This window comes from Aliarcobacter sp. (assembly GCF_041672065.1).
Classification (GTDB): domain Bacteria; phylum Campylobacterota; class Campylobacteria; order Campylobacterales; family Arcobacteraceae; genus Aliarcobacter; species Aliarcobacter skirrowii.
Genome location: NZ_JBAZAH010000004.1, coordinates 1 through 57,671, shown reverse-complemented (window position 1 = coordinate 57,671; position 57,671 = coordinate 1). Strand labels below are relative to the sequence as shown.

Genomic DNA, 57,671 nt, shown 5'->3' with positions numbered 1-57,671 from the left:
GATTTTAATCCCATAGAAAATTCCTCTTCGCTAGTATTAAATTCTTTAAGAAACGAAATATTATCTATATAAGTATTTTTTAATATTTCAATATCTTCTCTTTCAATTGCTTTAACAATAAATTGTGCCATCTTTTTTAATTTATCAATATCATTTAAAAACTCATACCAAACTTCTTTATCGAGTCTTGAACTATTTTTTAATCTCTTTTGTTTTTCTCTATCATCTAAACCTCTAAAATTTTCTAATTTCATAATTACACTATTTTCATTACGAAGGGTATTAGTTATTTTTATTCCAATTAATTTATTATATTTTTTTAACTTTGAACTAAGTTCTTTTATTTCAAAACTATTTTTAGATGGAATACTTGGATATTTATTGTGATAGAAATCTAATACTAAAATAAGTTCAAATCTATTCCAATTTGGATTTCTTTTATTATGTAAGTAATCTCTAGCATCTTTAAATTCAATAATTATACTATCAATAAATTCTTTTGCTTTTAATTCATCTTCTGAATTAATTAATTCAATTGTATAATCTATACCATATCTACTAGAATATACATAAACCGAATATTCATTTTTATATTCATCACTGAAACCATCATCATTTTCAACTACACTATCTCTATTTTTTTCAGCTTGATAATTTGGAGCAGGAACTTTTACCTTTTTTATTATTTTTTCATTATATGAAATTTCTAAATATCCACCATCACTAGCAACTGTTCCAAAGTTTCCTTCTTTCATCATAGTTCTCACGATTTTATCTCCAAACATTTACAGTTGTAAAATCGTAAAAAAATAAATTTTTATCAGTATCTTTTAACTTTGAAATAATATGATTACAACTATATATTTTATTCTTATTACGTATTCCAATATAAATATTTTTATATATACTTTTGACAATAGCATCTACTATATGTTCATCTTTATCAAGAATTGTTCCAAATATAACTAAGCTTTTATTTGTAAAATACTCGTAATTCAATCTATCTTTATTATCAGTCCTACCATCAAAAGAATTAGCAAATCTAAATTTTTGTAACCCTAAATTTAGATAAAAATTGTTTTGTATTTTCATTAACTTTTTTTTAGCATCTCCCTCAGATACAAAAATTGGATAATTATCTATCTGTATATTAAATTTAGTTTGTTCAAGTAATGTAGCTTTTTGGTTTTCATCGTAATAATTTTTAATAACATCTATTCCATCAAAAAATAAATGTAATGCTCCATGTAAATAAAAAATAGTTTGTTTACTATGAATAAATCTATTAATAGGGTTATAAAACAATTTATTTTTTCCTCTAAAACCATCATCTACAATTAATCTATTATTTTGCAATTTATTATTCAAATATTCTAAAATAACCCAATTCAACAATAAATCATAATTCAATGTAAATATTCCATTAAATTCTTTTATAAAATCTATACATTTTATATATTCAGCTTTTTCTATATCATAAAAAACTTCTGGGTGTAATTTAGTTATAGCCATTATTAAATATTCTTTTAAAGAATTAATATCTTGTTCTATATTATTTAAAATTTCATTACTTAGATTTTCTTTTGGATAATTTTTTAAAACTAATAATGCATTTTCTAAATATTTAATTATGATTTCAAAATCATAACTTTGTAATTCTTCAAAGTGTTTCATTATAGGAGAATTAGGACTTATTACATTCTTCTTAGCATAATCAAATAAATTTTTAAATGAAAACTTATTTTTATCATAAGCAATACTAAATCCATTTCCTAATAATAAATATCTTCCATATTTTTCAGTTCTTTTAAGAACTTCATCATATGTTAAAAAGTCATTATAATGTATCATATTCTACCCTCTATGTATTTTATTTAACATTCATATAACTTATATCTACAATTAATATAGTTTATTTTAAAAAGTTCATAAGCCTGAAAAGATATTGCTTCTTTTTTTGTAACTGCATAGATACAAGTTACATTATTCCTATCTAATTTATTATTATCTATATAAAAATTACAATTACCATAAAATTCTTTAACCATATTATGAGTAATAGAGTCTTTCTTTTTCCAATATTTACATTGGATAAGAAAAACCTTATCATTCTTTTTAGCAATTAAATCTATCCCTCCATCAAGAAATCCTAGATTTAAACCCCTATATTCAACTTCATATCCATTATCTTCGTATTTCTTACCAACATATTTTTCAAAATCATCACCAAACTTTTTCATATTTGATTTTTGTTCAGCTGTAAACTCTTGAGGTAATTTCTTTCTTAATCCATTTATTTCATCTTCATATTTTGTAAATTTATTTTTAACAAATACAAAAACTAAACCACCTATTCCACCTAAAATTAAAATTTCATACATTTTTTAAATACCACTATCGATTAAATAAATCTAAAATTTATTATTTTAAAAATAATTTATTAATCTCAACAAATATTTTTTCAAAACATTCAAGTGTCAAACTATCAAAATCTTTAGCAGAATACCCTTTTGAAATAAGTAAATTTGCAGGTCTAAAATGGTTAAACCTTTTTTTATCAATAATTTTGTTAATTTCATTAATTATAGTTTTTGATTTGTCAATATCATCAATTGAAATATCTTCATATTCTGTAAACGCTTCATTAAATAACTTTAAATACTCTTCTCTTGTAAAGATATCTTCTATATTTGCTATTTCAATATCTACAAATTCATGAAAAAATTTTAAATTTTTTTCTTTTAAAATTTTACCAGTGATAAGATTATCTATATTCGCTTTCGATTTTTGATCAGTGAAGGTATCTAATAAACATACTAAATTTAAATTACTACCTCTCATTAAAGATATAAATGCTGAAACTTTATCTAATCCTCCAACAGGAATAATATTAATATTATCATCTAATCCTGATTTTCCTATACTTTCCAATAATGATGACATATGATTTAAATAAATTAAATCAGATATTCCTTCGACTAGTAAATTATTTTTATTAATAAATAAATTTTGAGCTATACTATAACCTAACGCTGCTTGTAGTGGAAACAGAGTATTTGGATCTTTTTCCTGCAATGAATCAGAAATAATTGAACCATCTTTAGTTTCAAATACAGTATTTACTCTTTCTAAATGATTAGAATCAATCATAAAAGGAGAATGTGTAGTGTAAATAATTTGATAATCTTTAGAAAGTTCTTCAAAAAAATTAAGTAAATTTTCTTGTGCCATTGCATGTAAATTTAATCCTGGTTCATCCAATAATAATATATATTGGTGTTCTGCATCTTCTTGTATTTTTTTAAACCATACAAAAAATGAAAAAAACCAATTAAAGCCTTTACTTCTTTTATTTAAAGGTAAAGATACTCTTTTATCTAAATTTTTTACTCTTATATCTAATATATGTTCTGAAATACTTTGGTTACCATTTTGTTGATTTTTAACAATTTGTTTATCAATTGCAAATTCTATTTGCAAATTATTATTGCTATGCCAGAACTTGAATAAATCATCTGTAATTGAAGCTTCAGTAGCCTCAAGTTCAGCTTTAAAATCTTCAAAATCATCTGATTTAATTAAATCATCTATATTTATTTCTGCAAGTTCAAATAATGCTTTAGCAGTTTTCAAATCTTCTTCATCTAATTTTTCTTGATTAAGCTTTTCAATACTAATTCTTGAAGGTAAGCTATAATATTCATCATAATAAAGAAATTTTGGTAAATTTGGTTTTATTAATTCTCTTGCAATATACTCACTAATAGCTTCATTCCAATTCCATTTATTTTCATAAAATGGTTTTATTTGCTCTAATTCTAATATTAAATTATCAAATTTCTGATCTTCATTATCTGATTTTAGTTCTTGAATTAAGCTTGTAATATTATCAATAGATTTTATCGATTTAACCTTATCAATAATAGAACCATTTAAATTAGAATAATTTATTTTTAATTCAAGAAATTTATTATTATCAACAGTTAGTCCTGTATATGAACTTTTATTTGAATATTTTTTAGTATATGATATTTCGTTTATATTAAAAATTTCACATCCTAAAATACTATTCACTTTCTTTTTAAATTCTTCAGTAAGATTATAATAACAAGTTACTGCTTCTGGATCGTCATCAGCTTTTTTAAGTTTTTTTACTTCTCTTCTAGGATAATCATGTGTTATATTAAAAGAAAAACTATCATCATCAGTAAAATAATTTACTTTTGCTAATGCTTCTAAGATACTTGTTTTTCCTGATTCATTCATACCTACCAATGTAGTTACTTTATCATTAACATTAAATATTTGTGTTTTTTCAATACTTTTATATTTATGTATTTCAACTTTCTTTAATTTAATCATTGCTTTCTCCTAATTTTAATTGTATATATGGAACTCTTACTCTATAAAATATACTTTTATTCTATAGTCATAATATCATCATATCTATATTTTTTAAAAAACATTTTTTCCCTTTATAATTTATTTTTTACTATCAGTATTCCAAATTTTAATAAATAAAGTATTCTCTTTATCTAATTTAACAACTTTCTTATCTTCTAAAACAGATATTACATTAGTATACTTTGTGTATTCATCTAAAGATATAAAAATTTGTTTAGTATCTACATTGTAAAGTTCAATAAGTTTCTCCATAGTTTCAATTCCAATGTTTTTAAAAACAACAGTATCATGAATAAAAAAAGGTAAATTTGTTAATTTAAATACTGCTAAATCAAAAATAATTAAATTTACTTCTCCTGTTCCAGTACCTGTATCATTAATTCTTTGCAATAAATATTTATTATTTTCTAGATTGAAAATTGGTGAATTCTCACTTGAATAAATTTTTTTATTAATTTCTAACATTTCTAAATTTATTTTATTTTTTATTTCTAGCAATATTAATTTTATTTTTTCAGATAAGCTCTTTGTAATTATCTTTATATTGTTTTTGTTATCTTCACTATCTTTATAAAATTTATTTTTACTTTCTAAAAAATTAATTTCTAAAGTCAAATCATAAATTCTATTAACTATGTAATTAGGATTTTCATCTTGCTTTAAACTTTCTTCAATTTTTAAATCTATAGATTGAATATTATGATTGATCTCTTCAAGTTCAGCTTCTATTAGTTCTTTTCCATTTATAATTTCAGAAAAAAGAATTTTCTTTATCTTTTTATGAAATCCTTCTATTTTATCTATTTTTTCAATATTGGCATTTGGAAAAAAATCTCCTAACATTTTTAGATATTTGCTATCTAAATTAATATCTTTTTCTAAATTATTATTTATTCTTAATTTTTGATTATCTAATTTATCTTTTATACTTAGAAGTTTATTTTTTTTATCCTTTAAATCTAAAACCTCTTTATTTATTATCTCTTTTATATTTAAAACATACCTCAAAACATTATCTTGAATTTCTTTTATTTCTTGTTGTAATGAATTGATTTGTTTAACATTATCACTATACTCCATCTTCGTAATTTTCGGAGCAAACTTATATTTAAACATATTATTTAAAACTTTTTTTGTTTCTGATTCATTTTTTAAGTTTTTATCAATTTCATTTAATTCATCATATTTATTAAATAATTTTATTAAATTATCAATTCCATTTTTATCTTTTGCATCATTTTCATATGTTTTTAGTGGTTTATCAATAGTATAATTATTTTTCCCCCAAATTCTTGAGTATGTTCCAACTAAGCTTCTAAATGTTGATTCTATATAATTTATATTATATTTCTCTTGCAAAAACTTTGTAAATTTATCAATAGTTATTGAATCACTAATATTATAATTTTCATCACAAATGAATGCTATTTTTGAATCGTCTGTAGTTCTTTTAAATCTATATTCTTTTTCAAATTTAAAACAAAAATAAAATGAGTGTTCTCCTAATTGTTCAATTACATCCTTACTATGAAAGATATAAGTTTCTCCACCAAATATAAAATCAATAATAAGCAATAAATTTGATTTACCAATAGAGTTGCTTGCTTTTTCATCTCCTAAAACAATATTCAATCCTCTATGAAACTTAATTGTATTTTCTCGAAAAACATCAGATTTAATTTCCACTAACATATATAATATCCTCCCCTAATATATTTATATATCCTAAAGCATATAGTCCATCTAGTGCAAAAATAAATTCATCTATGCATGTAAACTTATTCTTTAATTTCTTATATAATAAATTAACATTAATTCTTTTCTCTTTTAACTCTAATATTACAATCATTTTATAAATAATTGATTCTTGAAAACTTGTAAATTTACTAGGAAATAGCATCAAACACCTCACAATTTTGCACAAAATATGACACTACTATAGATGATGCATCTTTACTTTTATTTGTTTTTTTATATAACCATTCTACTAAATATTCATAAATATCTTCTTGATTCTGAGTTTTTTCATATACTTCATTATAAAATGATTTAATTTGTGTAGCAATTTTTGTTGATTTATTAGGATTTAAAGTATCAATATTCTGAAATTCTTTTTTTAATATATTAAAAAATTCTCTAACATTACTTTTAATTTGTTTTTTTGTTAAATGAGTAATTGTTAAATTTGTTTTATTATCAATAGTCTTTGGATTATATTCCAATGATATATTATCAGTTTCTGTATATTCATAATTAACTAAAAAAAGTAATATATCTTTTATCTCTTCTTCAATTTTATAATTATTAAACTCTTTAGAAACTAATCTAGCCTGTATAAATTTTTTTTTCATTTCTATAAGTTGCTTATATCCATCTAAGGTTCTAGGTTTATCAAATTTTTCATGACAATTTGGACATAACCAAATTATATTATCAATACTATCTACATCTTCAGATAGTTTTTCAACACTTTCTAATAATATTTTTTCTTCTTTGGTTGGACTATGTGGATATATATGTGCTAAGTTTACTCTTTTGTTTAATTTATTTGCTTTTTCATATATTAGTTCTATTCCACAAAGAGGGCATAATCCATCAACTTCATTGTAGAGAATTAAATATTGATTGTTTGTATATTTCCTTCTTTTACTACTCATTTTTTAATCTCCCCCTATCAAATTAATTTTTATTTAGCTAATTCATCCTCTATTAAATCAGCTTTGATTTTATGGTAATAATATTCTTGTCTTTTTGGTGTCAATTTTTTAATATTATCAATTAATTCTTTTTCATAGTTAATTATCGATTTATTAGATAAATTATCTTCTCTAATTCCAAATAATATCCAATTAGTAGATAATTGATTTTCTAATATTATTTGATGCACTATTTCAAATGTTTCAAATTGTAAGCTATTTCTTTTAATTAAACCACTAAGTGTATTTTGTGCCATGTTAAGCATTTTTGCTACATCGGAATCATTCTTTATATCAAGACTATCTTTTAGTCTATCAATTAAATCTCTAATAATTATCTTCATTTTTATCCTAATTATCTAATAAATAGATAAATATATTGACAAGTTCTAAAAATTAGATTATAATTATCCAATTATTAGATAAACTTACATTTATTTACATTTTAATCTTTAAGGATACCAAAATATCTATAAAAAAAGGATATTTTGGATTCTTTTTTATTTGTAAGTTTATTTAGTAGATACAAAAAGTTCTTTGAAAATTTATTGTTGAAGTATTAAATAATAAGAGAGATAGTATCAGGGGAGTGACTAAATCCCCCTTTTATTAATATCTTAGTAACACTTTGTAGCGAATACCAAGAGTATTAAAAGTAATACTATCAATTTGAACTGCATTAAAAACTCCTTTCATTAAGAATTCCAATTCCCTAGAGTTCACTCTTGCTAACCACCCAGCAAAAAAAAAGGTAAAGCCGTTAAGCTTTACCTTTCATACTTCTTAACTAGTGAGTAGTCATCTCACAAGAGAAATTTTAATGCTTTTTTTGTTCAAATCGATGTAATTATAGCATATCAAATAAAAAAAGTAAACATAATGATACTTCAACAATAAATTTTCAATTGAACTTCATATAAATGTTTAGGAAAACTATTATGAATACAAAAAAAACACTAAATAGCCAAAAAAAGTATCTTTTAGAGAGATTCAAAAGAAATCGAAAAGATTTTTTAAACCTTGAAAAAGATATTTACAAAGAGTTTCACAACTTATCACTAAACGAAGTTTTAGAACTAAAATCACAACTTAGCAGATTGAGCTTTCAAGTTAAATATTGTGCAAAACAACTTGAGCAACATTTTAAAATATTTATAGACTTAGAAAAAAGAGCTTGAAATGGCTGTAGAGATAAAAATTCAACTCAACGATTTTGATTATATTGTGATTAGTGATTGCTTCACAAATGGAATTGACTTTAAAATGTATAGCAAATCTGAAGATGGAATTATAAGAAAATTTACAGATGGTCTTTCTGATAGTATGAAAATATCACAAAACAATCTCAACAGCTTTATTGTAGCTCTACAAAAAATCCAACACCTTACAAATCTTGATAAAGGACTCAAATTATGAATGAAAAATTACTAACTAAAGAAGAGTTAGCAGTTAGACTAAATATCTCTGCTTATGATGTAGATAAATTAAGAAAAGACAAACAAATGCCTTTTACAAAAATAGGAAGAGCATATAGATATGACTTAGAAAAAGTCCTAAATTTTATAAAAACATTATCTTCAACTAATGAAGGAAAAGAGAAATAAAATGAAACTTTTTGAGAAATATACTGTAAATGGTGATTTTACAAATTATAGTTTAGAAAGTATGCTAAAAGATTTAAATGTTGAGCAAAGCTTAATTAATCAAATCATTATAAGATACTCAACAAGCAACCTAACTAAAGAGTTTATAGAACAACTAAAAAAGCTCAAAGAAGATGAAAATCCTATTAACTTAATTTTACAGTTTTTTCTAATGGCTGATAAGATGAAACCTATCACTTGCGATAAAAAAACTCTCTCAAAACTTACAGGACTGACTGAGAGAATGATAGATGAAAAAAGAAGAGCTAGACAAATTCCTTTTATACAACTATCTGGTGGTTCTGAAACTGGAAGAAAAATTATAGTTTATGATCCAGAAGAAGTATCAAACTATTTATTTAGAGAAAAAGTAAGAGTTATTGCATAATGAGTTTAAAGATAATTAAGCCAAAAACAAGACCAGTTCAAATAGAGCCTTGGTTTCATCGTTATCTAACAAATAATGAAATCAAAGTTGTTTCGGCTATTTTAACTTATGCAGATATGAGAGATAGAAGCAAAAACTCTTTTCCATCAAATCGAACAATTGCTTTTTATTGTGGTTATGATTTGATTGAAAAGGGTAAAACTCTTGAAAAATACAAAGCTTTAGAAACAGAAGAAGAGAAAAAGAAATTCAAAGAAAAAATACTCAAATATGGAATAAATACAGTTAAAGCTACTAAAAGAGCTTTAATTGAAAAAGGTATTTTAAGAACTATTACAACTGGTAAAGCTGGAAAACAAACTACAGATCATATTTTAGATTTAGAGTGGAAAAAAGAACAATATCTTAGAGAGCATGATGAGTTCTTTAATGAAAAAGAGTTACAAACTGAAGAAGAGCAAAATGATTTAGCACTAAATCAACTAGAAGAGTTAGTGCGACTTCAAAAAGAAGGAAATATAAGTAAAGAGAGTCTTGCAAAAAGATTACAACAACTTTCAAGCATGGTAAATGCTGAAAATATAAATGATGAGATACCAGGTGAAGATGTCGAAAAAGTTGCAAATCATATTATGAATAGCGACAAAGTTCAATCTCAAATTTTCAGTGGAAAAATAGCAAATAAAGAGAGTTACCAAAAATCAATTATAAATCTTATGAAAAAAGGTGAATTTGTAGGTGCTAAAGAACATTATGAAGCTCTTAAAAATAAAGAAAAAGAAGAGATAGAAGCTCAACTTCACTTTAGTATTGAAGAGCAAGAAAAAACAATTCCATACAAAAAACAGATACTTACATTTAGAGAGCTTGAGAAAAAAGATGATTTATTCTTTAGCTCATATATTTCAGAACATGGACAAATCTATAATTTCTTAATTACAGATAAACAAATCAAATATTACTTACCAATCAAACAATATACAAAAGCCTCTAAAGAGTGGCTAGAAAACTATCAAAGTAGAGCTTTAGCATTTATGGAAAAACACAAAATCAAAGATAAAGGAGAAGTTATGAATGTACCAGTCTCCACCTCATAAAAAATAAACTAAAACAAGGAGGAAGCATTGCCAATACAAGAAGATATAAATTATTACATAGAAGAAATTAACAAGCTAGGCTTTGGAGATAAACTAAATCTTAGTGTTGCAGAAACTTCTAAAATTTTAGGAATAAGCAGAAGTCATTTACACTCTCTTATTCAAAAAAATATAGGTTTAGATTATTTAGAGTTAGGAAATAAAATTTTATTTCCTAAAAGATCAATTGCAGAATTTTTTGTCAATAAAAAGACTAAATCAAATATAAGGAGAAAAAATTGAACAAAATTATTTTAATAGGAAATCTTACAAGAGATTTAGAGTTGAAATACTCAAAAGATGGTTTGGCAATTGCCAATAGTTCATTAGCTATTAATGAATTTAGAGGAACTGAAAAAGAAAAAACCATTTTTATAGATATTTCATTTTTTGGAAAAACAGCAGAAAATGCAAACAGATACTTACATAAAGGTAGCCGTATTGCAATTGTTGGAAAATTGGATTTTCAATCTTGGGTTGCTCAAGATGGTACTAATAAAAACAAACATTCAATTATTGTTGAAGATGTTACATATTTAGACAAAAAAGAGTCTATAGATGAAGGAGAAAACAATGAATAAATATTTTCTTATTTTTGCATTTTTATTTATATTTATAGCACCAGATTTGTATGCAAATAGTGCATTATTTAGTTCGGTTAACTCAAAAGCAACTGAACTTCAAAATGGATTAAATACACTTGGAATTGTAATTATTACAATAGTTGTAATGATAGCTTCTATTGGTGCTATTATGGGAACATTTAGCAAATTTACTGCACTCAAAATTATTGCTGGTGGAATAGTTTTTGGAGCAGCTCCAGCTTTAGCAAATTGGCTATTGGCTTAAAATGAAACATGTACTTTATCCAACAGTGGTAAAGCCACAAAGTGTTGGTGGGATTCCTAGAATTGCCCTACTAGTTTTAATTATAGGAGTTACTCCACTGCTTCCTTTGATGGGGATTTTATTTAATCCTCTTTTTGGAATTTTAATAACTATTTTGTTTTTAGGAATTTTTTGGATTGTGATGAAGATTATCTCTATTCAAGATCCAGATTATATATTAATACTAATTTCAAAATTAAAACATTTGAAAGAGAGTCAAAAATATGTTGCTTAAATGGTGGAAACCCTTACCAAAAGAACAAAAAATCGAAGATATGTTACAAATTGTTGGTGTATTACCAAACGGTGACAAAGACACATTTATATTAAAAAGTGGTCATTTGGCTGTTGTTTATGAGATTTTAGGAAAAGATTATACAGGTCTTGATGATAATCAAATTATTCAACTACATAGTATTAGAAATGAAGCTTTTAAACATCTTCCTAGTAATGTAATTGCAACAATTCATAGTAAAAGAATTAGAGAAACAATTGAAGATAGCTATGCTTTTAGCGATGTAAAAGTTGCTAAAGAGATAAATGAAAAATGGAATAAAAAATTTCAACATTCATTTAAAAATAGACATTATCTTGTACTTACAACTACAAATTCAAGCATGATAAATGAACTTGCTCTTTTACATAGCAACAAAGAAGACAAAGGCTTTAGAGCAAAATCTATACTAGAAGAGACTAGTAGAGATATAAAAAATAGATTAAGAGAATATAGGGCTATTAGATTACAAGGTGATTCTTTAATATCATTCATATCAAGTTATTTAAATGGAAAAGAAGTTCATCAAAAATATTCTGATATTTTTGGAAATTTACTTGGTGGTTGTGATTTAGTTTTTGATAGAGAAAAAAATTATCACTCTTTTGATGGAAATAAACAGATATTTTCAGCTTGGATTGGAATTAAATCTTACGAAGACAATACAACTCAAAAAATGATTGATGAGCTTATGAAATTTCAATTTGAATTTTCATTATATTGTCAGTTTCAAAACTTAACAAGTGAAAAAGCTCTTTTTATTTTAGATGATAAACATAGAACTGCACAAAGCTGGTTAAGATATAGTGAAGATAATGAAATTGAATTCAATGAAATTATTCAAAGAATTCAAAATAAAGAAGTATCTTTAGCTTTTACTGGTTTTGCAATACAAGTTAAAGCTAAAAGTTTAATAGAACTAGAAGCGAATATTGAAGAGATATCAACTCTTGTTGACTTTTATGGTTTTAGAACAATAAGAGAAAAAACAAATATAGAGCCTCTATTTTGGAGTTTGACTGCTGGATTAGAGCATTTGATGGTTAGAAAAAGATATTTAACAAGTGAAAATATTTCTGATTTGGCAAATTTTTCTACAGTTGGAGAAGGATTAGAAAGATGTTCTTGGGGTAATAATTATGTTACTCAATTTCTTACAAGTTCAAATACAATCTACAGATTTTGTTTTCATAATTCAGAAAATGATAAAGCTTTAGGTCATACACTTATTTTTGGAGCATCAAATAGTGGTAAAACTACTTTGATTAATTTCTTAATGTCTCAAGCTTTAAGATTTGAAAAATTAAGAATAATCTCTTTTGATAGACTTCAAGGTCAAAAAATCTTTACTCTTACGCATGGTGGAAATTATACGACTTGTGCGACTTGTTGAATAGTGAAAAGCTATTCTGCCAATAAGGTCATTAAATATATTGGCAAACTAATTTTTCGATAAGTGGAATGATGGAGTAACGCCCTGAAACGCTTACACTGATACTACGGATAGCAAATTGTATCGCTAAATACGAAATGTTATAAGCCCGTTGAAGTCGGCTAAGAGCTACCCTAACACAAGAATTATCTTGATGAGGCAATGCGAACCAGAGGTGGTCGAGTAGTGATAGGTCGGGTGTCTATAAAATATCTATGATGAGAATGTGCATAAGCACTGACGAATTTCCGAATGTAAGGGTCTAAATATAAAATATACAGAAATGTATATACTACAAACTGTAGGGCATAAGTGGTAAAGTAAAAATGGGTTGTATGAAATACCATATAGTGTTAAAGGCACTATCAATATGCAGGCTCAAAGGAAACATCTAAGGATATATGCAAAGATAGAAAGATTGGAACAAGGAAAATTAGAGATATGGAGACTTAAGCGGTCTATGAAATATTAAGATATATAAATTCGCAAGATACTAAAATCTTTTAACTCTAATGAAAGCGAAGCCACTACCGTTATATTATACTGACTATATAATATTGAAAGAAATCTGTAATGGATTTGTTAGGAAAGGGCTTTAGTCAAAGTTTATTAAACAAATAAAACTAAATACAAATCAAAAGTTCGAGTAAGATTAAGAGAGAATTTCCTATAAGGAGTTCGATTTTGAATAATCAAAAGAATCTGAAAAGACAGAAATTAAGAAATAATGAATACTACCAAATGCAAGATATTCAAGATAGATTATATATGCAAAGTTCAAAAGGTACAAAATTCACTCATTTAATGGAAATCATTACAAGTGAAAACAATATCTTACTAGCATATAGAAATATTAAGAAAAACAGCGGTAGTAACACAAAAGGTGTAGATGGTAAAGACATTAGTCATTTGGCTAGTCTTGAACCTGAAACACTAATAAAATTAGTTCAAATCAAATTAAAAAACTACTTCCCTAACAAGGTGCGAAGAGTAGAAATACCAAAACCTGATGGGAAATTAAGACCATTGGGGATACCGACAATTATGGATAGACTAATACAACAGTGTATATTACAAGTATTAGAACCTATTTGTGAAGCTAAGTTTTACAAACATAGCTATGGTTTTCGCCCTTTAAGAAGTACAAAACACGCAATTAGTAGGGCTAATTTCCTAGCCCAAAAGAACAATCTACATTATGTTGTAGATGTTGATATAAAAGGCTTCTTTGATAATATAAATCACGGAAAACTTATTAAACAACTGTGGACTTTGGGAATAAGAGATAAAGCATTAATTACAGTAATTTCAAAAATGTTAAAAGCAGAAATCGAAAATGTGGGAATACCCGATAAAGGTACACCACAAGGTGGAATATTATCTCCGCTTTTAGCTAATGTTGTTCTAAATGAATTCGACTGGTGGATTAACTCTCAATGGGAAAGTATTCCAACCAAAAAACAATACGCTAGTTATTCAAAAGACCCAAATGGGAAAAAATATCGAGCACTAAAAACAACAAATCTAAAAGAAGTATATATCGTAAGATACGCAGACGATTTTAAACTCTTTTGCAGAAATCACCAAGATGCAGTTAAACTCTTTGAAGCCTCTAAACAGTGGTTAAGAAATAGATTACATCTTGAAGTAAGCAAAGAAAAATCAAAAATTGTAAACTTACGAAAAAACTACTCTTACTTTCTAGGTATAAAATTTAAAGTACATAGAAAGGGTAAGAAGAAAGATAAAAACACTAAGTGGGTTATAAAATCTCACATTCAAGAAAAAGCTTTGAACAAAATAAAAGAAAATGTTAGAAAACATATCAAAAATATACAAAAGCCAAAGAAAAGTATCGGGTTAGCAATAGACTTATACAACTCTTTTGTTATAGGTACTCATAATTATTATAATTGTGCAACCAACTGCAATATTGATATGAACAAACTTTCTAATCAAACACGAACTAAAATCTTTGTAAGACTAAAAAGCAGAAGAGTAAATAAATCAGATAAATTACCTGACTACATTAAAAAAGTATATGGTAAAAGTGAAATGTTAAGAATGTTAGGAGAAAAGGCAATTTTGCCACTGTCATACATTCAGCACTCAAAACTAATGAACTTTAGTCAAACCAATATCTATAATCCAATAGATAGAGATAAAATTCACAACTCTCAAAAAGTTGCAAATAACAAGATAATCAGATATTTAATTGAAAATCCTATTCAAGGACAATCAACTGAATATAATGACAATCGTATATCTCTATATATAGGACAATTAGGTAAATGTGCAGTAACTAAAGAAGAATTAGAAGTTGGAAGTATGGAATGTCATCACATTCAACCAAGAAGCAAAGGTGGGCTAGATAGTTACAAAAATTTAGTATTAATTACTAAAGAAGTACATAAACTAATACACTCAACACAATTGGAAACAACTAGCAAATATCTGAAATATATACCTACTGATAAAATTACCCTTGAAAAGCTAAATAAATTTAGAACTAAAGTTGGTAATCTTGAAATTTGTCTATAAAGATTTAATTGATTAAGTATTTAAGTATAAAGTTGAATAAACTTTGATGTAACGCCGTGTGCGGTGAAAGTCGCACGCACGGTGTGAAGCGGGGGAAAAGTTGGAGATAACATCAAATTCTTACCTATCGCTATTTTCAGATGATAATGGATTTTTAAATCCTTTCTCTCTTCCAGGTACAAGAGAGAATAAAACATTTTTAAGTAGTTTAATCTCTGATATGGCTGAACTTGAAGAGAACAATCACAATATAGATACTGCAATAGATTTAATCTACTCTAGACTTACTAAAGAGAGTGAAAGGAATTTAGACTCTGGAATAACTGCTTTTGCTCCAATGAGTGATAAAGAAGTTGCTTTGGATAAATTATTACTTCCATTTACAAAAAAAGGAAAATGGGGAAATTATCTAAATGCAAAAAAAGATAGTTTGGATTTTGAAGCAAGTAGAATTACTACTTTTGATATGGATACTTTAATTTCTGAACCAAAGCTATTAGGAATAATTCTAAACTATATTTTCTATAGAATAAAACTACTAGCTCTACCAAAAGATGGCGAAGAACCAAAACCTCACCTTATATTTGCAGATGAGTTACCTAACCTACTAGAGAGCGATATCTTTGCAAAAAGAGTAAAGGAAACTGTACTAGAGCATAGAAAACTTGATGGAGTTTTTATTGGAGCTTCTCAAACACCACAAGCACTTACAAATCATAGTATTGGAAAATCTATTTTAGGAAGTTTTGCAAACTTTATCTTTTATCCAGATCCTTTGGCTGATAGAGATACATTATCAAAAGATTTTCAACTTAATGATAATGAAATAAATTGGATTAAAAATTCTGGAGAAAATAGAAAAATACTTTTTAAACGAAACGGTGGTGAGAGTGTTATTTTAAATGTTGATTTAATTACTTTGGAGGAGCATCTTAAATGCTTTAACTCTTCTAATACTGAAAAAATTAGATTAGAAAATTTAATCAAAAGTAATCCAAATAATTGGATAAAGGAGTTTTTAAAATGAAAGCAAAAAAATTTACTACGGTTATAATTATTAGCTTTTATCTAAACACAAATCTTTTTGGTGCAGCACAAGTTGTGACAGATCCTATCTCTTATACACACTACATCGAACAAATGAAAGAATTTCAAAAACAAGTTGAGCTTATGACAAAACAAGTTGAAACTCTAGGTGGGATTAAAACAGCTACTGATGATGTAAAAAAACAGATATACACAATTAAAGAGCAATTTACAGATGCTTTTATGGGACTTATGAAGGCTGGTCAAAAACTTGGTGAATCTGTTGGTAAGGTTGGTGAAACAGTTAAACAAATTGGTTCATATAAAAAAGACTCTATTACTACAGATTCTGGCGATGGAGGTTTCTTTTATGAAGATATGGCAAAAATGATTGATGGATTTTTTGAAACAACTGGAACAATGGATGTTGCTAAATTTTTTCATTTAAATGATGAACAACTTAGAAAAAGTTTAAAAAACGACACTCAACAAATGGCTCACTACAAAATAGTAGCTGGATATGAATTTTTAGAGGAGAGCTTATCTCATACAAATAAAGTAGTAAATGACATTATGAAAACTGTTTTTAATGATAGTGAACCATCTATGATAGAGATGCAAAAAGTTACAAATATGCTTCTATATAACATGATTATAATGCAACAACAATCTATAGCTCTTCAAAATGATTTAGCCTTTGCTATGTCACTAGAAAAATATCATGGAGTTAATCATAAAGATTTCCAAAAAAGAATTAATGCTTTAAATGATGAAGATGAAACAAGAAAAGAGAAATATCTAGAAGATCAAAAAACTAAAATTGATAATGTCAACAAAATTTCAAATGAATATGACATAAATTCCATGTTTGGGTATTAAGATGTTTCAGCAATTTTATGGACAAATAGTAACAACTTTAAATGCTTTTATGGATGATAAATATCAAGCCTTTATAGAAGCATTTAAACCATTAGCTGTAGTTATTTTAACTATATATATAATCATTGTTTCTTGGATACTTCTAACTGGAAGAAGTGAAAAAGGAAAAGAGCTGTTTATTACAGTTCTTCTTGCAACTTTCATAACTGGAATTGTTTTTAGTTATGGAGTTTATAAAGGCTATATTATAGACACTATTTTAAATCAAACATTTAAACTACAAGGCTTTTTCTTAAGTTTGGATGGTAGTTTACCATCTCAAGTTTTTAATAGTATGGATAAAACTTTTGAATTACTTTTTGGAAAACTTGAAAAACTTGAAGAAGAAGCTGGTTTTTTTAGTGCTAGAGGATGGGCTTTAGCTACATGCACTATAGGATTAAAATTAACATATGGAATTTTGTATCTAGTTTTTGCGGTTCTTATAATATTCTCTACATTTGCAATATATGTATTTTTTGTAATTGGTGGAATTCCATTATTTTTTGCAATCATGCCACAAACTAGATTTATTTTTTGGGCATGGCTAAGAGCTATTATGAACTATACTCTAATACCAATCTTTACAGCTATTGTTATGGCTATAAGCTTAAAATTTTTAAGTGCAGTAGTTAATGATTTAATTGCTATGGATATAGAAAAAAATGGTGTTTGGAATATTGCTGTTGCAAATGCTTACTTTATTGGAGCATTAGCTATCTTTTTTCATTTGAAAGCACCTGAATTTGCAGCAGCTTTAACTGGTGGACAACCTTCTGGAATTGGTGGTTTTTTTACAACTGTTGCTGGAATTGGTGCTAGTACTTATGCTGTAAGTAAATTTGGAGTTTCTAAAGGATGGGCAACAGCAAAAGGAGCATATAACACACCTAAAGCAATATCTTCTACATACAATGAAGTTAAAAATGTAGGTGCAAAAGCTGCTGAAACTGCAATCAATGTAAAAAACGCATTTTCTAAATCAAGAGGAGTTTAAATATGCTTAATGAAAATCCTATTAAATCTCATACAATAAAAATACCTCTTAAATACAAACAAAATGTTAAAAAAATCAATCAAATTGCTCATAAAGCATATATTGAAGCAAAACTTACTAAAGAGATATTAAATGAGTTAGATAAAGATAGTGAAAACAGTCATATGAAAATATCTTTAAGCTACATAACAAAAGAGTATTTCAAGGATATTAAAAAAGATATTCAAAATTTAACTCTAAGAGAATTTGTTATCTGCTCTTTTTATATAGCTGAAAAACTAAATTGGAATTTTATCTGTGAAGATGAGAGTTTTTTTACAGATCAATTAAAAATGTTTAATAAAAAATAAGGAGAAAAAATGAGAAAAATTATGTTTTATATATTACTTGCTTTAGTGGTAAATGGTTGTGTTGGAAAAGATACTAATGGTCTTTTAAAAAGTCCTTGTAGAGAAGCTCCTATACAAAAAAACAATCATTCATTAGATAGTGAGAAAGATTACTATGGCGGATAAAGAAATTGAACTTATAAGTCCTGTTGCATATAAAGCAGCAATGGTTAATAATGTTCTTCTACAACGAGTAATAGTTGCCTTATTAGGTATTGTATTAATTTTAGGAATAGTGATAATTTCACTATTTCCATTAAAAGATACAAAAGTAAAGGTTGTTGAATTTGTAGATGGAACTTCTAATTTCGTAAGAGTCATAGAACCAAACCAAAATATTCAATCAGATAGTTTATTGATTAATTACTTTGTTAAAAAATATGTTGTTGATAGAGAAACATGGAATAAAGTAGATGAACAAATTCGATATGAATATATAAAGTCTGTATCAAATGAAAAAACTTGGAATGATATGATTGCAATTTTTACTCATTCAAAATCACCTTATGCAAAAAATGATTTTAAAAGAGCTATAAAAATTTTAAGAGTTAGTGAACTAAGTCATAATATACGACAAGTTGAATTTGAAACAAATGATACATATGGGGCTGGTACAACTTCTCAAAAACAGTCAAAAGGTTATTGGGTTGCAACTCTAAAAATGAGTTTTAAAACTAGAGATGTAAATTACGAAGATAAAGATTTTAATCCACTTGGATTAATAGTTGAAGAATATTCTATAGCACAAAGGAAGTAAAAAATGAAAAAAATTTTAATGATTGCACTATTACTTATACAATCTGCATATGCATTTAGAGATGAAACATCATTAAGTGATAACAATACAAATCAAGATATGTTTCCATCATCTTTAAATAGTGTTCAAAAAGCTTTTAACACATCAAATATGCACGAAAATGTAGCTGTTTATAAATATGAAGATGAGAATACTTATAAAGTTCGACTTAGAACAGCAGTTGAAACAATGTTTGTTTTACCACCTGGTGAAAAAATAATTAGCTACTCTTTAGGAGATAGTTTAGTTTTTAAATATAAACCAATTATTGTAAAAAACTATCAAACTGAAAATTTATTTACAGTTCGACCTCAAACAGCTGGAGCTGATACAAATTTAATTGTTGTTGGTGCTAGTGGAAAAATTTATAAGTTCTACCTAAGAGCTGACAATCACGATAGTCCATTTTTACCAATATTTACAATCTATATAAGCAAAGATGGGAAAATACCATCTCCTAAACCACTTAAAACTGATTTTGAAAGTTTAGAAATATCTAGTGAAAATAAAAAAGAGTTATCTCATTTTTTAAGTAATAAAGTAGAAATGCAAAATGCAAATTTTGGATATATCTCATTAAATGGAAGTGATGATATAAAGCCTGATACAGTTTTTGATGATGGTAAATTCACATATTTCTATTTTAAATCACAAAATGGAAAAATTAAAAATCTACCAGTTGTATATAGAGTAGTTGATGATTATGATACTCCTGTAAATTCTAGAATAGAAGGAGATTTTATAATTGCTGAAACATTATCAAAAAGATGGACTTTAAGAAGTGGAACAGCTCATCACTGTATAAAAAGAGAAGATTAAAATGAAATCTAAAATTAGAAATTTCAATAAAAACTCTTTAGATAAAAAGAAATTAATCTTAATTGCAATAGTTGTTTTAGCTTCTATTGCAATAATTGCATTTATAATCAAATTAGCTTTTTTTAATAAAGTAATAGAAGATGATTTAAATGTTTACAGTGAAATAGATCCATCTTTTTTTAGTCAAATAGAAGAGCCTCCACTTCCTCCTAAAGTTGAAAAACCTAAGCCAGTTAAAAAGGTGGTGAAAAAAGCTCCACCTCCTCCACCACCTCCTCCAAGAGATGTATTTGTTCAAAATCAAATTATCTCTAATCCAAACCAAGAACTAATTGATAAAATCAATAAGCAAAGGTTTAAAAGTGGTAAAACTATGGCTTTAACACAAAATGAAAAAGGTTATGGATTTACACGAATGGAAGGTCACTATAAAATTGATACAGATAAAGCTAGTGAGAGTGTATATCTAAATAGAGTTATTACAGCTGATAGAATGATACCAGCTCTTTTAATAAATGAACTTGTTTCTGATATTGAAGGTAAATTAACAGCACAAATTGAAGATGATATTTACGGATTCCATGGTAGAGATATTTTAATTCCAAAAGGTTCAAAAGCAGTTGGAAGATATTTACCTCTTCAAAGAATAGGAGATGAGAGATTAATAGCTACATGGGATAGAATAATTACTCCTGAAGGAGTAAATATTAATTTAAAAGATTCACAATTGGCTGATACAATGGGAAGGAGTGGTGGTTATGGAGAGATTGATAGAAGGCTTTCAGAAAGATATGGTCTATCAATTTTACTATCAACTATTAATGCAGCTGTTGGGTATGCAATTAGTAAACAATCAAGTGATCCAAATCAAGCTTACACTGCAACTACTTATACTAATGGTATTGCTGAAGTTTCTGGACAAATTTTAAAGGAGCAATTAAATGTAAAACCTAGAATAACAATGAGAGCTGGAACTAGAATTTTTATAAATCCAGTTCATGACATATATTTTCCTATGAATTCAAGTGGTACGGTCTTGCCAAGTCCATATTACAACGAAAAAGGAGATAGAAAATGAAAAAAATTATTGTACTAATTTTTTTAGTTTTTGTTTTTGCAAATGCAAACAATAATATTATACAACTTAGATTAATTGATAGTGTTTCTATTAATAAATCAAAAGTTGCTAGAGCAAATTTTGTTTCTTTAGGAAGCAATGCTAGTGCTGAATTTAGAAGAGCAATTTTTCAAGGAAATATTAATTATGAAAAACTAAGTAATGGTGAAACTAGAACAACTATAGTATGGTCAACTGTAAGAGATGGTCAAAAAAGTGCAAATGTACCTCCATTTTTAACAAAAGTATCATCAAGAGCAACTTCTATTGCTGGAGGTACTGTTGTAAAAGCTGTTGGAAACACTGAAGAGCTTACAAATGCAATTAGAAATATGGATAATGATAGCTCTTTTAGTGATACAGTTAAAGATTTAACAAGTGGTAATGAAGAAAACTTAGCTGATGGTGGTTTTGGTAATAATTCTGCTAATAGCTCTGAATCAAATGACTCTAGCTCTAGTGGAAACTCATCTAGTGGATGGGGTGGTGGAAGCTCTGGAGGTGGTTCTTCTAGTGGTGGAAGCGGTAGCTCTGGAAGTGGTTCAAGTGGAGGAGGTAATACAACTCCACCTGTAGTTATTCCAGATAGTGGAAACAATGGTGGTTCTAATAGTGGGGGTGGTTCAAGTGGTGGTTCTAATAATGATAGTTCAACAAGATATAGTAAATGTCCACCAATAATAGAAAATGGAATATATACAGTTACTGAATATATTGATGGTTCTTGTGTACCTACAAATATGTCAAGTAGCATATATACAACTGCTCAAGGTTGCCCTCAAGAATTAGATTTTGATAAAAATATTGCAAGAATAAGTACTAGAACTTATGCTATGCCTATGGGAGTAGAAATTTTAGTTACTCCTTGTCAAAAAACTGATAAAACTGCCAATTTGGTTGAAACTCATAATGGTTGCGAATGGAAAGCAAATCTTGATAATGAAACTGCCAACTTACAGAAAAGATATTTTTTTCACTACAACAGTGAACCTGTATATGTAACACAGTGTGTAAACAGTAATAAAACTGCTCCTATAGAGCAATTTAAAGGTGATTTAGGTTGCCAACCTATTATTGACTGGACTGGTGGAACTTATCAAGAAACTGCTAGTGAAAATGGACTTTGTCGTCCTTTCAAAGATATGCAAAAAATCTATTATGATGAAGAGCAATGTCAACCTTTTGTTGATTTTGAAAAAGGTTATGTAACTATTGCAACAATACCTTATGTAAATCAAGAAACTGGTAGAAAATATATTGGAGCTTGTCAAAAAACAAATAAAACAGAAAGTATAAAATGGACAAATGAAACTTGTTCTAATGTTATTGATAGAAAAAGAAAAATTGGTATAGAACAACATAGAGCATTTTACACTCAAAACGGTCAAAAAAAATGGTTAAATGAGTGTGGAAACAGTGAAAATACTTTTGAATTACTTTTATACAAAGAATATGATCAAGCTTGTAAAAATAAAATTGATTATGTAAATAAAGAAGTATATGAAAACTATAGAACCCTAACTAGGCTAGATGATAAAGTGATTGAAGTTGAAGGATGTAAATATGAAGATGAAAGACAAGAGCTAAAATCTACTTATGAAGGGTGTAAAAAAAGACACGATTTTCAAAATAAAAAATCTTATGAACAAGAAAGATTTTATTTTATGAAAGATGGAGATAGACAATATGTAAGTGAATGTAGAGATAGTAATATTGTTTATAATCACTACAACACAAGAGCAACTTGTGATATAGTTAATTCTGTTGGAAAAGTAATTGTTTTTGAGAGAAATGCAATCAATTTATATGATGACACTATAGAATATATTAGTGAATGCCGTCCAATTAGTGATGAAATAAAAGTAGAGCAAGAGTTCGTTGGCTATGAACATGATTTTAATCATGGACAATCTTATAGACTTGTAAGAGATTATTATATAGACCCAGTTACTCACGATAGAAAATATCTAACAAACGCCATAAGAGATAATAAAAATTTTCCACACATAAAAGAAGCTGGAAATTGGGAACACAATGATGAGTTAAAACATTCAGTTAGAAAATTAAGAATATCATTTATTGATACAGTTATAAATGAAAAGATATATCCAAATGGAGAAGATTTCTTTTATAGTGAACCAGTTGCTTATTCTGTTACTTTTGTAGGAGAGAGAGCGGGTAACGGATTTACAACGAGTGCGGGTGAAATAACTTCTTCTAATGGAGTTTTTTATTATAAAAACAACTTGCTAGATACTAGCTTAAAAACGCCACTTGCTAATGGACAAGGAACATCAAGTGGTTGTTATGTTGATCTTATGGACATGGGAGAAAGTGTAACTTTTAAAGGTATTTCAGGTAGTGGTGCTTATGGATTAGGCTGTGGATTTAGTGGTAATTATTATTTTAATTTTTCTTATTGGAGTTGGTATTATACTGGAAATGTACAATTAGTTACAAATGTTTCTGAATATCTGCGAATTGATGGAACAAAACTTACTATCACTCATTCAACAAGATATAGAGCAGTGCCGTGATGAAAACTCATATTTTAATGCAAAGAACTCTAGAACCACTAGAAAAATATTTAAATACAAAAGGGCTTGTTGAAGTAATCATCAACAAGCCTGGAGAGATTATATTAGAAACAAAAAATGGATTTAAATATATTCAAGACAACTCTTTAACTCTTGAATATTTAGAAGGTTTTGCTCAACAATTAGCAACAACTGTAAACCAAAAATTTGGAGAATATCATCCTATATTATCTTGTACTCTACCAATATATAACTATAGAACTCAAATTATGGGTAAAAGTGTTGTAGATACAAATTTTGCTATGGCTATAAGATGTGCTAGTGCAAATATATACCCTCTTGAAACTTGGTTTGATGAAAAAGAGATAAGTATTTTAAAAAATGCAATATTAACTAAAAAAAATATCTTAATTGCTGGAGGAACTTCTAGTGGTAAAACTACTTTTTTAAACTCTATATTATCATTAGTACCACATGAAGAAAGAATTTTAACTATTGAAGATGCTAAAGAGCTTGAACTTCCACAACCAAATGTAACAAGGTTATTAAAAAGTAAAATGGGAACAGACATAGCAAAAACAACTTATGCTCATTTAATAAATAGTGCAGTTAGATTAAGACCTGATAGAATTATTTTAGGTGAGCTAGACATTGACAACACTTTACCTTTTCTAAGAGTTTTAAATACTGGACATGGAGGAAGTATGGCTACACTTCATGCAGATAGTGTAGATAAATCAATTGAAGCACTAATTATGAATATTTCATTAGCTGGAGCTGGAGGAAATGAAAGAGCTATAGAGAAATATATCTTAAATGCTCTTGATATTATTGTTCATCTAAAAAGAATAGATAGAGTTACATATAAAGCAACTTTAAAGGAGTTAAATTAATATGAAAATATTATTATCAATCATAGCAATAATGTTTTTGATGATTGCCATATTATTTTTTGGATTATATCATCAATTTGGAAGTATAAACAATATTCCAAATTTTGAAACAATACTATATCTTTTAAAATCACAACATCCAAAATATCCAGACTCTATTATGATATTAACTGTATATATTATTGCAACTATATTTTTACCTATACTATTTATTGTTAGTTTATTTAAATATAAACATAATAATGAATATGGATATGCAAGATATGCAACTTTTGATGATATAAAAAAATTCAAATTAAATTCAAAAAGTGGAATAATACTAGGTCAAAGAGGAACTAGACTTTTAAGAAGTCAAGAGCCTCTAAGTACACTTTGTGTTGCTCCTCCAGGAACTGGAAAATCTGCTGGTTTTACTATTCCAAATGCTTTAGCTTATGAGCAATCATTATTTGTTCTTGATATAAAAGGTGAGATTAGTGAAAAAACAGCTGCTTATAGAAGTAACTTTTCAAAAATAATTATTTTTGATCCAGCAAATAAAGAAAATAAAACTGGTTTTAATCCATTTGATAAGAGCATTATAAAAAACTTTGATCAAAATGAAATAAATCAACATGTTCTTCAAATTGCTGAATTGATTTTTCAAAATAGCAAAGTTTCAAATTCAGATATGAGCCATTGGTATTTAGAATCTAAAAATCTATTTGTTTTCATAGCTATTTATTTGATATTTATTTCACAAAAAAGCAATACTTTAATCTCTATTCCAGGAATAAGAAGCTTTGCTCTTTCTAGTCAAAATTTAAAAGAACATATTTTTGAAATTTTGGAAGAGAATCAAGATTTACCACAACTTGCAAGAGAATTAGGAAATGCTTTAATTCAAAAAGCAGAAAAAGAGTTTTCTGGTCTTTTTTCAACTTTTCAAACAAAACTACTTGTTTTCCAAGATGATTATGTAGCTAAATCTTTCTCTTTTAATTCATTTACTCCAGAACAATTTAGAGAAGAAAATATATCTTTTTATCTTAAAATTAAAGATATAGATGCTGAAAGATTAGCACCTCTTGTTAGACTAACTCTAGATTTTATTGTAAAAAGTTTGCTTAAAAAAGAAAAAGAAAAAAATGATTTAAATATACTTTTTTTATTAGATGAATTTCCTAGATTTGGAAGTATTCCAATATTATTAAAACTTCCAGCTATTGGAAGAAGTTATGGTTTACTAGCTATGTTTTTCTTTCAATCAAATGGACAAATAGCTGAAATATATCAAAGGCATGGAATGGAAGAACTAGATGCTACAACAGCTTATAAAATCATTTTAACACAAAATGAAGCTCAAACTGCAAAATCATTTTCTGATAGCATAGGAAACACAACTAGATTAATTAAAAAAGGTACAAGTAAAAGTAAAAATAATGATTTCTTTAGTTCTAATAGTGGTTCAAGCTCATCAAATGAAAATTTAGAAGGAGTTCCTCTTATAAGAACTGATGAACTATTATCTTTACCTTTTGGTGAAATAATAGTATTAGTGCAAGGTTTTAGAAATATACCTATAAAAGCTAAAACACCGTTTTGGTTTAAAAATCCACAAATGCTTGAAGCTGTAGAAAAGATATAATAGTAAAAAATATTGACAACTATTTTTAATTCTTGTATAATTTCACCGTTAAGAGAATGTAAAAATAACTTAAGTGGGCTGATAATCCACGAAGTCGTGTAAAGGTAGAGCTTTTTAGCTTTACCTTTTTTTTTGCGGGTAGTGTAGCAATTTAAAGGGTGGGAGCGACTTTAAAAGGGGTTACCTTGCATTCTCTTATAGTGGTAATAGTTTTAATATGTATAGTATTTATTACTAAAGCATATTAATAAAAAGGATAGGACTTATCACCCTATCCTGTTACCACTACTTATAAAATCAATTTTTCCTCTTTTTTAGTAGCTTATCTAAAGTTTTAATAATCTCATTATTTTGTTTTATAAGATATTTTACTTCTGGAATTAAATTCTCTCTATTTAATAAATCTCTTTCTATCCATTTGCTTGGGTGTTCTCCACTATTATAAGCTTTTAGCGTTTGATTAATATTTGAAGTTAAATTTGCAACTGCTTGTCTAGTTCTTGCTGTATCTAATCTTATTTTACTTAGCTCATCAATTTCAATTTTATAATCTTCAGATAAACTAGATTTTAATCTCTCTCTTGCAAAAGAAGATAAATTTTCATAGCCCTCTTCTAAAGCCTTTTTTGTAAATAATATTTTATCTTCTTGAGTTACATTAAATTTTACATAATCATTCTTATTGTCTTTTAAATTTGATTCAAGCTTTATTGAATTTAACTGACTTCTATAATTTTCTGAAAAATCTTTTTTCATTCTAGCTCTAAAAAATTCTGAGAATGTTTTATAGCCCTCTTTTTTTGCAATTTTTAAATATTCATTTTTTTCTTCTTCATTATCTAATCTTATTTCAATTCTAGTTTTTTTCATTATTTACCCTTTGATGAATTATATCATTTTAAAAATAAAAAACCGTACAAAAAGAACTAGAAGACAGTATCCTGCCTCTCTTCTTTTCTTTCTTTTTTTTACAAATTGACAAATTTGGAAAAAAAACGGCTCTTTTTCTGGTTGCTGTATCTTTTTTGACGGTTGCTCCTCTTTTTTTTGTGGTTGTTGGTGTTTATTATATGGTTGCTATCTCTTTTTTTATGGTTGCTGTAGTTTTAAGGTTTATATAGTAAAAATAAATTATAAAGTACGATATAAATTAAACATCTTATGTTTAGAAATTTTATATAATATAAAAAATAGAAGGTATGAGAATAATATTAATATGAATAATACTACTAGTTTTATTTTTTTTGGCATAAAATACAAATAAGTTTGCCTTTTAAAATACTTCTACAATAATTGATTTCTGAAGTTGTTAATACTTTTCTACATATTACACAATGCAAATTATAACTATTCAATATATCTCCTTTATTAAAAAACAATCATAATATAAATTTTAGGAACTGTACCCTAAACTGTACACAATATAATATTTTAAGTACTTTAATTTTTTATTATTACTTATAAATAACGATAATATAGGCTTTAGTGTATGGCGACCCCAGCATGATTCGAACACGCGTCATTAGGAGGAAATCCTAAGGTCCTTGGCCACTAGACGACAGGGTCATAAAAAGAATGTTGATTATATTTTAGTTTCCGTTTTAGTTTGCTTAAAAACTATAAGTTTATATGCTTTATCTAATCTTTTTTAATCTACTTTTTGATAATTTATAAATTTTTGAAGCATTTGTTTCAAAAAAACCAATTTTATTTATAACTTCAACATCTGCATACTCTTTTGCATATTTATAATCAAAACTCTGCTTTGTTTTATTTGCTGAAGTAGATGATAAAGTTTTAAATTTTTTTATAAAATCATAAAAAGAGGATTCGCAACTAACAACTCTAAAAGATTTTAAATTTGGATAGATAAATGTTGTCTTAGAACTATTTCTAACAATTTTTCTATGATTTTTAGGAACTCTTGTAAACTCTTTTAATCTCTCAAAACTATCAAGAGTTTTTAATATTTTTTGATTTTTATCTCTATTTTTTATTACATTTAACCTCTCATCATCAAGTGATGAGAAGCCAACTGTAGTATCTGTTTGAACTAGATATAATAACCTTGAGTCCATTTTTAGTAGTTTAAAAACTCTTGAATAGATTTTGGAGTTGAAACATCTTTTGTTTTTAACTCTTTAATTGCATCAGTTGCAGCATTTGCAGCAGCTACTGTTGTAAAATATGGAACATTCATTCTTAAAACTGCTCTTCTAATCTCTTTTCCATCATCTTTAGAAGACTCTTGCTCACCACTTGTATTTATAGCCATCGCAATATCACCATTTGTCAATAAATCTGTGATATTTGGTCTTCCTTCACTTACCTTTAATACCTTTTCACAAGCAATTCCAGCTTCAGATATAATTTTTTCAGTTCCACCAGTTGCACATATTGTAAATCCACTATCAACTAAACTACTTGCAATTTTACTTGCAAACTCTTTATCTAAATCGCATAGTGAAATAAACACTTTTCCACTTTTTGGAAGTGAGTTTTTAGCAGCATTTTGAGATTTTGCAAATGCCATCGCAAAATTATCAGCAATACCCATAACTTCACCTGTAGATTTCATTTCAGGACTTAGAAGTAAATCAGCACCTGTTAGTTTATTAAATGGAAAAACTGACTCTTTAACAGCTACATGATCTTTTAATTTTGGTTTTAAAACTTTGTTATCTTCATATACAATCTCTCTATCATAAACTTTAAGAGCATCTCTTAAACTCTCTCCCCACATAACTCTAGTTGCAACTTTTGCAAGAGGAATTCCAGTTGCTTTACTTACAAATGGAACTGTTCTAGATGCTCTTGGATTTACTTCAATTAAATAGATTTGTCCTTTATGAATTGCATATTGAGTATTCATCAAACCAACAACTCCAAGACCTAAAGCCATCTCTTTAGTTTTTGATTCTAATTGTTTAATTAAATCATCACTTATAGAGATTGGAGGAAGTGAACAAGCACTATCACCTGAGTGAATACCAGCTTCTTCGATATGTTGCATAATTCCACCAATATAAACCTCTTTACCATCACTAATACAATCAACATCAAGCTCAATTGCTCTATCTAAAAATTTGTCAATTAAAACAGGAGCATCATTTGAAACTGAAACTGCCTCATCCATATACTGTTTTAGCTCATCCGTAGAGTAAACAATTTTCATTCCTCTTCCACCAAGAACAAATGATGGTCTAACTAACACAGGATATCCAATTTTTTCAGCTATTTGTATAGCTTCATCAATTTTTACAGCTGTTCCATTTTCTGGTTGTAAAAGACCAATTTTTTCAACAAATGCAGAGAATTTTTTTCTATCTTCAGCTAAATCAATTACATCAGCTGTTGTTCCAATAATTTTTGCTCCAGCTTTTGTTAAAGCTTGTGCAAGTTTAAGTGGAGTTTGTCCACCAAAATGAACAATTACACCATCTGGTTGCTCTTTTTCAACTACACTTCTAACATGTTCAAAATCAATTGGTTCAAAGTATAAAACATCTGATGTATCATAATCTGTACTTACAGTTTCAGGATTACAGTTGTACATAATTGTTTTTACACCCATTTCAGCTAATGCAAAACTTGCGTGTACACAACAATAATCAAACTCAATTCCTTGACCAATTCTATTTGGTCCTCCACCAATAATCATAACTTTTTTATCTTTTGATTTTATAGCATCTTTTTTAGGTAGTTTTGTAATATTTGTTGTTGAGTATAGATATTGATTTAGAGCTTTAAACTCTCCTGCGCAAGTATCAACTTCATTGTATTCGAAATCTATATCAAATTTTTTTCTAGCTTGATAAACATCTTCTTCAGTTTTTCCAATTAAAGAGGCAATAAATTTATCACTCATTCCATTTGATTTTGCTCTTCTTAGAAGCTCTTCACTGTTTAAAATATCTGAACTTGCTATCTCTTTTTCTAAATTATAAAGTTCTCTAAATTTAGCTAAGAACCAAGGGTCTATTTTTGATAACTCAAATATATCCTCATTTGTTAAACCTTGTCTCATACCATCCATTAGATATAAAAGTCTTTTATCGTTTGGTCTTCTAATCTCTTTTTTGATTAACTCTAAATCTGTTGTAATAGTATCAAAACCACAAAGTCCAGTTTCAAGTGAACACATAGCTTTTTGAATTGATTCATTGAATGTTCTTCCAATAGCCATAACCTCTCCAACACTCTTCATAGAAGTTGTTAAAGTTGAGTTTGCTTTTGGGAATTTTTCAAATGTAAATCTTGGAACTTTTGTAACGATATAATCAACTGAAGGCTCAAAACAAGCTAGTGTTCCTGTCATATCATTTTCAATCTCATCAAGTGTAAATCCAACTGCTAAAAGTGTTGATACTTTTGCTATTGGATAACCTGTTGCTTTTGATGCAAGTGCAGAACTTCTAGAAACTCTTGGATTCATCTCAATTACAAGCATTCTTCCTGTTTTTGGACACATAGAGAATTGAACATTTGATCCACCACTATTTACTCCAACTTCTCTTAGAATTGCAAAAGATGCTTCTCTCATTTTTGCATACTCTTTATCTGTAAGTGTAAGCGCAGGTGCAATAGTTATACTATCTCCTGTATGAACTCCCATAGGATCAAGATTTTCAATAGAACAAACAACTATACAGTTATCATTTGTATCTCTGATAATCTCCATCTCATACTCTTTCCAACCTAAAACCGATTCTAAAATCTCAATCTCATTGATTGGTGAAGCATCAAGTCCAGCTTGAGCTAAAACTTTAAACTCTTCCATATTATAAGCAACTCCACTTCCAGCACCTGCAAGTGTAAATGAAGCTCTTGAAATAACAGGGAAACCAATATCTTTAGCTAATCTCATAGCCTCTTCAAGATTATAAGCATTTTCACTTCTTGGTAAATCAAGACCTATTTTTTTCATAGATTCAGTAAAAAGATGTCTATCTTCACCTTTTTTAATTGCTTCTGGATGAACTCCTAAGAATTGTATACCTTCAAGTAATCCTTTTGAATACATAGATGTAGCAACATTTAATGCTGTTTGACCTCCCATTGTAGGTAAAATAGCATCAATTTTCTCTTTTTTAATGATATTTAAAACAACCTCTTCTGTGATTGGCTCAATATAAGTCTTATCAGCAAACTCTGGGTCTGTCATTATTGTTGCTGGATTTGAGTTTACCAAAACAACTCTATATCCTAACTCTTTTAGAGTCTTTGTCGCTTGTGTTCCAGAGTAATCAAACTCGCACGCCTGTCCTATAACAATTGGTCCTGAACCAATTAACAAAATATTTTTTATATCTTCTCTTTTTGGCATACTTTATCCTTTCGCTGATTTAAAATTTGGCAAGTTTATCCAAAAAGTGCTTAAGTTTTTGTTATGTGAAATGCTTATGTAGTAGTTATTTAGAAGATTAGTTACTGTTTTTTACAGTAAAAACTAATTTTGCCTCTTCTAATAGTTTTTGTGCTAATTCTAACTCTTTTAAACCCTCATTATAAAGTTTAATTGAATCACTTAAAGTAATATCGTTTTTTGTAAGTTGTTCTAAAATCTCTTTTGCTTTTATTATTTTCTCTTCAAAATTTAACGCTTCTTTTTTTTGTTCCACTTTTTAATCCTTTAAAATATCTTTTATATGCTCTTCAAATTTATCAACTTCTACTAAAAATGAGTCATGACCACTTGAACTGTCAACTTCAAGATAAGTTACTTGATCTTTTTTGCCAATTTTTATCATAATATCTTCTATCTCTTTCATCTCACTTGGGAAAAATAGCATATCATCTTTAAAAGATATCAAATGAAGTTTACCCTCAATTTTTGAAAAAGAGTCTTCTAGTTTATCTTTGTTTCTTCCAGCATCAAATATATTTATTGTTTTACAAATATATAAATATGAGAGTGGATCAAAAAACTTTGGAAAACTATAGGAGTTGTGTTCAAGATATCTTTCAATCTCAAATCTTCCAAAAAGTTCATAAAGTCCATCTGTACTTACATAATCTCTTCCAAATTTTTTATTAAATAAAGCTGGACTTAAATAAGCTATCAATCCAGCCATTCTTCCAACTGCAAGCCCTACTAATCCTCTTGCTTTTAGATCATCTTTATCATAATTTCCATTTAAAAAACTAGGATCATGTCTTATTGCTTCAATTGCTATTTTATTTAAAGCAACTGCCCAAGGTCTTGTATATGCTGTACAAGCAAGTGCTATGTAATGTTTTGCAAAGTTTGGATGTTCAATACTGTAACATAAAGTTTGCATTCCACCCATACTTCCACCAATTACAGCAATAGCATTTTTAATTCCTAAATGTTTATATAATCTCATTTGAGCATTTACAATATCTGAAATTGTCAAAACTGGAAATTTAAGTCTATACTCTTTTTTGGTAGATGGATTAATACTTAATGGACTTGTTGAACCATAAGAGCTTCCAATATTATTTGAGCATATTACAAAATATTTTTCTGTATCAATTGTTTTACCATCTCCAATAAACTTATCCCACCAACCAGCTTTTGCTTCATTTTCATAACGACCAGCTGCGTGATGACTTCCTGATAATGCATGACAAATAACAATTACATTTGATCTATCTTCATTTAATGTTCCATAAGTTTCATAGATTATTTCAAACTCTTCAAGTAATCTTCCACTCTCAAGATATAAAGGTTCATTAAACTTCTGCGTTTTTGTCTCTATTTTCAAAATATTTTTCCAAATTTCCATAAATTTAAGGTTAAAGTTTAGCTAAAGTAAAATAAAAAAGCCTTTTAAGTGACACTTTTTTTAAATGCTAATAAAAATTTTATATTTTATCAAAGATTATAAGTAAAATTTTATATAATCATAGTCTTAAATTATAAAAAGGATTTTTGTGAATAAAATTGAAGAGCTAAAAAATATTTTAATCGATGGTGTTTTACCTGAATTAAATAGTGAAATAGATGCTTTAGAAAAATTAATTAATAAAAAAAATAGTAAAGATTTAATAGAAGAGCTAAACTATTTAAAAGATGTAAAAAGGTTTTATGATGAAGCTTTAAGGCTTATAAATGAGAATAAATTAAGTGTTCAAGAGGCCCAAAATATACTTCTTGATTTAGAAGATATGGAAGAAGATGAGGGAGATTTATAGTGTTTGATTTAGAGATTTATGAACTAATTTTTATTGGTATGTTTGTTGTTGCCTTTATTTTTGGTTTTATTGCTCAACAAAAACAGTTCTGTTTTAGTGGAAGTATAAAAGATTATTTACAAATAAAATCTACAAAAAGAGCATCTAGTGTTGTTATGGCTATGATTGTTGCAATAATTTCAACTCAACTTTTTGTATATTTTTATGATATTGATTTATCATCTAGTTCATACTTTAAAAACAACATAAACTATTTTGCAATAATTATTGGAGGAGCTTTATTTGGTGCTGGAATGATGATAGCTGATGGATGTAGTAGTAGAAGCATAGTAAAATTTGCACAAGGTGATACAAATGCTTTAATCACTCTCTTATTTATTGCAATTTTTGCATTTGCAAGTACAAGAGGAGTTTTAGCTCAAGGTGTAAACAGTGTTATTAATAATGAATTTTTAATATCAATTTCAAGTTATATAACAAATTTTCAAATAAATATATATTTTGTTTTAATAGTTCTTTTTACAATTTTACTATTTTTAACAAAAAAGATAAAAAGAGCAATTAGTTTATATGATGGTATGATTATTGGTCTTCTAGTAGGAGTTTCTTGGTTTCTAACAGGATATTTAGCGCTAGAAGATTTTGAGAATACAATTCAAGTTCAAGCTATTAGTTTTGTCTATCCAAGTGCAAAAACTTTAGAGTTTTTTACTTTTTTTGAAATCACTGAGCTTAGTATTGGTGTTTGTTTAGTAGTTGGTGCTATGTTTGGAGCATATTTTTCTACATTTTTTAACAAAAAATATAGTTTTGGATGCACATCTCAAATAACATTTAACAAACTAAAATATAATATTATTGGTGGTTCACTTATGGGAGTTGGTGGAATCATGGCTATTGGATGTACTGTTGGACAAGGTTTAAGTGGAGTTTCAACACTTCTATTTAGTTCATTTTTGGCAATAATATCTATTGGAGTTTCTGGTTTTATAACTGGAAAAATCCTACATAAAAAAGATAGACTTCCTATGTGTTTCTTATTTGAATGGGATGATGAGAAGAAAAACAAACCTATAAACTATGAGATTTAAATCTCATAGTATTTTTTTTAATGATGTAGATGATACTCTACTGTATATCCTCTCATTCTTGGAGGAGTATCAAGTTTACTTTCAACACTATCAAACTTATCTTCAAGATTTAGATTTTCATTTGTTTCATCAATACTTTCGTCATCTTCATCTTTGTTTTTAGTTTCAAAACCTGTTGCAATAATTGTAATTTTTACTTGATCTGGTTCAAAAGTATCATCATAAGTTATACCTTGAATAATTTTTGCATATTTATCAACTCTTGAACCAATAGTTGTTAAAATATCAGTTACTTCTAAAAGTCCAATATCTGGGCTAATTGTTAAGTGAACTAAAGCACCTTTTGCACCATCAAGAGGAAGTTTTTCTAACAATGGAGAGTTTATAGCATTATCAAGTGCTCTTCTTACAGCATGCTCACCCTTTGCTTTTCCAATTCCCATAAGTGCAATACCTTTGTACTTCATAATTGTTTTAACATCTGCAAAATCGGCATTTTGATCACTTCCACTACCTGGATTTAAAATAACTTGACTCATACCATTTACAGCTTGATATAAAATATTATCAACAATTTTATAAGCATTTTTTAGTGTTATTTTTTCATCAACTGTTTCAATTAGTTTATCATTTGATATTACAATTAAAGAGTCACTTACTTTTTTAAGCTCATCTAAACCTGTATTTGCAAGTCCAGCTTTAAAAATACCTTCATGAGCAAAAGGTTTTGTAACAACCGAAACTGTTAAAGCTCCAACCTCTTTTGCTGCTTTTGCAACAATTGGAGCAGCACCTGTTCCAGTACCTCCTCCAAGTCCTGCTGCAATAAATACAATATCAGCTCCAGCTAAAGCAGTTTTAATCTCCTCATAACTCTCCAAAGCAGCATCTCTTCCAACCTCAGGATCCATTCCAGCACCAAAACCTTTAGTTAAATTTGGTCCAAGTTCAATTTTTATTGGAGCTTTTGATACATGAAGTGCTTTTAAATCAGTATTTGCAACAATTAAATCCACCATATGAATTCCCTCTTCAATAGTGTGATTTACCATATTACAACCACCACCACCAACTCCAATTACTGCAATTTTTGGTAAATTTGTAGATAGTGCTCTTGTTGGTGATTTTTCTCTAACTATAATATCATCCATCTCAAATAAATTGTTATTCTCCATTAAAACCACTCCGTTAATTTTGTAAATATTCCACTTTTTTTCTTTTTTTGTAGAGGCTCAAGAAGTGTATTTTCAACTCTCTCAGATTGTAGATTTAAATCTTGATTATAGTTTGTTTTTATTGCTTCAATAGGTTTCTCTTTTTTTATAGGTTTTAATAATCTTTTGTTAGAGTCTAACTGATAACCTCTATTTATTCCTAAACCAAACATTATAAGACCTACAATTGAAGCTTTATTTTGTTCATCAAAACTTACTCTAAAAGCGTTTGGAAGAGTTTTTGGAGATGAAATTGCAACAGGTATTCCTTCAAAAACTCTTTTTGCCAACTCTTTTATTCCATGAATTTCACTCATTCCACCTGTTAGAACTATTCCAGAACCAATATTATCAAGCAAAGCATTTCTTTTTAATTCATTTCTTACTAAAACCAAAGTCTCTTCAACTCTTGCGTGAACAATACCTTGAATAAAATCTAAAGCAACCTCTTCTTTATTCTCTTCATCGTTTATTCTAGGAACAGAAACAGATGCTCTTGATTGACCATCTTCAAAAGCTGAATAGTTTTTAATTAATGATCCATGCTCTATTTTTAACTTCTCTGCAAAACTTATTGGAGTTTGTAAAGTAATAGATATATCGCTTGTTATATTTTTTGAACCAACAGGTAAAAATCCATTATAAATTATTGAACTACCTTTATAATATACAAACTCTGTTGTTGTAGAACCTAAATTTATAACAACTGCACCAATCTTTTTTTGCTGTTCATCTAAAGTTGATAATGATGCAGCATAAGAGTCTAAAACAAAACTAATATCCTCTATTCCAAAAACCTTTAGAGCTGATTTTATATTTATTAAAGCATTTCTTTTTGCAGTTACAATATATACATTTACCTCTAATCTACTACCATTCATTCGAATTGGATTATCAACCTCTATATCATCAACCATAAAAGATATTGGAATTACATGAACTAAATCATAATCAGAGTTTATTGTAGTATTTGAAAGTGCCATTTGCATAGCTTGATTAATATGAGATTCTGATATTAATCCATTTTGAATTGTAACAGCACCTGAACCCTTTACTCCTGTTGTATAATTTCCAGAAATAGATACAACAGTAGTTCCTATACTTTCATGAACTGCCTCTTTTGCTTTTAAAATTGCCTCTTTTATGCTTCTTGAGGCATCATCAATATTTATTATTAAACCTTTATTTACCCCACTACTTTGTGCTGTTCCATAACCTAAAATCTCTATACTATTATCTGCATCATATTTTGGTTTTGAAATAGCTGCTACAACTGCGCTAGAGCCAATACTTAAAGATAAAAAAACATCTGTTGTATTATTCAATTCTACTCCTTATTTTGCATATAAGTCTTAATCTCATATTTTTGTTCTAATTTTTTTAAAAGATTAGTTAAAAGTTCGTTTTCAACCAAACTTCCTATCTCTTGTTTTACTAAATTTGAGTTTTGTTCACTATAATTTTTTAATCTTGAGTCAACTATTCTAAACATAACAGCTTTATCATCAAACTTAATAGAAGACTCTTTTGAAGTTGTTACAAAAAGATTATTTAAAAACTCTTGTGCTTCATCTTGACTTAAACCTTTAATTTTTGAACTGCTTGCTCGATTAATATTTTTTACAACACTTCCTTTAAAGTTTGTTAGCTCTTTATCTATTTTTGCATCTAAAGCTTCATGTTTTTTATCAAGTAAAGCATCAGCATAAACCATAGTTCTTGCCTCTTCAAAAGTAAGTGGTTTTGAAGGAATTTTTTTAACAACTTTTACAATATAAAAACTATTTTTTTCTAAAAACGGTCTTGTTATATCTCCCTCTTTTTGCTCTAAAATCTTCTCTATATTTTCACTTGAAAAAGGTATCTTATCTTCTGCATAAACTCTTTTTGAGTCAAAATTCTCTTCACCTTTTTTAAGTTTTAAATATAAATTTAAAGCCTCTTTTTTTGATTCATTCTCATTTAAATCAGCAATAACTTCATCTTTTGCCTCTTCAAAAGATTTAAGTTTTCCATCTTCAAATCTATAATCAAGTTTAAATCTATCATAATATTTTAAAATCTCATCTTCTTTTATATTACTATTTTTAATATCATACTTTTTAATCTCTAATTCAAAACTAGGAGTGCTATTGTAGTTTGAACTATTTTGTTCAAAATACTCTTTTACCATCTTCTCATCAATTTTCAGATTTATATCATCTATTGATAAAATTTTATATTCAATATCATCTTCAATAAATAGAAGCTTACCAATATTTTCTAACTCATTATCACTAACATTTAAAGAGAAAATTGCTTGAATTTTTTGAAAAAGTATTGTATCTTTTAGGCTATTTTCAAACTCCTGTGGTGTAATTATATTTTGAGCTAAAACTTTTACATATTGTTCTTTACTAAATTTACCATCAACTTTAAACTCTTCATATTTTAAAATCTCTTTAGCTATCTCTTCATCAGTTGTAATTAAACCTAAATCTTCACCATAAACTAAAAGTAATTTTTTTTGTAAAAGTTGAGATAAAGCAATATCCTCAAGTCTTAACTGTTTTGCTAACTCTTGATTAAATGAATCTCCAAATAGTTGTGCATATTGTCCATATAAACTTGAATACTCTTTATTTAACTCTTCAAAATTTATCTCTTTATTTCCAATAGTTGCTACTACTGATCCTTTTGAACCATAGTTATATGATCCCCAACCAACGAATCCAGCACCAACAAAGGCAATAGTACTAATCCAAATAGTAATAACCAACCACTTTTTATGTCTTTGCATCCAAGTTATCATAAATATAAATCCTCATTGAAATTTTTAGCTATTATGATACAAAAATCTTGCTTGTATGTTATTTAAAGTGTTATATTTAGTATATCGTTTTGCTCATTTTCTATTTTACTATCTAACAAATCATTTATTACACTCTCTCGTTTTGTTATCTCTATTTTTTTACAAGCACTTTTAAAAGCCTCTTCCTCACCAACAATAAAACACATATCTTTTGCTCTTGTAATTGCAGTGTAAAGAAGTTTTGTATTGTGCATTATGTAGTGCGAAAAACTCATTGGAATTAGTGCATTTTCATACTCCATTCCTTGAGTTTTATGTATTGTTAAACAGTATGCCAAATTTAGAAGTGAGCTAATATTATCAAAATCATAAAAAACTACCATATCATCATTTGGATATAAAACAACACACTTTTGCTCATCAAAATCAAGTTTTATTATAAGCCCTAACTGTCCATTATAGACTCTTCTTTCCATATATTCACTTGAATTTGATTTATACATACTCATAGTTTGAGCTTTCATATTCTCATTTTTTATATGAATAACCTTATCAGTTAGTTTATACTCCATCTCTTTTATTTTTAAACTTCTATTTTTGGTATGATTAAAGAGTCTTTGAAGTTCAGTATTTAAGTTATCTACTCCTAATATTCCAGCTTTCATAGGAGTAATTACTTGAAAAAGAGTCAAAGCTTTACTTATATTTTTTGCTTTTATATAGTCATAATATTGAACTATATAATCACTTGCAATATTTAAAATAGTATTTAAAATATACTCACTATTTTCAACTCTTAAATCAAAAAATTCATTTTGATTTAGTGAATTTTTAACACCATAATAGTTTTTAATAGATACATCAATAAATTTAAAATCTTCAAAATCCTCTTTATAGTTTGGTAACTCACCTTTTCTAATATCATTTGCAATTAGAGCTATTGCTTGATTCTCATTTTGTCTATAAATTTTTGTAAGTTTACAAATTGGTGCTAACTCATATTTTATGCTATCAGCTAAGATATTTCCAGCTCCAATAGCTGGAAGCTGTCCATCATCTCCGACAATAATAAAAATTGTATCATCACTAATTTTTGAGATGATTTGATAAAAAGTTACTGAGTTTACCATTGATGCTTCATCTAATAAAATAACTTTATATGGAAAAAAATCCTTCTCTTTGTGCTTCATCAAAAGGCTTTGAATTGTGCTTGAGTTATATCCTGTTGTATCACTTATTCTTTGACTTGCAATTCCTGAAAGTGCAATAGTTATAATATCATCATAAGAGACAATTTCTTCAAGAAGCTCTAAAATTGCCCTACTTGAAGTTGATTTTCCAGTTCCTGCATAACCTATTAAAAATAGAGTCTTCTCTCCACTATTTATAAGTTCAACAGCTTTTTTTTGTTCATCACTTAAAATAAAACCTAAACTGCTCTCTTTTTTATCTAAATACTCTTCAAAATTTTCAACAATTTTTCTATTTTTGTCATCTTTTCTTCTATTAAAAAACTCTAAGATGCTTCGCTCTGAAAAATATAACATTGATAGTGCAACTCTATTTTCACTTGTTTTATAAATCTCCTCTTTTGCTAGCATCTCAACTAAAACATTCTCATATAACTCATCTTGTTTTGAAAATCTCAAACTATCATCAAGAAGTTTATACAAATGAAATTTATCAATTGATGAGTTACCGTTGTTGTCACAATACTCTTTTAAGGTGTAGTTTAGGCAAGATTTTATTCTAAAAGGTGATTTTGGATCAATTCCTAAAGCTTTTGCAATCTCATCTGCTCTTTTAAAACCAATACCTTTTATGTTTGTTAAGATATATGGGTTTTCTTTTATTTTTTCTATTAAATTATCGACTAAATTAAATGTTGAGTATATTTTTGTAATTAAATTTGCAGATACACCAAACTTACCCAAAAAACTTCCCAACTCTCTTAAATGTTTAAATTGATGCCATGAGTCTAAAATAGTCTTTAGCTTCTTCTCTTTTATACCTTTAAAATTTAAAAGTTCATTTGGATTATTCTCTAAAATCTCTATTAATTTTGTTTCACCATATTTTTCTAAAATCTCGCTTGCTGCTTTTTTTGTAAAACCTTTTACTATTTTTGTAAGAAAAAAATAGAGTTCATTATCTTTTATTTGTAATGTATCAAACTCAAATTGAACACCATATTTACTATGAGTTATCCAATTCCCACTAAGTTCAATCTCTTCTCCAACCATCTTTTGTATATCTGCATCAAAATATGTTCCACAAATTTTTTGATTATTTTCTAAAACAGCAATAATATATCTGTTCTCTTCATTTTGATATAGAACTTTTTTTAAAACTCCACTTAGTTTATAACTTTTTTGATTAGTTTCCATCATCAAATCTATCTTTTTTATGTTTCTCTTTTTTGTATGTAGCTTTATTTTTCTCTTTTTGAAGTAAATTTGCATCTTTTAGTAAAGTTGCTCTCTCATCTTCAAAACTTTCACTTGGATTTTTTGCAAACTCTAATGTTTTTTTTATAAAGTTATCTACACTTGAGTAATAATCTGAATATAACTCAACTTTTTGTGTTTTACACATATCTTCATAGTTTTTAAATGTTCTTTTTAAAAAAATCTCTTTATTGAAATTTTCAAGTTTTAATAAAGAGATTGTTCTAGTTAAAAACTTCTCTGCTACTCTTATATATCTAATTCTTAGTTGCTTATCATTTAGATTAAAGCCCATTTAAAAACCCTTTTTCTTTTAAAAATTTGCTGATTATAACCAAAATAATTTAATATTAATAAAAATATTACAAAATGCAATAATTTTAATAAAGCAAAATGGTATAAATTTTTTGATAAAATATATACCTATTTTTCAAAAAGGACAAATTATAGAAAATTTTTCAAAACTAAATTTAAACGAAAAGATTTTAAAAGCAATTTCTGATTTAAACTATGAATCTTTGACGCCTATTCAAGAGAAAGCTATTCCAATAGCAAGAAAAGGTAGAGATATTATTGGTATTTCTCAAAGTGGAACTGGTAAAAGTTGTGCCTTTATTTTACCAATTTTAGAATCAATATTAAAAGATCAAGAGCTTGGTAAAAATAGAGTTTTAAGAGCATTAATTATAGCTCCAACAAGAGAGTTAGCAAAACAAATTGTAAAATCTATTGAAAATTACTCAAAATATATGGATGTAAAAACTGTATCAATTTTGGGTGGTGAGAGCAAAAATTTACAAGCAAAAAAATTATCAAATGGTGTTGATATAGCAGTTGCAACAGCTGGAAGACTGCTTGAGCATATAAAAGAGAATTCAATAAATCTATCAAGTGTTACAAAGGTAGTTATTGATGAGTTAGATGTAATGCTTGATATGGGATTTTTAAAAGATTTAGAGCAAATTTTGCCTTATATTGGTAAAAATAGACAAATATCTATGTTTAGTGCAACAATAAATTCAACTGTAAAAACTTTGGCAAAACAGTTTTTAAATGATCCTGTTGTTATTGAAGTTACTACTCAAAGATCAAATGTAAAAAATATAACTCATGAGGCTATTTTAGTTGATGAGGATAGAAAACTTGAAGCCTTATCATACTTTATTGGTTCAAAAAATATATCACAAGCTTTAGTTTTTGTAAATCAAAAATCACAAGCCGATACTTTAGTTGAAAATTTAAATCTTGATGGTTTAAAAGCTGCTTGTATTCATGGCGATGTTAGACAAAGTACAAGAGCATTAGCACTTAGAAAATTTAAAGAAAAAGAGCTAAGAGTTTTAGTAGCAACTGATATAGCTGCAAGAGGAATTGATATAGAAAATCTTCCTTGCGTAATAAACTTTGCACTTCCTCAAAGTATTGATGATTTTACTCATAGAGTTGGAAGAACAGGAAGAGCTGGAAATGATGGACTTGCAATTACATTTTTAAGTGTAAAAGATTATAAATTTTTTGCTGATATTGAAAAAGAGTTAATTCTTAGTGTAAAAAGATATGAACTTGAGGGATTTGCTACAAAAGAGAAAAAACCAAGAGTAAAATCAAAACAACAAAAATCTATAAAAGATAAAAAATTTGAAGCAAAAAAAAGAGAGGAAAAGGTTAAGAAACCTAAAAAAACTAAATCTAAAAAAGTAACAAAGAGAGGATAAAATGAAGAATAAAAATTTTAAAAGATTTAAAGATATTGCAAAAGTTAGTGGACTTAGTAGCTTTTTAATTTTAGGTTTAACAGCTTGTAATAACAACTCAAATCAAGGTCAATCTTCAAACAATACTATATCAGAAGCTTCTCAACAACAAGGGGCATTTGTTATAGTTGAGCAAGATGCTAGTGGAAATTACAAAATTGCAGATGAGTTTCCAGCATCTAAAACAACAATAGTTTTAAGAAGTCCAGATGGAAGTGAGAGAATTTTGTCTCAAGCAGAGATTGATCAGCTTGTTAAAGAAGAAGAGAAAAAAATAGATGCTGGAACTTCACCTCTTACAAATCCAGAGATGAGTAGTGGTGGAATGGGACTTGGTGGAGTTTTATTATCTTCAATTGCAGGAGCAATGATTGGTTCTTGGCTTGGAAATAAACTATTTAATAATCAAAACTTCCAAAACCAAAAAGCAGCACAATATAAATCTCCTCAAACTTATAGTAAATCTCAAAGTTCATTTAATAAACCAGCTACTTCAAATACAAGTTCACAAAAAAAGAGTGGATTTTTTGGTGGTAATAATACAAACAGAACAACAAACTCATCAAGTTTTGGAAGCTAAAAATGAGATTAGAAAAAATAGATGCTCTTGATAATAAATATTTAGAATCAATAGGTTTTACATGGCATACAGATAGCGATGAGAGCTCATATATTGCAAATGAGTTAGTAGTAATTAGTGAAGAGGAAGCTGAAGCTTTTTATGAAGCTACAAATGAACTTTATGATATGTTTATTGAAGGTGCTCAATATGTAATAGACAATGAGTTATTTCATGAGTTAAATATCCCTTTTAATTTAGTTGAAGTTATAAAAGAGTCATGGGAAAATGATGTTCATTGGCATTTGTATTCAAGATTTGATTTAGCAGGTGGAGTTGATGGTAAACCTATTAAATTAATTGAGTTTAATGCAGATACACCAACTTCACTTTTTGAAACAGCAATAATTCAGTGGGCAATGCTAAAGAAAAATGGTTTAGATGAGAGTAGTCAATTTAATAACTTATATGATGCCTTAAAAGAGAACTTCAAAAGAATCATCACTTTAGATAGTGATATTGAAAAATTTGATGAGTATTATTCAAAACTTGGTTGGAAAATACTATTTTCTAGTATTTCAAGCTCAAGTGAAGATATAAATACTACAAAACTACTTCAACATATTGCTTCTGAAGCTGGTTTTAATACAGATTTTGAGTTTATAGAAAATGTTAATTTTAGTGATGATGGAATATTTAAAGATGATGAGTTATTTGAGTTTTGGTTTAAACTAATTCCTTGGGAAGATATAGCAATACAAGAGAGTGAATTGGCTTTAATTTTAACAGAGATTATAAAAGAGAAAAGAGCAATTATTTTTAATCCAGCTTACACTTTAATATTTCAATCAAAAGCATTTATGAAAATTTTATGGGATTTATATCCAAATCATCCACTACTTCTTGAGACTTCTTTTGAACCACTTGTTGGTAAAAAATATGTTGAAAAAAAAGCTTTTGGAAGAGAAGGTTCAAATATCAAAATTATAAATAGTGATGGAAGCGTTGAGATTGAAAATGGTGGTGAGTATGATGGTCACAAATCAATTTTCCAAGAGTATGTAGATTTTGTAAAAGATTCTAAAGGAGAGTGTTATCAAGCTGGAGTTTTTTATGCTTACGAAGCTTGTGGCTTAGGATTTAGAAGAGGTGGTAAAATTTTAAATAATATGTCTAAATTTGTTGGACATATTATTAAATAGAATTTGTTACTTTTCTTCAAGATAATCTAATTTTATAGATTAAAACAAACTTAATTAAGATTATCTTGATTAAATTAAAATACAATACCAATTATTTAATTTTTGAGGTAAAAAATGAACGAAAATACTAAAAGAGAAAAATCTCTTACAATGACAATGTTAATGACTCCAGAAAAAGCAAACTTCTCTGGAAAAAATGTACACGGTGGTGAGATTTTAAAAATGCTTGATCAAGTTGCTTATGCTTGTGCAGCTAGATATTCAGGGCATTATGCAGTTACTTTATCTGTCGATATGGTGTTATTTAAAAATCCAATAAAAATTGGCTCACTAGTTACATTTCACGCTTCTGTAAACTATACAGGAAGAACATCTATGGAGATTGGAATAAAAGTTATCTCTGAAGATATTAAGGATCACACAATAAAAAATACAAATGTATGCTACTTTACAATGGTTGCAGTTGATGAAAATGGTGTTCCAATGCCAGTTCCAAAACTTGAACTTATAACAGAAGATGATAAAAGAAGATATAACGACGCTTTAAAAAGAAGAGAGTTTAGAATGTCTTCAAGACATGCAAAACAGTAATTAATGTTTTGTGGTATTGATGAAGCAGGACGAGGACCACTTGCTGGTCCTTTGGTTGTTGCTGGTGTTATTTTATTAGAAGATATACAAAACCTTGCAGATTCAAAAGTTTTAAGCGAAAAAAAACGAGAAAAACTCTTTGATGAAATTAAACAAAAATCAAAATATCATATAGTTTTTAAAAGTGCCAAACAAATAGATGATTTAGGAATCTCTTTTTGTATAAAAGAGTCTATTTTAGAGATTATGGAAACTTTACAAAATGATGCAAGCTCTTTTTTAATGGATGGAAATACAAATTTTGGTATAGAAAATCTTCAAAAAGAGATAAAAGCAGATGCAAAATATAAAGAGGTAAGTGCTGCTTCAATTCTAGCAAAAGTAAGCCGAGATAGATTTATGGATTCAATCTCAGAAAACTATCCAGAATATAACTTTAAAAAACATAAGGGTTATGGCACAAAAGCCCATGTTGATGCCATAAAAGAGTTTGGAAGAAGTGATATTCACAGATTTAGTTTTAAATTAAAAGCTTTAAAAGAGGTTTAAATTTTAATCTTTTTTTAACCACTCTTTTAAACTCTTTAAATCCTCTATTCTCTTTGGCTCAATTTTTAAAATATCAGCCAAACTTTTTACACCCATAGATAGAAGATATTGTAAATTATGATCAAAAGTCGCCTCTTCTATTACAAAAATATTATCTTGATGAACTTCAAACATATATCCACCATTTGGAATAGGAGTTTGAGATAAAGTTACAGTGTAGTAATCTTTTATAATACTTTGTTTTTGAGAGTACATAAGCCCAATATTATATGAATCATTTCCAAAACCTCTAATAGCAACAACCAAAACTTTTGTTTCACCTTTTTTTGAAGAGTTGAAAATTCCTACAATATCCTTTATTGTTGAATATCCTGGGATTTTATTTAAAAATTTTTCTGTAAAACTAAGAAGCCTTGTTTCAATAAATTGACCTACAATATATAGTAAAAAAACAAAAACAAAACATACAACAAAAAACCAAAAAATAGGATTTGAATCTGAATTAACTCCAACAAAATCTAAAACACTATTTACCAAAAAATCTATTTTTCCAAACAACCAAAAGATTACTATAGTAATAAGTGCAACTGGAAGTACCCAAAATAATCCTTGAAGAACTATCTCAAAAAAATGTTTTAATTTTCTCTTTATCAAAATCTCTCCTAAAATAATTTTTGAAACTATATCAAAAAATCAATATTTTTAATCTACTCATATCTTAATGCTTCAATTGGATTTAATCTTGCAGCTTTTCTTGCTGGAAAATATCCAAAAACAACACCAATTAAAGTTGAAAATATAAATGCTACAAAAATAATTTGATAATTTATAATAAATGGTAAATCAAGTAAATTTACAACACCATATCCAATTGATAATCCCAAAAACACTCCAATAATTCCACCCCAAGTTGATAAAACAACAGCCTCTACTAAAAACTGCATCAAAACCTCTTTCTCCATAGCTCCAATTGCAAGTCTTGTACCTATTTCTCTTGTTCGCTCTGTTACAGATACAAGCATAATATTCATAATCCCAATTCCACCAACAAGCAAACTAATTGCAGCAATAGAACCTAGCAAATATGTAAGCATTTTTGTAGTATTTGTCATAGTATCAAGTATATCTTTCATATCTCTTATATGAAAATTATCAGCTTCACCTATTTTAACACCTCTTCTTTCTTGCATTAAAGATGTAATCTCAGTTTTTGCATCTTCTATAAACTGCTCTTGTGTTATTGAAATTATTATTGATGAAACATCTTTTTTACCTAAAATCTTTCTTTGAAACATATTTGTTGGAACTATTACTATCTCATCTTGATCATTTCCAAAAGCAGCTGCTCCTTTTGAACTTAAAACTCCTATTACATTACAAGTTAAATTTTTAAGTCTTATGTTTGTTCCAATTGGGTTTTCATCACCAAAGAGCTGTTTTTGAATAGTTGTTCCAATAATACAAGATGATTTTCCAGTTATAAGCTCACTATCATCAAAAACTCTTCCATCTTCAAGTTGCCAATCTTTGATTATAAAGTAGTCATTATCAGTTCCAACTACAGTTGCTGTGTGACTTTTATTTCCATATACAATATTCATTCGCGAAGAGCCTTCAGTTGTTGCTCCTTTAATATTTGCAACTTCATTTTTAATAGCCACTATATCTTCGTTTTTAAATGGTTTTGCACTATTATCCTCTCTTGGAACTCCTCTTCTTTCTTGACCAACTCTAAGTGTTAGCATATTACTTCCAAGTTTTGTAATACTATCTTTTACACTTTGTGTTGTTCCATCTCCAATCATAACCATAGCAATAACAGAAGCTACACCTATTACTATTCCTAAAATTGTAAGAATAGATCTTAAAATATTTCTTCTTATCTCTTTTATCGCTATTAAAAAGGCATTTTCTAACATTATTTATAACCTTTTTTTAAACTATCTTCTATATTTCCATCTCTAAAATATATTATTCTATTAGCATATTTAGCCATATCCTCTTCGTGAGTTACCATAACAATAGTTATATTTGACTCTTCATTTAAATTTTTTAAAAGCTCCATAATCTCAACACTTTTAATACTATCAAGATTTCCAGTTGGTTCATCTGCAAGAAGCACTAAAGGATTTGTTACAATTGCTCTTGCAATTGCAACACGCTGTTGCTGTCCACCACTTAACTCTGCTGGAGTATGTTTTATAACACTTCCAAGACCTACTTTTTTTAAAGCTTCAATTGCCAACTCTTCTCTTTTTTTAGAAGTAACTCCTCTATAAATTAAAGGTAACTCAACATTTTCTAAAGCAGTTGTTCTTCCTAAAAGGTTAAATCCTTGAAAAACAAATCCCAAATAGTTTCTTCTTAAAAGTGCCATTTGATCTCTATTTAATTTCTCAACATTTATACCATTAAAAAGATACTCTCCACTACTTGGTTTATCTAAACACCCTATCATATTCATAGAAGTTGATTTACCACTTCCACTAGCCCCCATAATTGCAACAAACTCTCCTTTGTATATCTTTAAATCAACACCATTTAAAGCATGAGTAATATTGTTTCCACTACCATAACTTTTTACAATATTTTTAAACTCAATAATTGGTTCTTTATTTTCCATTAATACTCTTTTGCGAAATTATTACCTCATCACCAATATTTAACTCTTTTGACTCAATTGCAGAAGATCTTCCATCTGTATCTAAAATCTTTACCATAACTCTTTTTAGCTCACCATTTTCTAATTTATAAATAGGTGATAGCTCTTTTTTACCTAAATCTTTTGTAACTGCTCCTTGAGGTCTTCTATTAGGTCCCATCATAGCAACTCTTTTTGCTTCATCAATTTTTGGTTTAAATCTTAATGCACTATTTGGAACTAATATCTTATCTTTACTATCTTTTGTAACAATTCTTGCAGTTGCTGTCATTCCAGGTTTTAAGAGCAAATCTTCATTATGAACTTCAACAACAGTCTCATATGTAATAACCCCATTTGAGTTAATTGGATTTAATCTTACCTGTTTTATCTTACCTTTAAAAGTTTTGTTTGCATATGCATCAACTGTAAAAGTAACTGGCAAATCTTTTTTAATATCAGCAACATCAGCTTCATCAATGCTAACTATTAAATCCATACTTCTTAAATCTTTTGCCAAAGTAAAAAGTTTTGGAGCTGACATAGTTGCTGCTAGAGTTTGACCAATCTCTACATCTCTGTTTAATACTATTCCATCAATTGAAGATCTTACATATGCTTTTTCAAGATTTTGTTCATCTGTTTTTAAATTAAACTCAGCTTGCATAACTCTTGCTTTTGAAGCTTCAAGGGAAGATTGAGCTGCTTCATAGGCAAATTTCGCATCATCTAACTCATTTTTTGAAGGATATTTTCCATTTGAATCCTCAAACATTTTAAGAACTCTCTCATAAGTTAATTTTTTGTTTCTTAAATTTACTTCACTCTCTTTATAATTTGCTTTTGAAATTGCAAGAGCTGCTTTTGAACTATCTACTTGAGATTGAAGTTTTACTGTATCTAAAACAGCTAATACCTGCCCTACTTTTACCTCATCATTATAATCTACAAATATCTCTTTTATAGTTCCTGATACCTCTATACCTATTTCAACACTATTTGTAGGGTTTAGATTTCCAGTTGCACTTACAACTACAGATAAATCTCCTTTTTCAACCTTTTTAGTTACATACTCTACTTTTAAAGAGTCACTTTGTGAACTAAAAATTTTTATTAATATCAATACTAAAACTATGATTAATATCAAAGCTATGACTATATATCTTTTTTTATTACTTTTTGTTGCATATTTATCTAATTCATCTTTTAAATCACTCATTTTAGCCTCTTATTTTAAAATATAATTTTGAATACTCTTGAAGAATATTTATATCATTTATTAACAAATCATACTCATTTATTTTTTTACTATTTTCTAAAATCTCTAAATCATAACTTGCTGTCATTCCAGCTTGATTTGATACTCTATTTGCTTTTATTAAATCCTCATACAATTTTATATTATCATCAATACTTTTTGATATTTTTTCGTAAGTGTCAATTTTTGTTAAAATTTGTTCAAAATCAGACTCCATATCACTTTTTAAATCATTTAAATATGTTTGCTGTTTTAAAACCTCTATTTTTGACTCTTGAAGCTTTGAAGACATATTGTAATCAAACAGAGGCATAGAGAAGTTTAAAGATGCAGTTGATTGTGAATCCTCTTTTCTAGTATCACTTAACATATTATTAAAATCATCTTTTGTATTTGAGTATCTAGCATTTGCATTTAAAGTTAGTTTTGGAAGATATTCTGATCTATCTATTTTGTAACTACTATTTAAAATAGCAACTCTTGCATCCTCTTTTAGTAGTGAAAAATTCTTTTCTAAAAAATCTTCTTTTGATATTGGTTTAAAATCTAATATCTCTATGTTCTCATATTTTAAATCTGTATATTTAGCAAGTTCTAGCTCTTTTTGCTTTAAACTATTTTCAACACTTATAACATCTCTATATGCAATGTTTTTACTCATAACTGCATTATTTAACTCTATAATATCACTTTTTCCAGCTTCATATTGTATTTTTTTAATAATGAGCTCTATATCTTTATTCTCATATTTTATTCTATTTTGAAATTGTTGATACTTTAGTTTTTTAATCTCTAAAAGAGTGCTATAAATTGATAGTAATAGTTCACTATTTTCATTTTCCCAAGATAGTAAATCATAATCAAAAGTGCTTTTAGCATTATCTATTTTTGACCAAATTCCACCTGATTCAAATAGTGATTGTGTAAAACCAATTGATGCTTGTTTTGAATAGTTGTCATCCTTTGACTTATCAAAAGGGTGAGTTGTACTTACTGAGGCATCTAAATTAATCGTTCCAATCCAACTATTTTTAGAGTAATCATACTTTTTTAAAATTGACTCTTTATCAAGTTTTCTATACTCTTTTTTATCATCTTTTAGTAGTTTTAAGCCATCTTCATTTGCAAATAAATAGGTAAAAGTTAGTAAAAATATAAATAGCTTTCTCAATATATTTCCTTAGGTTGATTTTAAAAATGGTATTATAAATACTATATTTTAACCATATTTTAACAATAATTAAATTTAAGAGTTCTTTAAGATAATTATTATCAATATTATGGTACGATTCCAAAAAATTTTAAGGAAATAGTTTATGTTTGATGATATTGAAAAACTAAAACACTTGGTTGATTATGGTGTAATAGGACTATTAGTAGTTATGAGTTTTGTTGCTGTTTTTTTCTTTATTGAAAGAGTTATATTTTATAAAAAAATGGATGTAAACTCATATAAAACAAAAAAATCATTAGATGTTGCTTTGACAAAACATTTAACTATTATTGGAACTATTGCATCTAACTCTCCATATATTGGACTTTTAGGAACAGTTTTAGCAATTATGCTTACATTTATGACAATGGGTGGTGGTGGAGATATTGATGCTGCTAAAATTATGGAGAGCTTAGCACTAGCTCTTAAAGCAACTGCTGTTGGTTTGGTTGTTGCAATTGTTTCTATGGTTTTATATAATATTTTAAGTAGATTTGCTGAAGTTTTGGAAAGTGATTATGAAGCTACAGAAGTATGATTCAATCAATGTAATTCCTTTTATTGATGTACTATTAGTTCTTCTTGCAATAGTTTTATTAACTTCTACATTTATAACTAAAGGAATTATTCCTGTAAATTTACCTAATAGTCAAACGGCTAGTAAATTAAAAAGTGATAAAGAAGTTGTAATTGTTATTGATAATGCTGGAGTTTTATATCTTGATGAGATTCAAATGGCAATTCAAAATATTGAGCTTGAACTTTTAGGAAAGCAAAAAGAGACTCCAATTCATCTTCATACAGACAAAGAGACAAAGTTTGAACACTTTGTAAATGTTTTGGATATGTTAAAGAAAAATGAATTCTCAAATGTCTCAATTGTAACAAAGAAGTAAAGATGAAAAACAATAGATATATAAAATCACTTTTTATTAGTTCTACTATATATCTTGCTATTGCAGCTCCTATTTTTATATCTTTTTCAAATACTCCTAAAACAGTTGATATTAAAAAAGATGTTCACACTGTTACAAAAATCTCTTTAAGTAATATTCCAATTCAAGAAAAAGTTATTGAAGAGATTGTTGAAGAGGAAGTTGTTGAAAAAATAATTGAAAAACCAGCAAAAAAAGTTGTAAAAAAAGAGATTAAAAAACAAAAACCAAAAAAAGATACAAAACCAAAAGAAAAGCCTAAAAAGATTGTAGAGAAAAAAGAGGTTCAAGAGAAAATTACAACAGCTGATTCTGTAAATCAAGTAAAAGCTGCCGAAATTGAAGATTTATATCTAGGAAAAATAAAAAATACTATTGAAAGATATAAAACATACCCAAGAAATGCAAAAAGACTTCATCATCAAGGAGTTGTTAAAATTGCTTTTGATGTTTTATTAAATGGAAAAATTACAAATATAAGAATTATTGAGAACTCTAAATATAAAACTTTAGATAAAGCAACAATTCATCTCTTAGAAAAAATTGGCTCTTTTGATCCAATTCCAAATGAGTTGATGTCAAAATTAGATAATAAATCAAATCTAAGTCTTGAAATACCTGTTGAATACCAAATAAACTAAGAGCCTTTGCTCTTAGTTATTTAGCTAAATTTTTTATAAACTCTACAGCCATTCTAACACCTGTTCCACTTGCTCCATAAGGATTATATCCCCAAGCTTTTTCAACAAATGCAGGTCCTGCTATATCAAAATGTACCCATCTGTTTTTATTCTCAGGATAAATAAAGTTATCTAGAAACATTCCAGCTGTTATAGCTCCACCATATCTAGTGTTTGAAATATTACAAACATCTGCTATTTCAGATTTAATACACTTTTTTAGATATCTATTAAAATCAAGTTTAGTTGCATATTCACCACTATTTAAAGAGGCTTCAAGAGCTTTTTGTTTTAACTCTTCACTATTTCCCATGATTCCTGTTGTATATTCACCAAGTCCTACAACACAAGCACCTGTTAAAGTTGCAAAATCAAAGATATAATCAAAATCTTTAATCTCATCTTGAGCATAACATAAACAATCTGCTAATACCAATCTTCCTTCAGCATCTGTGTTTCGAACCTCAATTGTTTTTCCATTTTTAGCTCTTAATATATCATCAGGTTTATAAGCATTTCCACCAATCATATTTTCAACAGCACCTATAATTGCATGAACTTCAATGTTAAGTTTAAGCTCTGCTATTACTTTTATAGTGTTTAAAACAGCAACTGCACCTGATTTATCAGCTTTCATTGTTACCATAAAATCAGCAGGTTTTAAAGATAAACCACCACTATCATATGTAAGTCCTTTTCCTACAAGAACAATCTTTCTTTTAGCTTTTTTTGGTCTATATTTTAAATGTATTAATTGAGATTCATGAATAGATGCTCTTCCTACACTATGCATAGACATCATTTTTTGTTTCTCTAAATCTTTTTCTCCCAAAACTTCATACTCAAGCTCAAACTCTTTTGCAATAATTTCAGCCTCTTTTACAAAACTTTTTGGAGTAAAATCAGCAGGTGCTGTGTTTACCATATCTCTAGCTTTATTTACAGCATTTGCAATAATTTGTGACTCTTTTAAAATATCACTTAAATTTTCACATTTTTTTTCAACTACAAAATATAACTCTTGTTTTTTATCATCTTTTTCACTTTTATAGTGATTAAAACTGTATGAACCTAAAATAGAGCCTTCAACTAAAGCCTTAAAGTTATCTTCTAACTCTTTATTTAATAGAAGTTTTGCACTTTTAAATTTTGTAGAGTTAAATTTTTTTATAGCACCTGAAATTGCAATTGCCAAACTATCATAGCTATAATCTTCAAAACCAACATAGATTTTTCTTCTATCTGCTAATAAAGCAGTAGCTTCATCTTTTGCTTTAAAATCAAGCTTTTCTAAAATATCTTTATCATCTTCACACTCAATCTTTTTTAAATTATTTACAAAAATAATCTCTAAATCAAACTCTTTATTTTTTGCTAGTTCTACAATATTAATCTTCATCCATAACCCTTTTTTCAATTTTTTTTGTTGCTTTATTAAAATAATATATTATTCCACCACCAACAATTATAGCAAGTGGAATTGCTAAATACCAGTGCTCTTTTGCCCAGTGAAGTACAATCATAATCTCATTTCCAAAATACCAAATAGGAACAATTGTAATAGCAGCCCAACACCAAGCACTAATTAAATTTATAAATGCAAATTTTCTTGCATCATATCTTGTAAGTCCTATAGAGATTGGAATTATTGTTCGCATACCATACATATATCTTTGAGTAAAAATTATTGGCCAACCATGTTTTTTTAAAAGTAAATGAGCAAAAGCAAACTTTCTTCTTTGACCTCTTAGTTTTTTTAAAACACTAGTTTTGTTAAATCTTCCAATATAAAAATATACCTGATCTCCAGCAAAACCACCAAGACCAGCTACAAAAATAGCTAAAAGAACATTCATAGAACCATCATGAGCCATAAGTCCAGCCATGATTAATCCCATCTCACCTTCAAGCATACTCCATACAAAAAGTATCACATAACCATATTTTCTAAGCAGATATATAAATTTCTCTTCAACTCCTTCAACAGGGGCATTGTACAAATTGTAAGCAAGAAAAGATAAAAAAAGTACCAAGCTTACTGCAAAAATTTTTCCTGTGTATGGTTGAATTTTTCTAAAAAGTTCTCTCATTTATTGCCTTACTTAAAATCTAGTAAACTTTTTGCTTGTATCATATCTTTATCTCCTCGACCTGATAGACAAACAATTACTAATTTATCTTTTAGTTTATCTTTTGCTTTTTTTAAATATGCAATTGCATGAGCTGATTCAAATGCTGGAATAATTCCCTCTTTTTGACTTAACCAAACAAAAGCATCAAGTGCCTCTTTATCTGTAATATTGTCATATGTTACTGTTTTATTATCTTTGTGAAAACTATGTTCTGGTCCAACTCCTGGATAATCAAGTCCTGCACTAATACTATGAGCTTCTAAAACTTGTCCATCTTCATTTTGAAGTAAGTATGAACACTGCCCGTGTAAAATTCCAGGTGTCCCTTTTGCTAAACAACTTCCATGTTTGTCTGTATCAAGTCCTAAACCACCTGCTTCAACTCCAACACAAGTAACACTTTTATCTTCTAAAAAATGTGAAAACATACCAATAGAGTTTGATCCTCCACCAATACAAGCAACTACATAATCAGGAAGTCTATTCTCTTTTTCTAAAATCTGTTTTCTTGATTCATAACCAATTACTGCTTGAAAATCTCGAACCATCATAGGGTATGGATGAGGACCTGCAACTGTTCCAATTATATAAAAAGTATCTCTTGCGTTTGTAACCCAATATCTAATCGCATCATTCATTGCATCTTTTAAAGTTTTACTACCACTTTCTACTGCAACAACTTTAGCACCTAAAAGTTTCATTCTAAATACATTTAACTCTTGTCTTTGTACATCTTTTGCACCCATAAAAACAGTACACTCAAGTCCAAGCAAAGCTGCAATTGTAGCTGTTGCAACACCGTGTTGTCCAGCTCCTGTTTCAGCTATTACTTTTGTTTTACCTATTTTTTTTGCTAGTAATCCTTGAGCTATTACATTATTAACTTTATGAGCACCTGTATGATTTAAATCTTCTCTTTTTAAATAGATTTTTGCCCCAAGCTCATCACTTATATTTTTTGCAAAATATAGTGGATTTTCTCTTCCAACATAATCTTTTAAGTAGTAGTTTACCTCAGCCCAAAACTCTTTATCAAATCTATATTTACTATAAGTAGCTTCAAGCTCTTTTAAAATAGGCATCAATGTTTCAGGAACATATTGTCCTCCAAAAATTCCAAACTCACCACCAACACCAAACTCTCCATTTGAATTTGGATCAAATATACTTTTTTTTGGGATATAGTTACTCATATTTCTAGCACCGCATAAACTTTAGTTTTCTCTTCAAGTTTGGCTTTTCCAGGCAAGATAGAGAAATTCAAAATAAAACAAGCTTCCACTAAAGTGGCATCTAATTTCTCAATTAAATTAGCAGCAGCCACTGCTGTTCCACCACTTACAACTAAATCATCCATTAAAAGAACTTTTGGTTTTTTTATATCCCTAAAAGCATCAAAATGAACTTCAACCTCATCAAAACCATACTCTAACTCATACTTTTCACATAAAGTTGTACTTGGAAGTTTCCCTTTTTTTCGTATTGGAACAAATCCAATTTTAAGTCTTGAAGCAAGTGCTGCTCCAAATAAAAATCCTCTAGCTTCAATTGCTGCTATAAAATCTAAATTATATTTTTTATATCTATCTTCAAGATGACTCATAAGTAGTTCAAATGCATCTTTATTATTTAAAAGTGTTGTAATATCTTTAAAGCTAATACCATGTTTTGGAAAATCTTCAACTGTTCTAATAGAACTTAATAAAACCTTTTTTTCATCTTCTGTTAAAATCTCTTTACTCAAGTTTTTCCTTTTTTAAAAAATTAAAACATTCTAGCTAAAATCAAATTATGTTATAGTTTAAGAAATCAATATCAAGGAGCATTTATGAGAATTTTATCTATTATGTTACTTCTTTTTACTATTTCTTTTTGTTTTAATTTAGAGAAACCTTCAAATTATGAAAAAAATATAGATATCAATGGTTGGTTTATGAGTGAAAAACTAGATGGTATTAGAGCTTATTGGGATGGAAAAGAGCTATTTACAAGAAACAAAAACAAAATATTTGCACCAGCTTGGTTTACAAAAGATTTTCCACCATTTGAGCTTGATGGAGAGCTTTGGACAAAAAGAGGTGATTTTGAAAATATTCAAAGTATTGTTTTAAGCCAACAAGAGTCAAAAGATTGGGAAAATATAACTTACAATATTTTTGAAGTTCCAAATGCAAAGGGAAATTTTAAAACTAGACTTGATTTTTTAGAAGATTATTTAAAACAAACTTCAAACAAATATATAAAAATTATTCCTCAAATGGTTTGCAAAGATGAAAATCACTTAAATAATTTTTTACAAGAGCTTCTAAAAAATGGTGCTGAAGGTGTGATTATAAAAAATCCAGATTTAGCTTATGAGAATGGAAGAACTACAAACTCTTTAAAAGTAAAAGAGTTTCTAGATGATGAGGGGAAAGTGATTGCACATAATTTTAATAAAGATGGTTCATTTAAAAGTTTAAAAATAGAATTGAAAAATAAAACTGTATTTAATTTAGGTGGTGGATTTAAAAAAGAAGATAGATTAAATCCACCAAAAATTGGGCAGTTTGTAACTTTCAAATATTATGGTTTAACAAAAAATGGTAAACCAAAATTTGCTTCATTTTTAAGAGTTAGAGAAGTTGAATAGTATTTAATCCTCAGTTGCTTCGTGAATTGATTTTTTTACATCTTTTACAACTTCAGTTGTTGTCTCTTTTGTAGCTTTCCAAGCTGTTTTACTATCTTGTTTTACTCCACTCCAAGTTGCACATCCTTGAAAAAATATTATAAATATTAATAATAATATACTTTTAAGCATCTCTTATCCTCGTATAATAAATTTATGAATATATAACCTAGCTTTTAGCTAAAAAATATATTCTTTTAAGATTGAAGTACTAACTTCAAATCTTTTACTTTTTACAGTCTATGACTTTAGATATAACAACAT

General features: G+C 27.6%; 61 protein-coding genes and 1 tRNA gene (1 of these 62 running past the window's edge). 33 read left to right on the top strand and 29 right to left on the bottom strand.

Features of this window, described 5'->3' with window-relative positions; translation table 11 throughout:
• The 8 genes from WC168_RS01395 to WC168_RS01360 form a co-directional block, all read right to left on the bottom strand.
• Positions 1-758 carry the 5' portion of a P-loop NTPase fold protein gene (locus WC168_RS01395; RefSeq protein WP_372617119.1) on the bottom strand. It extends 1,624 nt beyond the left edge of the window, so the window shows 758 of its 2,382 coding nt (coding positions 1-758); its start codon is at positions 756-758; its stop codon lies beyond the left edge, outside the window.
• Positions 759-771: 13 nt separating this feature from the next.
• Positions 772-1,851: a DUF4917 family protein gene (locus WC168_RS01390; protein WP_372617117.1), complete on the bottom strand. Its 1,080-nt coding sequence runs from the start codon at positions 1,849-1,851 to the stop codon at positions 772-774.
• 23 nt (positions 1,852-1,874) lie between these two features.
• On the bottom strand, positions 1,875-2,381 hold the full coding sequence (locus tag WC168_RS01385) for a restriction endonuclease (RefSeq protein WP_372617115.1): 507 nt from the start codon (positions 2,379-2,381) through the stop codon (positions 1,875-1,877).
• Positions 2,382-2,421: 40 nt separating this feature from the next.
• Positions 2,422-4,362 carry an AAA family ATPase gene (locus WC168_RS01380; RefSeq protein ID WP_372617113.1) on the bottom strand — a complete coding sequence of 647 codons (1,941 nt, stop codon included), beginning with the start codon at positions 4,360-4,362 and terminating at the stop codon, positions 2,422-2,424.
• Positions 4,363-4,482: 120 nt separating this feature from the next.
• Positions 4,483-6,096 carry a DUF2326 domain-containing protein gene (locus tag WC168_RS01375; protein ID WP_372617111.1) on the bottom strand — a complete coding sequence of 538 codons (1,614 nt, stop codon included), beginning with the start codon at positions 6,094-6,096 and terminating at the stop codon, positions 4,483-4,485.
• Complete coding sequence (locus WC168_RS01370; protein ID WP_372617109.1) at positions 6,080-6,304, bottom strand: ABC-three component system middle component 7; 225 nt, start codon at positions 6,302-6,304, stop codon at positions 6,080-6,082. The genes WC168_RS01375 and WC168_RS01370 overlap by 17 nt, the downstream gene beginning before the upstream one ends.
• Positions 6,291-7,061 (bottom strand): ABC-three component system protein, encoded by a 771-nt coding sequence (locus WC168_RS01365; protein ID WP_372617107.1) that lies wholly within the window; start codon positions 7,059-7,061, stop codon positions 6,291-6,293. Before WC168_RS01365 ends, WC168_RS01370 begins: the two co-directional genes overlap by 14 nt.
• A gap of 29 nt (positions 7,062-7,090) precedes the next feature.
• On the bottom strand, positions 7,091-7,444 hold the full coding sequence (locus WC168_RS01360; RefSeq protein WP_372617105.1) for a helix-turn-helix domain-containing protein: 354 nt from the start codon (positions 7,442-7,444) through the stop codon (positions 7,091-7,093).
• 594 nt (positions 7,445-8,038) lie between these two features.
• On the opposite strand from WC168_RS01360, the gene WC168_RS01355 reads away from it, so the two are divergent.
• From WC168_RS01355 to WC168_RS01250, 22 genes are all read left to right on the top strand, one after another.
• Positions 8,039-8,278, top strand: coding sequence for a hypothetical protein (locus WC168_RS01355; protein ID WP_372617103.1), 240 nt, complete (start codon positions 8,039-8,041; stop codon positions 8,276-8,278).
• 1 nt (position 8,279) lies between these two features.
• Positions 8,280-8,516 carry a hypothetical protein gene (locus tag WC168_RS01350; protein WP_372617101.1) on the top strand — a complete coding sequence of 79 codons (237 nt, stop codon included), beginning with the start codon at positions 8,280-8,282 and terminating at the stop codon, positions 8,514-8,516.
• Complete coding sequence (locus WC168_RS01345) at positions 8,513-8,704, top strand: helix-turn-helix domain-containing protein (RefSeq protein ID WP_066247005.1); 192 nt, start codon at positions 8,513-8,515, stop codon at positions 8,702-8,704. The genes WC168_RS01350 and WC168_RS01345 overlap by 4 nt, the downstream gene beginning before the upstream one ends.
• Position 8,705: 1 nt before the next feature.
• A complete protein-coding gene (locus WC168_RS01340; RefSeq protein ID WP_066351687.1) occupies positions 8,706-9,131 on the top strand; it encodes a hypothetical protein in 426 nt (141 codons plus the stop codon).
• Positions 9,131-10,228, top strand: coding sequence for a hypothetical protein (locus WC168_RS01335; RefSeq protein WP_372617099.1), 1,098 nt, complete (start codon positions 9,131-9,133; stop codon positions 10,226-10,228). Before WC168_RS01340 ends, WC168_RS01335 begins: the two co-directional genes overlap by 1 nt.
• 27 nt (positions 10,229-10,255) lie before the next feature.
• Complete coding sequence (locus tag WC168_RS01330) at positions 10,256-10,510, top strand: helix-turn-helix domain-containing protein (RefSeq protein WP_109065738.1); 255 nt, start codon at positions 10,256-10,258, stop codon at positions 10,508-10,510.
• Positions 10,507-10,848 carry a single-stranded DNA-binding protein gene (ssb, locus tag WC168_RS01325; RefSeq protein ID WP_164966588.1) on the top strand — a complete coding sequence of 114 codons (342 nt, stop codon included), beginning with the start codon at positions 10,507-10,509 and terminating at the stop codon, positions 10,846-10,848. Before WC168_RS01330 ends, ssb begins: the two co-directional genes overlap by 4 nt.
• Positions 10,841-11,116: a TrbC/VirB2 family protein gene (locus tag WC168_RS01320; protein ID WP_164966589.1), complete on the top strand. Its 276-nt coding sequence runs from the start codon at positions 10,841-10,843 to the stop codon at positions 11,114-11,116. Before ssb ends, WC168_RS01320 begins: the two co-directional genes overlap by 8 nt.
• A 1-nt stretch (position 11,117) precedes the next feature.
• Positions 11,118-11,390, top strand: a complete 273-nt coding sequence (locus tag WC168_RS01315; protein WP_115588270.1) for a hypothetical protein — start codon at positions 11,118-11,120, stop codon at positions 11,388-11,390.
• Positions 11,380-12,822: a hypothetical protein gene (locus WC168_RS01310; RefSeq protein WP_372617095.1), complete on the top strand. Its 1,443-nt coding sequence runs from the start codon at positions 11,380-11,382 to the stop codon at positions 12,820-12,822. The genes WC168_RS01315 and WC168_RS01310 overlap by 11 nt, the downstream gene beginning before the upstream one ends.
• Before the next feature lie 780 nt (positions 12,823-13,602).
• Positions 13,603-15,402 carry a group II intron reverse transcriptase/maturase gene (gene ltrA, locus WC168_RS01305; RefSeq protein ID WP_372617127.1) on the top strand — a complete coding sequence of 600 codons (1,800 nt, stop codon included), beginning with the start codon at positions 13,603-13,605 and terminating at the stop codon, positions 15,400-15,402.
• Between the two features lie 100 nt (positions 15,403-15,502).
• Positions 15,503-16,429: a hypothetical protein gene (locus tag WC168_RS01300; RefSeq protein ID WP_372617093.1), complete on the top strand. Its 927-nt coding sequence runs from the start codon at positions 15,503-15,505 to the stop codon at positions 16,427-16,429.
• On the top strand, positions 16,426-17,307 hold the full coding sequence (locus WC168_RS01295; RefSeq protein ID WP_372617091.1) for a hypothetical protein: 882 nt from the start codon (positions 16,426-16,428) through the stop codon (positions 17,305-17,307). The genes WC168_RS01300 and WC168_RS01295 overlap by 4 nt, the downstream gene beginning before the upstream one ends.
• 1 nt (position 17,308) lies before the next feature.
• Complete coding sequence (locus WC168_RS01290) at positions 17,309-18,343, top strand: type IV secretion system protein (protein ID WP_372617089.1); 1,035 nt, start codon at positions 17,309-17,311, stop codon at positions 18,341-18,343.
• Positions 18,344-18,345: 2 nt separating this feature from the next.
• Positions 18,346-18,693 carry a hypothetical protein gene (locus WC168_RS01285; protein ID WP_066351708.1) on the top strand — a complete coding sequence of 116 codons (348 nt, stop codon included), beginning with the start codon at positions 18,346-18,348 and terminating at the stop codon, positions 18,691-18,693.
• Positions 18,694-18,702: 9 nt separating this feature from the next.
• Positions 18,703-18,858, top strand: coding sequence for a hypothetical protein (locus WC168_RS01280; protein WP_372617087.1), 156 nt, complete (start codon positions 18,703-18,705; stop codon positions 18,856-18,858).
• A complete protein-coding gene (locus tag WC168_RS01275; protein ID WP_066351715.1) occupies positions 18,848-19,489 on the top strand; it encodes a type IV secretion system protein in 642 nt (213 codons plus the stop codon). Before WC168_RS01280 ends, WC168_RS01275 begins: the two co-directional genes overlap by 11 nt.
• A gap of 3 nt (positions 19,490-19,492) precedes the next feature.
• On the top strand, positions 19,493-20,347 hold the full coding sequence (locus WC168_RS01270) for a TrbG/VirB9 family P-type conjugative transfer protein (protein ID WP_115588265.1): 855 nt from the start codon (positions 19,493-19,495) through the stop codon (positions 20,345-20,347).
• 1 nt (position 20,348) lies between these two features.
• The gene (locus WC168_RS01265; RefSeq protein ID WP_372617085.1) at positions 20,349-21,425 is read left to right on the top strand and encodes a TrbI/VirB10 family protein; all 1,077 of its coding nucleotides are present in this window, start codon (positions 20,349-20,351) and stop codon (positions 21,423-21,425) included.
• Positions 21,422-24,001 (top strand): hypothetical protein, encoded by a 2,580-nt coding sequence (locus tag WC168_RS01260; RefSeq protein WP_372617083.1) that lies wholly within the window; start codon positions 21,422-21,424, stop codon positions 23,999-24,001. Before WC168_RS01265 ends, WC168_RS01260 begins: the two co-directional genes overlap by 4 nt.
• Entirely contained in the window at positions 24,001-24,894 is an 894-nt protein-coding gene (locus tag WC168_RS01255) for an ATPase, T2SS/T4P/T4SS family (protein WP_129106531.1), read from the top strand. The genes WC168_RS01260 and WC168_RS01255 overlap by 1 nt, the downstream gene beginning before the upstream one ends.
• 1 nt (position 24,895) lies before the next feature.
• A complete protein-coding gene (locus tag WC168_RS01250; RefSeq protein ID WP_372617081.1) occupies positions 24,896-26,521 on the top strand; it encodes a type IV secretory system conjugative DNA transfer family protein in 1,626 nt (541 codons plus the stop codon).
• Positions 26,522-26,818: 297 nt separating this feature from the next.
• Here the strand turns inward: WC168_RS01250 and WC168_RS01245 are convergent, their stop codons facing one another.
• The 6 genes from WC168_RS01245 to WC168_RS01220 all read right to left on the bottom strand — a co-directional run bounded on the left by WC168_RS01245 (position 26,819) and on the right by WC168_RS01220 (position 33,249).
• Entirely contained in the window at positions 26,819-27,391 is a 573-nt protein-coding gene (locus WC168_RS01245) for a hypothetical protein (RefSeq protein WP_372617079.1), read from the bottom strand.
• Positions 27,392-28,011: 620 nt separating this feature from the next.
• Positions 28,012-28,087, bottom strand: a tRNA-Glu gene (locus WC168_RS01240).
• 68 nt (positions 28,088-28,155) lie between these two features.
• Positions 28,156-28,599, bottom strand: a complete 444-nt coding sequence (locus WC168_RS01235; RefSeq protein WP_372617077.1) for a Sua5 YciO YrdC YwlC family protein — start codon at positions 28,597-28,599, stop codon at positions 28,156-28,158.
• A 2-nt stretch (positions 28,600-28,601) separates the two neighbouring features.
• Positions 28,602-31,847 (bottom strand): carbamoyl-phosphate synthase large subunit, encoded by a 3,246-nt coding sequence (gene carB / locus WC168_RS01230; RefSeq protein WP_372617075.1) that lies wholly within the window; start codon positions 31,845-31,847, stop codon positions 28,602-28,604.
• 97 nt (positions 31,848-31,944) lie between these two features.
• A complete protein-coding gene (gene xseB, locus WC168_RS01225) occupies positions 31,945-32,142 on the bottom strand; it encodes an exodeoxyribonuclease VII small subunit (RefSeq protein ID WP_066161368.1) in 198 nt (65 codons plus the stop codon).
• Positions 32,143-32,145: 3 nt separating this feature from the next.
• Positions 32,146-33,249, bottom strand: a complete 1,104-nt coding sequence (locus tag WC168_RS01220) for a homoserine O-acetyltransferase (protein WP_082946394.1) — start codon at positions 33,247-33,249, stop codon at positions 32,146-32,148.
• A gap of 169 nt (positions 33,250-33,418) precedes the next feature.
• Between WC168_RS01220 and WC168_RS01215 the strand changes: the two genes are divergently transcribed.
• Entirely contained in the window at positions 33,419-33,679 is a 261-nt protein-coding gene (locus WC168_RS01215) for a hypothetical protein (RefSeq protein ID WP_066161367.1), read from the top strand.
• Positions 33,679-34,770 (top strand): YeeE/YedE family protein, encoded by a 1,092-nt coding sequence (locus WC168_RS01210; protein ID WP_372617072.1) that lies wholly within the window; start codon positions 33,679-33,681, stop codon positions 34,768-34,770. The genes WC168_RS01215 and WC168_RS01210 overlap by 1 nt, the downstream gene beginning before the upstream one ends.
• Positions 34,771-34,787: 17 nt before the next feature.
• On the opposite strand, the gene ftsZ is transcribed toward WC168_RS01210, so the two are convergent.
• From ftsZ to WC168_RS01185, 5 genes are all read right to left on the bottom strand, one after another.
• A complete protein-coding gene (gene ftsZ, locus WC168_RS01205) occupies positions 34,788-35,945 on the bottom strand; it encodes a cell division protein FtsZ (protein ID WP_066161365.1) in 1,158 nt (385 codons plus the stop codon).
• Entirely contained in the window at positions 35,945-37,309 is a 1,365-nt protein-coding gene (ftsA, locus tag WC168_RS01200; RefSeq protein WP_066408797.1) for a cell division protein FtsA, read from the bottom strand. Before ftsA ends, ftsZ begins: the two co-directional genes overlap by 1 nt.
• Positions 37,310-37,311: 2 nt before the next feature.
• Positions 37,312-38,775: a peptidylprolyl isomerase gene (locus WC168_RS01195; RefSeq protein ID WP_372617069.1), complete on the bottom strand. Its 1,464-nt coding sequence runs from the start codon at positions 38,773-38,775 to the stop codon at positions 37,312-37,314.
• A 62-nt stretch (positions 38,776-38,837) separates the two neighbouring features.
• Positions 38,838-41,165 carry an AAA family ATPase gene (locus tag WC168_RS01190; protein WP_372617067.1) on the bottom strand — a complete coding sequence of 776 codons (2,328 nt, stop codon included), beginning with the start codon at positions 41,163-41,165 and terminating at the stop codon, positions 38,838-38,840.
• Entirely contained in the window at positions 41,152-41,517 is a 366-nt protein-coding gene (locus WC168_RS01185) for a hypothetical protein (RefSeq protein ID WP_372617065.1), read from the bottom strand. Before WC168_RS01185 ends, WC168_RS01190 begins: the two co-directional genes overlap by 14 nt.
• 112 nt (positions 41,518-41,629) lie before the next feature.
• Here WC168_RS01185 and WC168_RS01180 point away from each other — a divergent pair, with 112 nt between their 5' ends.
• The 5 genes from WC168_RS01180 to WC168_RS01160 all read left to right on the top strand — a co-directional run bounded on the left by WC168_RS01180 (position 41,630) and on the right by WC168_RS01160 (position 45,877).
• On the top strand, positions 41,630-42,937 hold the full coding sequence (locus WC168_RS01180) for a DEAD/DEAH box helicase (RefSeq protein ID WP_228137901.1): 1,308 nt from the start codon (positions 41,630-41,632) through the stop codon (positions 42,935-42,937).
• Position 42,938: 1 nt separating this feature from the next.
• Positions 42,939-43,556, top strand: coding sequence for a UPF0323 family lipoprotein (locus tag WC168_RS01175; RefSeq protein ID WP_066161361.1), 618 nt, complete (start codon positions 42,939-42,941; stop codon positions 43,554-43,556).
• Positions 43,557-43,558: 2 nt separating this feature from the next.
• A complete protein-coding gene (locus tag WC168_RS01170; RefSeq protein WP_125296707.1) occupies positions 43,559-44,737 on the top strand; it encodes a glutathionylspermidine synthase family protein in 1,179 nt (392 codons plus the stop codon).
• Positions 44,738-44,851: 114 nt separating this feature from the next.
• Entirely contained in the window at positions 44,852-45,328 is a 477-nt protein-coding gene (locus WC168_RS01165; RefSeq protein WP_066161359.1) for an acyl-CoA thioesterase, read from the top strand.
• 3 nt (positions 45,329-45,331) lie between these two features.
• Complete coding sequence (locus WC168_RS01160; protein ID WP_372617062.1) at positions 45,332-45,877, top strand: ribonuclease HII; 546 nt, start codon at positions 45,332-45,334, stop codon at positions 45,875-45,877.
• A 3-nt stretch (positions 45,878-45,880) separates the two neighbouring features.
• Here the strand turns inward: WC168_RS01160 and WC168_RS01155 are convergent, their stop codons facing one another.
• The 5 genes from WC168_RS01155 to WC168_RS01135 are packed head-to-tail and all read right to left on the bottom strand — an operon-like array spanning position 45,881 to position 50,947.
• On the bottom strand, positions 45,881-46,531 hold the full coding sequence (locus tag WC168_RS01155) for a DUF502 domain-containing protein (RefSeq protein WP_372617060.1): 651 nt from the start codon (positions 46,529-46,531) through the stop codon (positions 45,881-45,883).
• Positions 46,532-46,584: 53 nt separating this feature from the next.
• Entirely contained in the window at positions 46,585-47,796 is a 1,212-nt protein-coding gene (locus tag WC168_RS01150; RefSeq protein WP_129098828.1) for an ABC transporter permease, read from the bottom strand.
• Positions 47,796-48,500 (bottom strand): ABC transporter ATP-binding protein, encoded by a 705-nt coding sequence (locus tag WC168_RS01145; protein ID WP_066161355.1) that lies wholly within the window; start codon positions 48,498-48,500, stop codon positions 47,796-47,798. The genes WC168_RS01150 and WC168_RS01145 overlap by 1 nt, the downstream gene beginning before the upstream one ends.
• Positions 48,490-49,737: an efflux RND transporter periplasmic adaptor subunit gene (locus WC168_RS01140; RefSeq protein WP_320340306.1), complete on the bottom strand. Its 1,248-nt coding sequence runs from the start codon at positions 49,735-49,737 to the stop codon at positions 48,490-48,492. The genes WC168_RS01145 and WC168_RS01140 overlap by 11 nt, the downstream gene beginning before the upstream one ends.
• Before the next feature lies 1 nt (position 49,738).
• Positions 49,739-50,947, bottom strand: coding sequence for a TolC family protein (locus tag WC168_RS01135; RefSeq protein ID WP_372617057.1), 1,209 nt, complete (start codon positions 50,945-50,947; stop codon positions 49,739-49,741).
• Between the two features lie 145 nt (positions 50,948-51,092).
• Between WC168_RS01135 and exbB the strand changes: the two genes are divergently transcribed.
• The 3 genes from exbB to WC168_RS01120 are packed head-to-tail and all read left to right on the top strand — an operon-like array spanning position 51,093 to position 52,565.
• Positions 51,093-51,527, top strand: coding sequence for a TonB-system energizer ExbB (gene exbB / locus WC168_RS01130; protein WP_319045911.1), 435 nt, complete (start codon positions 51,093-51,095; stop codon positions 51,525-51,527).
• Positions 51,508-51,885, top strand: a complete 378-nt coding sequence (exbD, locus tag WC168_RS01125; RefSeq protein WP_066161352.1) for a TonB system transport protein ExbD — start codon at positions 51,508-51,510, stop codon at positions 51,883-51,885. Before exbB ends, exbD begins: the two co-directional genes overlap by 20 nt.
• Positions 51,886-51,887: 2 nt before the next feature.
• On the top strand, positions 51,888-52,565 hold the full coding sequence (locus WC168_RS01120) for an energy transducer TonB (RefSeq protein WP_066161351.1): 678 nt from the start codon (positions 51,888-51,890) through the stop codon (positions 52,563-52,565).
• Between the two features lie 16 nt (positions 52,566-52,581).
• Here the strand turns inward: WC168_RS01120 and WC168_RS01115 are convergent, their stop codons facing one another.
• From WC168_RS01115 to WC168_RS01100, 4 genes are read right to left on the bottom strand one after another with little or no spacing between them, the layout of a single operon-like run.
• A complete protein-coding gene (locus WC168_RS01115; RefSeq protein WP_372617054.1) occupies positions 52,582-54,003 on the bottom strand; it encodes a leucyl aminopeptidase in 1,422 nt (473 codons plus the stop codon).
• On the bottom strand, positions 53,993-54,694 hold the full coding sequence (locus tag WC168_RS01110) for a DedA family protein (RefSeq protein ID WP_066356086.1): 702 nt from the start codon (positions 54,692-54,694) through the stop codon (positions 53,993-53,995). The genes WC168_RS01115 and WC168_RS01110 overlap by 11 nt, the downstream gene beginning before the upstream one ends.
• Before the next feature lie 8 nt (positions 54,695-54,702).
• Positions 54,703-55,929 (bottom strand): tryptophan synthase subunit beta, encoded by a 1,227-nt coding sequence (gene trpB / locus WC168_RS01105; protein WP_372617050.1) that lies wholly within the window; start codon positions 55,927-55,929, stop codon positions 54,703-54,705.
• Positions 55,926-56,480, bottom strand: a complete 555-nt coding sequence (locus WC168_RS01100; RefSeq protein ID WP_082946395.1) for an adenine phosphoribosyltransferase — start codon at positions 56,478-56,480, stop codon at positions 55,926-55,928. The genes trpB and WC168_RS01100 overlap by 4 nt, the downstream gene beginning before the upstream one ends.
• A gap of 84 nt (positions 56,481-56,564) precedes the next feature.
• On the opposite strand from WC168_RS01100, the gene WC168_RS01095 reads away from it, so the two are divergent.
• Complete coding sequence (locus WC168_RS01095; RefSeq protein ID WP_372617047.1) at positions 56,565-57,368, top strand: DNA ligase; 804 nt, start codon at positions 56,565-56,567, stop codon at positions 57,366-57,368.
• Positions 57,369-57,371: 3 nt separating this feature from the next.
• Here the strand turns inward: WC168_RS01095 and WC168_RS01090 are convergent, their stop codons facing one another.
• The gene (locus WC168_RS01090; protein WP_260936059.1) at positions 57,372-57,539 is read right to left on the bottom strand and encodes a hypothetical protein; all 168 of its coding nucleotides are present in this window, start codon (positions 57,537-57,539) and stop codon (positions 57,372-57,374) included.
• Positions 57,540-57,671 lie beyond the last annotated feature (132 nt).

Excerpts from the sequence above, each read along its gene's own strand:
- WC168_RS01265 (WP_372617085.1), top strand. The coding sequence starts at position 20,349 with ATGAAATCTAAAATTAGAAATTTCAATAAAAACTCTTTAGATAAAAAG.
- ltrA (WP_372617127.1), top strand. The coding sequence starts at position 13,603 with ATGCAAGATATTCAAGATAGATTATATATGCAAAGTTCAAAAGGTACA.
- WC168_RS01195 (WP_372617069.1), bottom strand. The coding sequence starts at position 38,775 with ATGATAACTTGGATGCAAAGACATAAAAAGTGGTTGGTTATTACTATT.
- WC168_RS01285 (WP_066351708.1), top strand. The coding sequence starts at position 18,346 with ATGCTTAATGAAAATCCTATTAAATCTCATACAATAAAAATACCTCTT.
- WC168_RS01090 (WP_260936059.1), bottom strand. The coding sequence starts at position 57,539 with ATGCTTAAAAGTATATTATTATTAATATTTATAATATTTTTTCAAGGA.
- WC168_RS01235 (WP_372617077.1), bottom strand. The coding sequence starts at position 28,599 with ATGGACTCAAGGTTATTATATCTAGTTCAAACAGATACTACAGTTGGC.
- WC168_RS01170 (WP_125296707.1), top strand. The coding sequence starts at position 43,559 with ATGAGATTAGAAAAAATAGATGCTCTTGATAATAAATATTTAGAATCA.
- WC168_RS01390 (WP_372617117.1), bottom strand. The coding sequence starts at position 1,851 with ATGATACATTATAATGACTTTTTAACATATGATGAAGTTCTTAAAAGA.
- WC168_RS01255 (WP_129106531.1), top strand. The coding sequence starts at position 24,001 with ATGAAAACTCATATTTTAATGCAAAGAACTCTAGAACCACTAGAAAAA.
- WC168_RS01275 (WP_066351715.1), top strand. The coding sequence starts at position 18,848 with ATGGCGGATAAAGAAATTGAACTTATAAGTCCTGTTGCATATAAAGCA.
- WC168_RS01340 (WP_066351687.1), top strand. The coding sequence starts at position 8,706 with ATGAAACTTTTTGAGAAATATACTGTAAATGGTGATTTTACAAATTAT.
- exbB (WP_319045911.1), top strand. The coding sequence starts at position 51,093 with ATGTTTGATGATATTGAAAAACTAAAACACTTGGTTGATTATGGTGTA.
- WC168_RS01145 (WP_066161355.1), bottom strand. The coding sequence starts at position 48,500 with ATGGAAAATAAAGAACCAATTATTGAGTTTAAAAATATTGTAAAAAGT.
- WC168_RS01280 (WP_372617087.1), top strand. The coding sequence starts at position 18,703 with ATGAGAAAAATTATGTTTTATATATTACTTGCTTTAGTGGTAAATGGT.
- WC168_RS01290 (WP_372617089.1), top strand. The coding sequence starts at position 17,309 with ATGTTTCAGCAATTTTATGGACAAATAGTAACAACTTTAAATGCTTTT.
- WC168_RS01185 (WP_372617065.1), bottom strand. The coding sequence starts at position 41,517 with ATGGGCTTTAATCTAAATGATAAGCAACTAAGAATTAGATATATAAGA.
- WC168_RS01140 (WP_320340306.1), bottom strand. The coding sequence starts at position 49,737 with ATGAGTGATTTAAAAGATGAATTAGATAAATATGCAACAAAAAGTAAT.
- WC168_RS01355 (WP_372617103.1), top strand. The coding sequence starts at position 8,039 with ATGAATACAAAAAAAACACTAAATAGCCAAAAAAAGTATCTTTTAGAG.
- WC168_RS01365 (WP_372617107.1), bottom strand. The coding sequence starts at position 7,061 with ATGAGTAGTAAAAGAAGGAAATATACAAACAATCAATATTTAATTCTC.
- WC168_RS01245 (WP_372617079.1), bottom strand. The coding sequence starts at position 27,391 with ATGAAAAAAACTAGAATTGAAATAAGATTAGATAATGAAGAAGAAAAA.
- WC168_RS01370 (WP_372617109.1), bottom strand. The coding sequence starts at position 6,304 with ATGCTATTTCCTAGTAAATTTACAAGTTTTCAAGAATCAATTATTTAT.
- WC168_RS01315 (WP_115588270.1), top strand. The coding sequence starts at position 11,118 with ATGAAACATGTACTTTATCCAACAGTGGTAAAGCCACAAAGTGTTGGT.
- WC168_RS01190 (WP_372617067.1), bottom strand. The coding sequence starts at position 41,165 with ATGATGGAAACTAATCAAAAAAGTTATAAACTAAGTGGAGTTTTAAAA.
- exbD (WP_066161352.1), top strand. The coding sequence starts at position 51,508 with ATGAAGCTACAGAAGTATGATTCAATCAATGTAATTCCTTTTATTGAT.
- WC168_RS01260 (WP_372617083.1), top strand. The coding sequence starts at position 21,422 with ATGAAAAAAATTATTGTACTAATTTTTTTAGTTTTTGTTTTTGCAAAT.
- WC168_RS01350 (WP_372617101.1), top strand. The coding sequence starts at position 8,280 with ATGGCTGTAGAGATAAAAATTCAACTCAACGATTTTGATTATATTGTG.
- WC168_RS01270 (WP_115588265.1), top strand. The coding sequence starts at position 19,493 with ATGAAAAAAATTTTAATGATTGCACTATTACTTATACAATCTGCATAT.
- WC168_RS01335 (WP_372617099.1), top strand. The coding sequence starts at position 9,131 with ATGAGTTTAAAGATAATTAAGCCAAAAACAAGACCAGTTCAAATAGAG.
- trpB (WP_372617050.1), bottom strand. The coding sequence starts at position 55,929 with ATGAGTAACTATATCCCAAAAAAAAGTATATTTGATCCAAATTCAAAT.
- carB (WP_372617075.1), bottom strand. The coding sequence starts at position 31,847 with ATGCCAAAAAGAGAAGATATAAAAAATATTTTGTTAATTGGTTCAGGA.
- WC168_RS01120 (WP_066161351.1), top strand. The coding sequence starts at position 51,888 with ATGAAAAACAATAGATATATAAAATCACTTTTTATTAGTTCTACTATA.
- WC168_RS01375 (WP_372617111.1), bottom strand. The coding sequence starts at position 6,096 with ATGTTAGTGGAAATTAAATCTGATGTTTTTCGAGAAAATACAATTAAG.
- WC168_RS01095 (WP_372617047.1), top strand. The coding sequence starts at position 56,565 with ATGAGAATTTTATCTATTATGTTACTTCTTTTTACTATTTCTTTTTGT.
- WC168_RS01295 (WP_372617091.1), top strand. The coding sequence starts at position 16,426 with ATGAAAGCAAAAAAATTTACTACGGTTATAATTATTAGCTTTTATCTA.
- WC168_RS01165 (WP_066161359.1), top strand. The coding sequence starts at position 44,852 with ATGAACGAAAATACTAAAAGAGAAAAATCTCTTACAATGACAATGTTA.
- WC168_RS01250 (WP_372617081.1), top strand. The coding sequence starts at position 24,896 with ATGAAAATATTATTATCAATCATAGCAATAATGTTTTTGATGATTGCC.
- WC168_RS01385 (WP_372617115.1), bottom strand. The coding sequence starts at position 2,381 with ATGTATGAAATTTTAATTTTAGGTGGAATAGGTGGTTTAGTTTTTGTA.
- WC168_RS01115 (WP_372617054.1), bottom strand. The coding sequence starts at position 54,003 with ATGAAGATTAATATTGTAGAACTAGCAAAAAATAAAGAGTTTGATTTA.
- WC168_RS01320 (WP_164966589.1), top strand. The coding sequence starts at position 10,841 with ATGAATAAATATTTTCTTATTTTTGCATTTTTATTTATATTTATAGCA.
- WC168_RS01360 (WP_372617105.1), bottom strand. The coding sequence starts at position 7,444 with ATGAAGATAATTATTAGAGATTTAATTGATAGACTAAAAGATAGTCTT.
- WC168_RS01110 (WP_066356086.1), bottom strand. The coding sequence starts at position 54,694 with ATGAGAGAACTTTTTAGAAAAATTCAACCATACACAGGAAAAATTTTT.
- ftsZ (WP_066161365.1), bottom strand. The coding sequence starts at position 35,945 with ATGGAGAATAACAATTTATTTGAGATGGATGATATTATAGTTAGAGAA.
- WC168_RS01175 (WP_066161361.1), top strand. The coding sequence starts at position 42,939 with ATGAAGAATAAAAATTTTAAAAGATTTAAAGATATTGCAAAAGTTAGT.
- WC168_RS01310 (WP_372617095.1), top strand. The coding sequence starts at position 11,380 with ATGTTGCTTAAATGGTGGAAACCCTTACCAAAAGAACAAAAAATCGAA.
- WC168_RS01150 (WP_129098828.1), bottom strand. The coding sequence starts at position 47,796 with ATGTTAGAAAATGCCTTTTTAATAGCGATAAAAGAGATAAGAAGAAAT.
- WC168_RS01345 (WP_066247005.1), top strand. The coding sequence starts at position 8,513 with ATGAATGAAAAATTACTAACTAAAGAAGAGTTAGCAGTTAGACTAAAT.
- WC168_RS01380 (WP_372617113.1), bottom strand. The coding sequence starts at position 4,362 with ATGATTAAATTAAAGAAAGTTGAAATACATAAATATAAAAGTATTGAA.
- WC168_RS01160 (WP_372617062.1), top strand. The coding sequence starts at position 45,332 with ATGTTTTGTGGTATTGATGAAGCAGGACGAGGACCACTTGCTGGTCCT.